The 57,671-nt window shown below is 63.4% G+C and carries 41 protein-coding genes and 1 pseudogene (1 of these 42 running past the window's edge); 21 read left to right on the top strand and 21 right to left on the bottom strand.

Features of this window, described 5'->3' with window-relative positions; all coding sequences use genetic code 11:
- Positions 1-534: 534 nt before the first annotated feature.
- Together FW789_RS14230 and FW789_RS14235 are read left to right on the top strand one after the other, a co-directional pair.
- A complete protein-coding gene (locus tag FW789_RS14230; RefSeq protein ID WP_446431703.1) occupies positions 535-1,185 on the top strand; it encodes a trypsin-like peptidase domain-containing protein in 651 nt (216 codons plus the stop codon).
- A 105-nt stretch (positions 1,186-1,290) separates the two neighbouring features.
- The gene (locus FW789_RS14235) at positions 1,291-2,184 is read left to right on the top strand and encodes a bestrophin family protein (protein WP_103436103.1); all 894 of its coding nucleotides are present in this window, start codon (positions 1,291-1,293) and stop codon (positions 2,182-2,184) included.
- 18 nt (positions 2,185-2,202) lie between these two features.
- Here FW789_RS14235 and FW789_RS14240 read toward each other — a convergent pair whose 3' ends face one another.
- Together FW789_RS14240 and FW789_RS14245 are read right to left on the bottom strand one after the other, a co-directional pair.
- The gene (locus FW789_RS14240) at positions 2,203-2,595 is read right to left on the bottom strand and encodes a lysozyme inhibitor LprI family protein (RefSeq protein ID WP_242548530.1); all 393 of its coding nucleotides are present in this window, start codon (positions 2,593-2,595) and stop codon (positions 2,203-2,205) included.
- A 95-nt stretch (positions 2,596-2,690) separates the two neighbouring features.
- Positions 2,691-3,599: a LysR family transcriptional regulator gene (locus FW789_RS14245; RefSeq protein WP_103436101.1), complete on the bottom strand. Its 909-nt coding sequence runs from the start codon at positions 3,597-3,599 to the stop codon at positions 2,691-2,693.
- Positions 3,600-3,689: 90 nt separating this feature from the next.
- On the opposite strand from FW789_RS14245, the gene FW789_RS14250 reads away from it, so the two are divergent.
- Complete coding sequence (locus FW789_RS14250) at positions 3,690-4,163, top strand: DMT family transporter (RefSeq protein ID WP_411562165.1); 474 nt, start codon at positions 3,690-3,692, stop codon at positions 4,161-4,163.
- A gap of 11 nt (positions 4,164-4,174) precedes the next feature.
- Here FW789_RS14250 and FW789_RS14255 read toward each other — a convergent pair whose 3' ends face one another.
- The 12 genes from FW789_RS14255 to hmpA form a co-directional block, all read right to left on the bottom strand.
- Positions 4,175-4,714: a hypothetical protein gene (locus tag FW789_RS14255; protein ID WP_103438699.1), complete on the bottom strand. Its 540-nt coding sequence runs from the start codon at positions 4,712-4,714 to the stop codon at positions 4,175-4,177.
- Positions 4,715-4,766: 52 nt separating this feature from the next.
- Positions 4,767-5,330 (bottom strand): GNAT family N-acetyltransferase, encoded by a 564-nt coding sequence (locus FW789_RS14260; protein WP_101316654.1) that lies wholly within the window; start codon positions 5,328-5,330, stop codon positions 4,767-4,769.
- 86 nt (positions 5,331-5,416) lie between these two features.
- Positions 5,417-5,791: a YkgJ family cysteine cluster protein gene (locus FW789_RS14265; RefSeq protein WP_103438698.1), complete on the bottom strand. Its 375-nt coding sequence runs from the start codon at positions 5,789-5,791 to the stop codon at positions 5,417-5,419.
- A 149-nt stretch (positions 5,792-5,940) separates the two neighbouring features.
- A complete protein-coding gene (gene alaC, locus FW789_RS14270; RefSeq protein WP_446431641.1) occupies positions 5,941-7,149 on the bottom strand; it encodes an alanine transaminase in 1,209 nt (402 codons plus the stop codon).
- Positions 7,150-7,332: 183 nt separating this feature from the next.
- Complete coding sequence (locus FW789_RS14275; protein ID WP_186701445.1) at positions 7,333-8,460, bottom strand: hypothetical protein; 1,128 nt, start codon at positions 8,458-8,460, stop codon at positions 7,333-7,335.
- 129 nt (positions 8,461-8,589) lie between these two features.
- The gene (cyoE, locus tag FW789_RS14280) at positions 8,590-9,477 is read right to left on the bottom strand and encodes a heme o synthase (protein ID WP_103436097.1); all 888 of its coding nucleotides are present in this window, start codon (positions 9,475-9,477) and stop codon (positions 8,590-8,592) included.
- 11 nt (positions 9,478-9,488) lie between these two features.
- Positions 9,489-9,821: a cytochrome o ubiquinol oxidase subunit IV gene (cyoD, locus tag FW789_RS14285; RefSeq protein WP_101316644.1), complete on the bottom strand. Its 333-nt coding sequence runs from the start codon at positions 9,819-9,821 to the stop codon at positions 9,489-9,491.
- Positions 9,821-10,444 carry a cytochrome o ubiquinol oxidase subunit III gene (locus FW789_RS14290; protein WP_103436096.1) on the bottom strand — a complete coding sequence of 208 codons (624 nt, stop codon included), beginning with the start codon at positions 10,442-10,444 and terminating at the stop codon, positions 9,821-9,823. The genes cyoD and FW789_RS14290 overlap by 1 nt, the downstream gene beginning before the upstream one ends.
- Before the next feature lie 3 nt (positions 10,445-10,447).
- Positions 10,448-12,466, bottom strand: coding sequence for a cytochrome o ubiquinol oxidase subunit I (gene cyoB, locus FW789_RS14295; protein ID WP_103436095.1), 2,019 nt, complete (start codon positions 12,464-12,466; stop codon positions 10,448-10,450).
- A gap of 3 nt (positions 12,467-12,469) precedes the next feature.
- Entirely contained in the window at positions 12,470-13,414 is a 945-nt protein-coding gene (gene cyoA, locus FW789_RS14300; RefSeq protein WP_101316638.1) for a ubiquinol oxidase subunit II, read from the bottom strand.
- 559 nt (positions 13,415-13,973) lie between these two features.
- Positions 13,974-14,480, bottom strand: coding sequence for a disulfide bond formation protein B (locus FW789_RS14305; RefSeq protein ID WP_103436093.1), 507 nt, complete (start codon positions 14,478-14,480; stop codon positions 13,974-13,976).
- Between the two features lie 281 nt (positions 14,481-14,761).
- Positions 14,762-15,934, bottom strand: coding sequence for an NO-inducible flavohemoprotein (gene hmpA, locus FW789_RS14310; RefSeq protein ID WP_103436092.1), 1,173 nt, complete (start codon positions 15,932-15,934; stop codon positions 14,762-14,764).
- Between the two features lie 150 nt (positions 15,935-16,084).
- Between hmpA and norR the strand changes: the two genes are divergently transcribed.
- The 15 genes and pseudogenes from norR (at position 16,085) to FW789_RS14385 (ending at position 47,381) form a co-directional block, all read left to right on the top strand.
- On the top strand, positions 16,085-17,635 hold the full coding sequence (gene norR / locus FW789_RS14315; RefSeq protein ID WP_446431642.1) for a nitric oxide reductase transcriptional regulator NorR: 1,551 nt from the start codon (positions 16,085-16,087) through the stop codon (positions 17,633-17,635).
- 168 nt (positions 17,636-17,803) lie between these two features.
- Positions 17,804-30,334 carry a BapA/Bap/LapF family large adhesin gene (locus FW789_RS14320; RefSeq protein ID WP_446431643.1) on the top strand — a complete coding sequence of 4,177 codons (12,531 nt, stop codon included), beginning with the start codon at positions 17,804-17,806 and terminating at the stop codon, positions 30,332-30,334.
- Between the two features lie 58 nt (positions 30,335-30,392).
- Complete coding sequence (locus FW789_RS14325; RefSeq protein WP_150570087.1) at positions 30,393-31,826, top strand: TolC family outer membrane protein; 1,434 nt, start codon at positions 30,393-30,395, stop codon at positions 31,824-31,826.
- The gene (locus tag FW789_RS14330) at positions 31,823-34,015 is read left to right on the top strand and encodes a type I secretion system permease/ATPase (protein WP_103436089.1); all 2,193 of its coding nucleotides are present in this window, start codon (positions 31,823-31,825) and stop codon (positions 34,013-34,015) included. The genes FW789_RS14325 and FW789_RS14330 overlap by 4 nt, the downstream gene beginning before the upstream one ends.
- On the top strand, positions 34,012-35,196 hold the full coding sequence (locus tag FW789_RS14335; RefSeq protein ID WP_101316624.1) for an HlyD family type I secretion periplasmic adaptor subunit: 1,185 nt from the start codon (positions 34,012-34,014) through the stop codon (positions 35,194-35,196). The genes FW789_RS14330 and FW789_RS14335 overlap by 4 nt, the downstream gene beginning before the upstream one ends.
- Before the next feature lie 72 nt (positions 35,197-35,268).
- Positions 35,269-36,168 (top strand): chemotaxis protein, encoded by a 900-nt coding sequence (locus tag FW789_RS14340; protein WP_101316622.1) that lies wholly within the window; start codon positions 35,269-35,271, stop codon positions 36,166-36,168.
- Between the two features lie 104 nt (positions 36,169-36,272).
- Complete coding sequence (locus FW789_RS14345; RefSeq protein WP_101316620.1) at positions 36,273-36,584, top strand: hypothetical protein; 312 nt, start codon at positions 36,273-36,275, stop codon at positions 36,582-36,584.
- Complete coding sequence (locus FW789_RS14350) at positions 36,581-37,315, top strand: YkgJ family cysteine cluster protein (protein ID WP_446431644.1); 735 nt, start codon at positions 36,581-36,583, stop codon at positions 37,313-37,315. The genes FW789_RS14345 and FW789_RS14350 overlap by 4 nt, the downstream gene beginning before the upstream one ends.
- Before the next feature lie 160 nt (positions 37,316-37,475).
- Entirely contained in the window at positions 37,476-38,639 is a 1,164-nt protein-coding gene (locus FW789_RS14355) for an efflux RND transporter periplasmic adaptor subunit (RefSeq protein ID WP_446431645.1), read from the top strand.
- On the top strand, positions 38,636-41,728 hold the full coding sequence (locus FW789_RS14360) for a multidrug efflux RND transporter permease subunit (protein ID WP_411563775.1): 3,093 nt from the start codon (positions 38,636-38,638) through the stop codon (positions 41,726-41,728). Before FW789_RS14355 ends, FW789_RS14360 begins: the two co-directional genes overlap by 4 nt.
- A gap of 9 nt (positions 41,729-41,737) precedes the next feature.
- Positions 41,738-42,412, top strand: a complete 675-nt coding sequence (locus FW789_RS14365; protein ID WP_103436083.1) for a heavy metal response regulator transcription factor — start codon at positions 41,738-41,740, stop codon at positions 42,410-42,412.
- On the top strand, positions 42,387-43,799 hold the full coding sequence (locus FW789_RS14370) for a heavy metal sensor histidine kinase (RefSeq protein ID WP_446431646.1): 1,413 nt from the start codon (positions 42,387-42,389) through the stop codon (positions 43,797-43,799). Before FW789_RS14365 ends, FW789_RS14370 begins: the two co-directional genes overlap by 26 nt.
- 130 nt (positions 43,800-43,929) lie before the next feature.
- A complete protein-coding gene (locus FW789_RS14375; RefSeq protein ID WP_103436081.1) occupies positions 43,930-44,154 on the top strand; it encodes a hypothetical protein in 225 nt (74 codons plus the stop codon).
- 205 nt (positions 44,155-44,359) lie between these two features.
- A pseudogene (locus tag FW789_RS14380) lies at positions 44,360-45,681 on the top strand (OprD family porin).
- A 203-nt stretch (positions 45,682-45,884) separates the two neighbouring features.
- Positions 45,885-47,381, top strand: coding sequence for a sensor domain-containing diguanylate cyclase (locus FW789_RS14385; RefSeq protein ID WP_103438697.1), 1,497 nt, complete (start codon positions 45,885-45,887; stop codon positions 47,379-47,381).
- Here FW789_RS14385 and FW789_RS14390 read toward each other — a convergent pair.
- Entirely contained in the window at positions 47,378-47,854 is a 477-nt protein-coding gene (locus tag FW789_RS14390; protein WP_103436080.1) for a ferritin-like domain-containing protein, read from the bottom strand. The genes FW789_RS14385 and FW789_RS14390 overlap by 4 nt on opposite strands.
- 199 nt (positions 47,855-48,053) lie before the next feature.
- On the opposite strand from FW789_RS14390, the gene FW789_RS14395 reads away from it, so the two are divergent.
- Positions 48,054-48,275 (top strand): DUF3820 family protein, encoded by a 222-nt coding sequence (locus FW789_RS14395; protein WP_101316602.1) that lies wholly within the window; start codon positions 48,054-48,056, stop codon positions 48,273-48,275.
- A gap of 34 nt (positions 48,276-48,309) precedes the next feature.
- Here the strand turns inward: FW789_RS14395 and FW789_RS14400 are convergent, their stop codons facing one another.
- From FW789_RS14400 to ptsP, 3 genes are read right to left on the bottom strand one after another with little or no spacing between them, the layout of a single operon-like run.
- Complete coding sequence (locus FW789_RS14400; RefSeq protein WP_101316600.1) at positions 48,310-50,046, bottom strand: PTS fructose-like transporter subunit IIB; 1,737 nt, start codon at positions 50,044-50,046, stop codon at positions 48,310-48,312.
- Entirely contained in the window at positions 50,043-50,990 is a 948-nt protein-coding gene (pfkB, locus tag FW789_RS14405; protein WP_446431647.1) for a 1-phosphofructokinase, read from the bottom strand. Before pfkB ends, FW789_RS14400 begins: the two co-directional genes overlap by 4 nt.
- The gene (gene ptsP, locus FW789_RS14410) at positions 50,990-53,842 is read right to left on the bottom strand and encodes a phosphoenolpyruvate--protein phosphotransferase (protein WP_446431648.1); all 2,853 of its coding nucleotides are present in this window, start codon (positions 53,840-53,842) and stop codon (positions 50,990-50,992) included. The genes pfkB and ptsP overlap by 1 nt, the downstream gene beginning before the upstream one ends.
- A gap of 282 nt (positions 53,843-54,124) precedes the next feature.
- Here ptsP and cra point away from each other — a divergent pair, with 282 nt between their 5' ends.
- Together cra and FW789_RS14420 are read left to right on the top strand one after the other, a co-directional pair.
- Positions 54,125-55,120 (top strand): catabolite repressor/activator, encoded by a 996-nt coding sequence (gene cra / locus FW789_RS14415; RefSeq protein ID WP_446431649.1) that lies wholly within the window; start codon positions 54,125-54,127, stop codon positions 55,118-55,120.
- A 2-nt stretch (positions 55,121-55,122) separates the two neighbouring features.
- Entirely contained in the window at positions 55,123-55,899 is a 777-nt protein-coding gene (locus tag FW789_RS14420; RefSeq protein ID WP_186701460.1) for a TatD family hydrolase, read from the top strand.
- An 8-nt stretch (positions 55,900-55,907) separates the two neighbouring features.
- Here the strand turns inward: FW789_RS14420 and ampE are convergent, their stop codons facing one another.
- From ampE to FW789_RS14435, 3 genes are all read right to left on the bottom strand, one after another.
- Positions 55,908-56,738, bottom strand: a complete 831-nt coding sequence (gene ampE / locus FW789_RS14425) for a regulatory signaling modulator protein AmpE (RefSeq protein ID WP_207072758.1) — start codon at positions 56,736-56,738, stop codon at positions 55,908-55,910.
- Positions 56,735-57,301, bottom strand: coding sequence for a 1,6-anhydro-N-acetylmuramyl-L-alanine amidase AmpD (ampD, locus tag FW789_RS14430; RefSeq protein ID WP_103436073.1), 567 nt, complete (start codon positions 57,299-57,301; stop codon positions 56,735-56,737). Before ampD ends, ampE begins: the two co-directional genes overlap by 4 nt.
- A 176-nt stretch (positions 57,302-57,477) precedes the next feature.
- Positions 57,478-57,671, bottom strand: partial view of a DUF1631 domain-containing protein gene (locus FW789_RS14435; RefSeq protein ID WP_446431650.1) — the 3' end only. 1,975 nt of this gene lie beyond the right edge of the window; only the last 194 of its 2,169 coding nucleotides appear in the window; the start codon falls outside the window, past its right edge; its stop codon occupies positions 57,478-57,480.

The raw sequence follows: 57,671 nt of genomic DNA on the forward strand, positions 1-57,671 counted from the left end.
TATCAAACCGTACTCACAAGCACCCACACGAATTGCTTGATTCAATTTGTTAAAGAGCGGTTGGTTAAGAGCTTGTCGCCTCAACCGAGATGCGCATCCTACAGAAGCTCATCTCACTTAGCAACCTTTTATTTTTGATTTGTTCAATCAAATCAGTTGCTTGCGCCAGGATCAGCTTGAAGCTTCTCGCTAGCGGGAGGCGAATAATACAGGATAGAAAAAGCCGGTCAACCCCCCTCCCGCATTTTTTATGGCGGGTCGCATACAGCCAGCCTCCACTACGATTCCTCTCTATATAGAAGAGCGGCCTGCCCGCGCCACACCCGCCAGGCAAAACACTGGCGCCCGTACGCTGGCGGCAGCAGCCGCAGGCATCCGCCGAATCAATTGGGCCAGTGGCCATCTACAACTTAAGCTGTCGCTCGTCGGGTATAGCAATAAAGTATTGCCTTGGTGATGGCTCATCGCCATATTGGCGCTCCAGTCTTCTGTGTGTAATTCATGAGCAAAATCGTGCCCTGTCTGGCAGCAATGATGCTGCTGAGTGGGTGCAATGGAGTGCCAACCTCGTATGTATCTGATCCGGTCTATGATCAGGCTTTCGTAGTCACCTCGCGCGGCCCGTTGCCGATGCTGCTGATGGCCTCTGCCATTCAGTGGAACGAGGACTACGCCGTCACCGCCAAACACACCCCGTTTTTGCCGAACATTGTCCATGAAGGCCTGGGCGATGTGGTGTTCTTCAAGCACAAGGCAACCCAGGTTCCGCTGTGGCGCCATTATGTGCCTGGCGAAGCAGTGACAGCCGTCGGTTTCAACAGCCTGATGATGCCGATGCAAGGCAAAGGCCACGCATTGCCCTCACTGGTGCGTCTGCAAGGTACCAAGGGCAGCGTGTTCTATGGGGTGCATGACGGCCCTATTACCAAAGGCATGTCGGGCGGCCCGGTGTTTGCCGACGACGGCAAGGTGCTGGGTATCAATATCGCTTATCTGTCCAGGGACGAAGTGCAGGCGCATGACCGCGCCGACCTGGCCAGCAGCGAGCGCATCAGTGTGTTCATGTCCTACAGCGAGATCGACAAGGAATGGCGGCGTTATCAGCATCTGCTGGCCAAGAAGGGCAAGCCGCAACTGCCGGTGACGCCGGTCAGAGGCATGGTAGTTGCTGCCACAGCACGATGAACCAAGGGCCTGAAAACGTTTGGTTACAGCGCCCCGACCAACAGCCGCGAACCTTGGACCTCGTCCGGCGTCGGATCTGCATCCGCTCCGTTCGAGGTCAACCGCGTGAAACAACTCATCGCCCGCAAGCTGCGCCTGGTGGCGAAGACCTTCGGCTATATCGGTTGGTCGCTGTTCTGGCTGTTGATCTGGGATGTCCTGGTCACAATCGATTTCATGCTGTTCTTCAACAGCAAGTTCACCTTGCCGCTGATGCCACTGACGTTGCTCGGCTCTGCTCTGGTGGTGCTGGTCAGCTTCCGTAACAGCAGTGCCTATAACCGCTGGTGGGAGGCACGCACCCTGTGGGGCGCGCTGGTCAACAGCTCGCGCAGTTTCGCGCGCCAGGTGCTGACCCTGATTGATGACGACGATGAGGGCTTGAACCCGATCAAGGCTACCTTGTTGCGCCGGCATGTCGCCTACGTGAATTGCCTGGCGGCGCACTTGAAGGGGGAAGCATGCCCAGACGAGCTGATGGCGTTTATCCGACCCAAGGAATTCGAGCGGCGTAATCGCTCGAACAACTTCGCCAATGACATCCTCAGCGGCTCGGCCGCCTTGCTCGCCCGCGAATACAAGGCCGGCCGGCTGGACAGCATTCGCCTTGCCCGGCTGGAGTCGACCCTGGTTGACCTGTCCAACGCGCAAGGCGGGATGGAGCGGATCGCCAACACGCCATTGCCCTACCCTTATGTGTACTTCCCGCGGTTGTTCATTTCGCTGTTCTGCCTGATCGTGCCGATCGGCCTGGTCGAGTCGCTGGGCTGGTTCACCCCACTGGCCTCGACCGTGGTGGGCTTCATGCTGCTGGCGATCGAGCGGATCGGCTCCGACCTGCAGAGCCCGTTCCGCTTCAGCGAGCATCAGATCCAGATGGACACCATCTGCGAAACCATCGAGCGCAATCTGGAATCGATGCAGCGCGAAGCCCAGTGCGGCCAGGTAACCACGGACTAATCATCCAAGGCCAGCCAGTCATTGCCCCGGGCTGAGTATCCGCTCAAGCTCCGCGGCACGGTCGCGGGTCATGCCCATCACACATGTGCCGGCCTCGATCTGGCGCAGGGTGCCGCCGCTGGCCTGGCTATGGAGGGCGCAGTTGTCATCGCGATACTTGATCCAGCTGCGCTGCGCCGCGCGCAAGGCCTTCTGCGCATCGCCTGCAAGCTTGGCCTGCAACTGCTTGTAGACACGGTTCAGACGCTGATCCTGCAGGCTGGTCTCGCTTTGGATACAGCTGCTCATGGCAACGGTACTGGAGGCCTTGTCCATACACTCGGTATAACTGGTGGAAAAGTCGTCGGCGCTGGCGGCTGCGCTCGAGCAACCCAGGATCAAGGTCATGGCGATAGTAGTGCGGTTACGCATGAGCAAGTCTCGCGGATGAGTGACGGCGACCAGCCTAGCACTTCCCCACCCAAGGCCGGCTACCAGCGGCAACAATCAGACCAAACCCACTCGGCTCACTCTGTGTTCTGACAGATGCTCGCCACCCGCGCACGCAACCAGGCATGGCCGGCGTCGCCTTCCCGGCGCACATGCCACGCCTGGGCAAAAGCAAAAGGTGCGATCGCCAATGGCGGGGCGAAGGTACGCAGCGCCGGGTCCAGACGAGCCCCGCTGAGGCTTCGCCGCGCCACCGTAAGTATCAGATCGGTGCCAACCAACAGTGTCTGCGCTACGCCCCAGTGCGGCAGCGTCAAGGCAATCCGCCGTTGCTCGCCCACCTGCTGCAGGGCGCGATCGATCTCATTGTCGATGCCCGGCCGCACCGCAACCAGCACGTGGGGGCGCTGTAACCACTGACTCAAGCTCAGCCCTGCGCGCTGCGGCAGGCTCCTGCGGTCGGCCACACAGATAAAACTTTCTTCGAACAGCACCTGGCGCTGCACTTCAGCCGGCCAATCGGGGAACACGCCGAGCGCCAGATCCACTTCTCCGTCGATCAACTGCCCCAGCATGGCCTCTCGGCTGCCCTGCGAGACCACCAGGTCGACCCCGGGCGCCTCTTCGCGGACCTGCCGTAACAGGCCGGGCAGCAACACCCTGCCGCCATAGTCCGACATCGACAGGCGAAAAGTACGACGCGATTTGCCGGCTTCAAAGCCGGGACTACCAAGCAGACCGTCCAACTGCTGCAACGCATGCTGCAAAGGCTCGCGCAGGGATTGCGCACGAGGGCTCAGCTGCAGCCTGCCACCACGCCGCACCAACAGCGGATCGGCAAAGATCTCTCGCAACTGAGCCAGCGCATGGCTCACCGCAGGCTGACTGCGATGCAGACGCAACGCGGCGCGGGACACGTGCTGCTCACTGAGCAGCGCGTTTAGGGTCAGCAGCAGATTGAGGTCGATGCGGCGCAGATCATCCATGTAGCGAATACCAACTGTGCGGAGTTCGAATTTCCATCATTGAAATGGATAACACAGACTGCAGCCAGTCATTTATTCAGGAGCATCCCAATGCCGCATGCACTTGCCTTGTCTGTCCTGTTCCCCATGCTGATCGCCCTGCTGGCCGGCGCAGCTGTGCCGTTCCAGGCAGGCAGCAACGCCGCCCTCGGCCGACTGCTGGGGCATCCGTTATGGGCCGCGGGTGTTTCGTTATTGGTCAGCCTGATGTTGCTGATACCGGCATTGCTGGTGCTGCGGGCCCCGCTGCCGCAGCTGCAGAATCTGACCCAGGCGCCGTGGTGGGCCTGGCTGGGAGGATTGGCAGGCGTGTTATACATCACTGCCGCGCTGATTCTCACACCGCGCCTGGGTGCGGCCGGGTTTATCGTCTGCGTGATCGCCGGGCAGGTACTGTCCTCATTGCTGATCGATCAATGGGGCTTGATGGGCCTGCCAGAAAAACCTGTCAACAGCCTCAGGCTGGCTGGCGTGGGCATGATCGTGCTAGGCATGCTGCTGGTGCAGTGGGGCACTGCGCGCTGACAGCAGACCGGTCAGAAGGTCTGCGGTTGAATCGGCGGGTCCAGCACTCTTTCCACTTGAAAGCGCAGCGAGGGCATTTCGGTGGCAACGTACACCGTCACCCCCAACGCGGCGATCAAGGCCACGTCGAGCCAGCGCCATCCTGGCATTTGCGCAGCACTGCGGGCCTTCCAGCACCACCAGGCCTGCCCCGCGCAGAATAACGCGATTGCCGCCAGCCACAGGTAAAAGCCCGCGCCAAAACCAATCAGGTCCTGGAAGGCATAGCTGCGGTTGTCCGGCAGGCGATCGATGCCCAGGCTGCTCGCCGCCAGATACAGCGCGGCGAGGCCCAGCACCAGTGCCAGCCGGCGAAAGCGCCGGTGACTGAGCACGGCCAGGGCCAACAAAGGATTGGCAAACCACTGGTAGTGCTCGAACGGAATCCCCCAAGGCCCGTACAGCAGGATCTGCAAGGCGGGCATATGCCGCCCCGCGCTCAGGTAGACACCGTCAAACGCCAGACTGCAGAGGAACAGCAACAGGCTCAGGGCGATATAGAACGTGGGCAACTGCAGGAACCAGCGGCGACCGGCGCTCACCCGACCGTCATTCACCGTCATATCAGGCAACCGGTGGCTCCAGCAACAGGCCGTAGATACCCGAATCAGACAACTCCCCGGCCACGCACCAGCGGGCCCGCAGGGTGCCTTCAAGGACAAAGCCCTGACGCTCAAGAGTACGTGCCGAGCCCTGATTGCGCGGGTCGATTTCACCTTCCAGGCGACGCAGGTGCAGCGTGTGCGCAAGGTAATCGATGAAGCAGGTCAGTGCTTCGTCCATGTAGCCGCGGCCCTGCACGCTGCTGGCCAGGCAATAGCCGATTTCGCCACGGCGGGAGACGTCGTCGATGTTGAACAGCTGGACCATGCCGATCAGCGCCCCGGTGTCGCGCCGGTACATGCCAAGCTTGAGTTGCTCGCCCTTGGCATACGCTTCGCGATCTGCCGCCAGCGCGCTTTGCGCCTCGGCCAGGTCCTGCCACGGGGCGTGGTGCCAGTAACGCATGACCTGCGGGTCGGCCATCATCTCCAACCACTGCGCGGCGTCGGCATGACGCATCGGGCGCAGTTGCAGGCGCGGGCTTTCAAGGAGCAAGTCAGAGGGGAAACTGCGGGGCTGGGTCACGCCGGACCTCCTGTCCATCGCTGGAAAGATGACAGTCTAGCGTCAGTCGGACCCCAGGGTCACCGGGCATTTTCAACCCAATGCAATCACGCCACCTCGGCGCCTTCATCTGGCCAGTGCGGCTCGTTGGCCTCCAGCGGCGGTAACCCGTACGCAGCACGGGCTGCGTCGCAACTGGGGTTGTGCACGCCATCCACCCAGGACGCCTCGAACTCGCGGCAGGGCGTGGAACGGTTGGCGTAGATGCTGCACCCCACCTGCTTACCAATCTCGCCATCGAGGCTGATGCAGCGGCAAGGCTTGGCGTCGGTGCCGATCATGGCGACCCGGCTCGGGGTGATCTGCACCACCAGATCGTCCGGCACAACACCGCCCGATGACTGGCATTCGCCCCAGAAGAAGGACACACGGAAGTACCCGCAGCACGCGCCGCAGTCAAGGCAAGGGTTATATTCGGACATGATCGCCAGGGAGGGAGAGTTGTTGTTATCGGGGCTGAGCCCGCGGCGCCATTGTTGATCCAACCGGGGGTGGCTGAGAAGAGGGTATATGAAAAAAAACATGCCGCTGATCGGCGGCATGTCGGTTGGCTGTTAAGCGTGCGAAGAGGTTACTTGGTGGTCAGCCCATCCGCCCGGAACATCTGGCGAATGCCACGAATCGCCTGACGGATGCGGTCCTGGTTTTCGATCAGGGCAAAGCGCACATGGTCATCGCCGTAATCGCCGAAGCCGATCCCTGGCGATACGCAGACCTTGGCCTCGGCCAGCAGCTTCTTCGCGAACTCCAGCGAGCCCAGGTGTGCGTACGCCTCGGGTATCTTCGCCCAGATGTACATCGAGGCCTTGGGGTTCTCGACCATCCAGCCCAGCTCGTGCAAGCCCTTGACCAGCAGGTTGCGGCGCTGGCGGTATCGCTCGGCGATGTCGCGCACGCATTGCTGATCACCCTCAAGGGCGGCAATGGCTGCAACCTGCAGCGGGGTGAAGGTGCCGTAATCGTGATAGCTCTTGATCCGCCCAAGGGCGCTGACCAGCTCTGGATTGCCGACCATGAAACCAATCCGCCAGCCGGCCATGTTGTAGCTTTTGGACAGCGTGAAGAACTCCACCGCGATGTCCTTGGCACCGGGCACCTGCATGATCGAAGGGGCCTTCCAGCCGTCGTAGACAATGTCGGCATAGGCCAGATCGTGGATGACCAGCACGTCGTATTGCTTGGCCAGCGCTACCACACGCTCGAAGAAATCCAGCTCGACACATTGCGCAGTCGGGTTGGACGGGAAGCCCAGGATCATCATTTTCGGCTTGGGGATCGACTCGCGGATCGCCCGCTCAAGTTCGGTGAAGAAATCCACTCCCGGCACAAGTGGCACTGAGCGCACTTGTGCACCAGCAATCACCGCGCCGTAGATATGGATCGGGTAGCTAGGGTTGGGCACCAGCACGGTATCGCCGTGGTCAAGGGTGGCCAGCATCAGATGCGCCAGCCCCTCTTTCGAGCCTATGGTAACGATGGCTTCGCTTTCAGGATCGATATCGACCTGGTAACGGTCCTGATACCAGCGTGAAATGGCCCGACGCAGGCGCGGAATGCCGCGTGAGGTGGAGTAACCATGGGTGTCGTCACGTTGGGCGACCTGCACCAGCTTCTCGACGATGTGCGGTGGAGTAGCCCCGTCGGGATTGCCCATGCTCAAGTCGATGATGTCCTCACCACGACGACGGGCCGCCATTTTCAGCTCAGCAGTGATGTTGAAAACATAGGGGGGGAGACGATCAATACGCGCAAAGCGGCGCGGCGAACCTGCGTTGGCCATAACTACCTCTGAAGACGTAAGCGCCCGGAACCGTCCGAGCGACGCTGGCCGCCGCAGCGGCCGAATCAGAAGATAATGCCGAAAACAGACACCTGTAAAGTATATTTTCCTGTTTTTGTTGTGATTTTCAGACTTATGCCGTGACCGACCCCGTGCTCGGTCAGACCGCAGACGGCTATGCCATCAGCGCAGTGCCTTGTAGCTGTTGAGCTCCAAGCGCGTTACGCTCAGGCCATCGCTTGGGTCAAGGTGCTCACCACGTACGAAGCTGAACGCCTTGCCCACGCTACCGTGATGCACAAAGCGTTCAGCGCCGTCGCTTTCGGTAATGAAGGTGTAGGATTTTTTGCGCATCGCCAGATACTGCGCATCGTCCTGCTCCAGCGCCTCTAGGCAGGCTCTCAGTTGGCTGTCGCTCAACGCCATGCCTTTTTCCAACTGCACTCCCCATCGAGTCAAGCAACTATCGGCAAAGTGGCGAACGATCAGCCCCGGCTCCTTCAATGCATCACCGCCGCCCTCCCCGGTCGCAGATGCGTTGCCCACCAGAGTTGCGTGTCGGCCTGGTATGGGGAAGATACTCATACGGGTACCGGGCTGCACCTCGGGAACCACACAGGCAAAGCCCTTGGAGCGTTCGTCCCGCGCGTAAAACCCAACGTACTCTTTGACGTTGGCCGCCAGCTTCACTCGTGGTGCCTGGATATTGAGAATGCCGGGCACCGGGTCCAGCGCCAGGATATTCACGGGTATGTGCTCAAGCTCAGGGTCTGCCGCCATTGCGTTGGCCAGCATGTGGCAGCTGATGCCACCGCGGCTCCAGCCAACCAGGTTGACCACTGTCGGGATCAATGGCTTGCGAAACTGCTGGATGATCCGCTCTTGCAGCTCTTGCGGAGTGGTCGGACGATCACCGTAGTCGTAGCGATCTCGGAACCACTTGCCGGTGCTGCCGGCATCAGGGATGGGTACGCCGGCGTTCTTCAGGTTTTGGTACTCGGCCTGAGTACGCTTGCCACGCTGCCAGATACTATTGCCCTTGATGACTTGCAGGGCATGGGCGACATTCTCCTCCCAACCTTTGCCCAGCAAAGCCCCCATGGCGGCGCCGTGATCGCGGTCATCGACGAACAGGTTGTCATCCTGCAGATTGCCGCTGCCCGGGCCGTCCACCACGATCTTGTCGGCAAACTCACGCCCCTGGTCTTTGAAGGCGAGGCTGGACACCAGCTCGCCATTCCAGTAATCCCGATTGGTAACGTCACCTGCAGTAGAGCCGGTTCCACAAAAGTAAACTGTAAAAACACCCATAGCTGCACATCCTCATGATTGGAGCGTGCAACTTAAGGGTTCGATAGCGGACCGGATAAGCAGGAAGGCCTGCCAAGCAGGCAAAAAAAACCCTGGCCTTGGTGCCAGGGTTTTTCCTAACAGCGACTATCAGCGTGCGTAGGTCATGAGCACGTCAGCGGCAGTCTGGCTGTCTACCGACATCATCACGCTCAAGGCAGTGACGGTGAGGATGGAGAAGCCAAATACCTTGCGCGCCCACTTGCTGTCATCTTCAGCCTTGTAGCCGCCCCAGGCCATGTACAACCAGTACAGGCCCATACCGGCGGCAACCGCCATGTAACCGAGCCCGGCGTAACCGCCAAGGGTCAGCATCAGGGTAGCGAGGACGAATGCCAGCACGTACAGCACGATCTGCTTTTTCGCCGCGAGGATACCGCGCGCCACCGGCAGAACCGGAATATTGGCAGCGCTGTAATCCTTGAAGCGGAAGATCGCGATGGCAAAGCTGTGCGGCATCTGCCACAGGCTGAACATCACCAGCAGGGTCACTGCAGCCAGGTCGAAGCTGTTGCTCACGGCGCAGTAGCCGATCACCGGAGGCATGGCACCGGACAGGCTGCCAACCAAGGTGCCGTGCACCGATTTGCGCTTCAGCCAGAGGCTGTAGAAACCGACGTAGACGACGAACCCGATCAGGGCGCAGTACGCCGCCAACGGGTTGGCCTGCACGTACAGCAAGCTGAAACCACCCAGCCCAAGCAGGGTGGCGTAAATCAGCGCCAGCGGCAGCGACATGCCGCCCTGGACCATCACGCGGTTCTTGGTGCGCTCCATCTTGATGTCGATGTCACGGTCGATGCAGTTGTTGAACACGCAACCGGACGCCACCACCATCGAGGTACCGAGAACCACCGCCAGGAACAGGGCGAAATCCACATGCCCGCTGGAGGCAAGGAAGAAACCGCCTGCCACGGAAAGCACGTTACCGAAAATGATCCCCGGTTTGGTGATTTGGATAAAGTGCTTCAGTGACATGCAGTCTTACCTCACTTGGCCATCATTTCGAAGTGGATGCTGAACATGATCCACAGCGACAGGCCGACCAGCAGCGCGATTACCAGAACGGTGAACAGGAACGTCGACACATTGGAACGCTGCTCTTTCGAGCGGTCCATGTGCAGGAAGTACACTAGGTGTACCACTACCTGAATGACGGCCATGGCCACCACGATCAAGACGGTCAGGTTCTTCGGAAAAGTCGGGAACATGACCAGGCCGAACGGGATCGCAGTCAGGATGATCGACAGTACGAAACCGACCATGTACGACTTGACGCTGCCGTGGCTACCTTCGTGATGAGTGTCGTGTGCGTTAGCCATTACAGAACCCCCAACAGGTAAACGACGGTGAATACGCAGATCCAGACCACGTCGAGGAAGTGCCAGAACAGGCTCAGGCAGCTCATGCGGGTCTTGGCAGTCGGCGTGATGCCGTGCTTGTTGATCTGATACATCATGATCGCCATCCAGATCAGACCGGCAGTCACGTGCAGACCGTGGGTACCGACCAGCGCGAAGAACGCCGACAGGAAACCACTGCGCTGCGGGCCGTAACCCTCGGCGATCAGGTGATGGAATTCATAGATTTCCATCGCGATGAAGCCAGCGCCGAACAGGAAGGTCACAGCCAACCAGCCCAGTACACCTGCCTTGTTGCCGTCGAACATCTTCAGCATGGCGAAGCCGAAGGTGATCGAGGACAGCAGCAGGAACGCGGTTTCAACCAGCACGAAGTCGAGCTGGAAGATGTCGTGACCCGACGGGCCGCCGGCGAAACCGCCGGACAGCACCGCGTAGGTGGCGAAGAGCGACGCAAACAGGATGCAGTCGGTCATCAGGTACAGCCAGAAACCAAGTACGGTCATCTGGCCCGAGTCGTGGTGGTGATCGTCGTGCCCATGGTCATGACCATGAGCGTCACCGTGGATTACTTGACTGGACATTGATTACACCCGTTCAAACGATTCGACACGTGCGCCGGCAGGCAGAGCACCTGCTTTGGCCAACGCTTGCATGCGCTCGCCTTCGATGCGCGCCACTTCTTCAGCCGGCACCATGTAGCCCTGGTCGTCACGTGCAGCGTGGCGAACGAAGACTGCGATGGTTGCTACCAGGCTTGCGCCAACCAGCCACCAGATATGCCAGATGAAGGCAAAGCCGAAGACGGTCAACAACATGCCCATGAACAGACCGGTAGAGGTGTTGCTTGGCATGTGGATCGCTTCGTACTTGGCCGGAACCTTGTACGCAACTTCGGCTTCCTTGGCTTCGTGCCAGGCGTCCAGACCAACTTTCTCAGGCATGTGAGCGAAGTTGTAGAACGGCGGCGGCGAAGAAGTCGACCACTCCAGCGTACGGCCACCCCATGGATCGCCAGTGACGTCCAGGTTCTGGTTGCGATCGCGGATCGACACGAACAGCTGGATCAGCTGGCAAGCGATACCGAACAGGATCAGCACGGCGCCGACTACCGCTACCCACAGGTAGGGTTCCCACAGTGGGTTTTCGGTGTGGTTCAGACGACGGGTCATGCCCATGAAGCCCAGGGCGTACAGCGGCATGAACGCAACGTAGAAGCCCGAGATCCAGAACCAGAAGGCAGCTTTGCCCCACTTCTCGTTCAGGGTGAAACCAAAGGCTTTCGGGAACCAGAAGGCGAAGCCGGCAATGTAGCCGAATACCGCACCACCGATGATCACGTTGTGGAAGTGCGCGATAACGAACAGGCTATTGTGCAGCACGAAGTCAGCACCTGGAACAGCCAGCAGAACGCCAGTCATGCCACCGATCGAGAAGGTGACCATGAAGCCCAGGGTCCACAGCATCGGCGCGGTGAAGCGCACGCGGCCTTGATACATGGTGAACAGCCAGTTGAACAACTTCACACCGGTCGGGATGGAGATCAACATCGTCGCCAGGCCGAAGAAGGTGTTGACGCTCGCGCCGGCACCCATGGTGAAGAAGTGGTGCAGCCAAACTGCAAAGCCGAGAATGGCGATCGCGCCCGATGCATAAATCATCGAGTGGTGGCCGAACAGGCGTTTGCCAGAGAACGTCGAGGTAACTTCCGAGAACACGCCGAAGGCCGGCAGAATCAGAATGTAAACCTCAGGGTGACCCCACGCCCAGAACAGGTTGACGTACATCATCGGGTTCCCACCAAGCTCGTTGGTGAAGATATGGAAGTCCAGATAACGGTCAACAGTCAGCAGAGCGAGTGCAGCGGTCAGGATCGGGAACGAAGCCACGATCAGCACGTTGGCCCAGGTGCAGGTCCAGGTGAAGATCGGCATGTCCATCAGCTTCATGCCAGGCGCGCGCATTTTCATCACGGTGACGAGGAAGTTGACGCCGGTCAGCGTTGTCCCCAGACCCGATAGCTGCAGTGCCCAGATGTAGTAGTCGACACCCACGCCCGGACTGTACTGAATACCCGCAAGCGGCGGATACGCAACCCAGCCAGTCTTGGCGAACTCACCAACACCCAGGGAGATGTTGACCAGCAGCACGCCTGCCAGCAGCAGGTAGAAGCTCAGGGAGTTGAGGAACGGGAAGGCCACGTCACGTGCACCGATCTGCAGCGGAACCGCAAGGTTCATCAGACCAGTGAAGAACGGCATCGCCATGAAGATGATCATGATCACACCGTGCGCGGTGAAGATCTGGTCATAGTGTTCAGGCGGCAGATAGCCGGTCTCGCCACCCGTGGCCACGGCCAGCTGGGTACGCATCATGATGGCGTCGGCAAAGCCGCGGATCAGCATGATCATGGCGACGATGATGTACATCACGCCGATTTTCTTGTGGTCGACAGTCGTCAGCCACTCGGTCCACAAGTAGGTCCACTTGCGGAAGTAGGTGATCAGACCTACTACAGCGATACCACCCAGCGCGATCATGGCAAGTGTCACCATGACTATCGGCTCGTGATACGGGATCGCCTCCAGACTTAATTTACCGAACATCTCTTACTCCTCTGCCCCGGCAGCTGGTTGCTTACTCGACTCCACACCCTGGGTTGTGGCCAGGTCTTTGCTGCCTTGTTCTTCGTGGTTCGGCCGACCGCGGTTCATGCCTTCGTACTTGTCGACGATGGTCTGGAACTGGTCAGGCGAGGCCACGCTGTACAGCGTGACTGGGTGGTTTTCGCTTGGTTTGGCCAAAGCTTCGTATTCAGCCTTGCTCAGCGTTTTTGGCGACTGCTTGACTTCAGCAACCCACTTCTCGAAGTCGGCCTGGGAAGTGGCAGTAGCCTTGAACTTCATGCCGGTGAAACCAGCACCGCTGTAGTTGGCGCTGATACCGTCAAACACACCGTTCTCGTTGGCGATCAGGTGCAGTTTGGTGGTCATGCCCGCCATCGCGTAGATCTGGCCACCAAGACCCGGGATGAAGAACGAGTTCATCACAGCGTCCGAGGTCACACGGAAGTTCACCGGCGTGTTGGCCGGGAAGACCAGCGTGTTGACGGTGGCAATGCCCTGTTCCGGATAGATGAACAGCCATTTCCAGTCCAGCGCGACCACATCGACCTGCACCGGCTTCACGTCGGAATCCAGCGGACGATACGGATCCAGCTTGTGCGTGGACACGTAGGTCACGTAGCCCAGGGCAACGATGATGATGACCGGGATGATCCACACGGCCAGTTCGATCTTGGTCGAGTGCGACCAGTCTGGAGTGTAGGTGGCTGCCTTGTTGGAAGCACGATACTTCCAGGCAAATGCCAAAGTCATGATGATGACCGGCACAACCACCAGCAGCATCAGACCGGTAGCGATCAGGATAAGGTTCTTTTGCTCAATGCCGACCTGACCCTTCGGGTCGAGCAGGGTCCAGTTGCACCCACTGAGTAAAAGCATGCCTAAAAAGGGCAATATGCCAAACAGTCTGGGGTAACGCTTTTTACTCATCTCACGACCTCTAGATCAGCTTGCTTCAATGCAATTTGTGTTTTGGTCACCAACACTTCGTCCTGCCAAGCGTCAGCAATTTTGGCTCGAATTCGCTCCTGCCTGGGGTCCTCAACGTGGACCTGGGCGGTTAGCGGGCTTAACGGTATTTATGGTGTAGGCAAACGGCCCGTACAGCTGTACCAAGTCCATTTGGTGCGGGTTAACGCGGAGGGGTGTCCGCCCGGTATCGCCGTTGGGCGAAACTTGACGAAGTCAGCAAAAAGGAGGCCGTGGCTTCCTTCAAATCCTGCGACTCGCAAGCAGTGCCGAACGGAAATTGGGGGCGATTGTAGATAGGTCGCCCACCCTTGACTATGACTTATTGAGCAACAGTCTTTTGCAGATTCGGTAACAATGGAGTAGGGAAAATCAGGTTCGCGACAGTTTGTCGCACCCCGTCCTACAGGCCTGAAACGCTGATTCTGCAAGGCTTAGTCATTGATCTGGATCAAGCGAATGGCGAGAAAAGGGGCTTCTCTCGCCGTGCAACAGACTTGCGCTCAAGCGGTACTTTGGTCTAAGCCCGTTTGCGGTTGCGATAGATGCCTACCGGCACCAGAATCGCGGTCAGCACGAACGCCAGCAGCGCCCATTGCGCCAGCGACAGACCCAGCAGCGGAGGGTATGGCGTGCTGCAGAAACCCTCGACCTGGAACGCCAGTGGCCAGACCTTGGCCAGTGGCAAGTCATCGACGATCGGTTGCAGGGTGTCGATACCGCAACTGACCGCAGGGTTGGCGAGTATATACACATGGCGCCCAGCCGCAACGATTCCACCAATGGCACTGAGTACCACCAGCCCTTCGAACAGGGTCAGGCTCCGGCGGTTGGGCATTGCCGCGCCGATGAAGGCAAACAGCGCGATCAGCAGCAATGCATAGCGTTGCAGGATGCACAGCGGGCATGGCGCCTCGCCGAGGACAATCTGCATATACAGCGCGCCGCCAATCAGCGCCAGGCAGATCAGGCCCAGCAGGGCCAGAAAGCGCCGTTCACGGTTCAGGCGCGAGAGTTGTTCGTTCATTGCCGATTCCTTCGAGGGAGAGTGACAGCACGCAGGCCAGCCGCTGGGCAGTTTACACGCTGGCCATGAGCGTGGATGCGTCGAGGCAACGGCAAGCGCCACTCTCCGGAGACACTAGGACCGAGCCAAACCTCTTCAGTTCAACGACGGCCCTGTATATAGGCGGGCGAATGCCGGGCAGGCGCAGGCGCCTCGACACACGCAAGTGAAGGATAGCGGGATTAAAGCGAGATTAAGCCGCAGCCGGCCCGTGATCGCGCGAGCCGGCTGTAACAACGGGTTTACTCCAGCGCAGCCGCCGGCCCGAAGAATTCGTAACGGCTCTGCGCTTCGGGCACACCCAACCCTTTGAGCTGGCGTTTGACCGCCGCCATGAATGCCTTCGGCCCCAGGAAGTAAGCATCGACATCCCGCTCCTGCGGCAGCCATGCGGCCAATTGCTGCTCGCTCAACAGGCCCACGGCGTCTGCGCCCTGCCCCGCTTCGGCGTAGCAATAAAAGCGTTTGAGCTGCGGATGACGCTCAGCCAGCGCGTCGACCCAGTCGCGGAAGGCATGCACTGCGCCATTACGCGCGCAATGAATGAAATGTACCGGACGCTGCGTCGTCAGGGCAGCCTCGAGCATGGCCAAGGTCGGTGTGATGCCGACCCCACCGCTGATGAGTACCAACGGCTTGTCACTCGCCGCCAGGGTGAAGTCGCCTGACGGTGGGAACAGATTGAGCGTATCGCCCACCATCAGCTGCTCATGCAGATAGTTGGAGACCTTGCCGCCCGCCTCCCGCTTGACGCTGATGCGGTACTGCTGGCCATCGCTCAATGCCGACAGTGAATAGTTGCGGCGCTGCTCGATGCCATCGATGAACAGCTGCAGGCCGATGTACTGACCAGGCTCGGCCTTGAGCACCGGCTGGCCGTCCTGCGCGGCAAAATAGAACGAGACGATCTCGCTGCTTTCCTGTTCGCGGCGTACCAAGCGAAACTTACGCGCGCCACGCCAGCCGCCAGTGGCCTGCTCCTTCTGCTGATACAGGCCTTCTTCAGCGCCGATGAGGATGTCGGCCAGCTGGCCGTAGGCGCCGGCCCAGGCTTCGATCACCGCAGGTGTGGCGATGTCCTTGCCCAATACTTCCTCGATGGCGCGCAGCAAGCAACGACCGACGATCGGGTAGTGCTCAGGCAGGATCTGCAAGGCGACATGCTTGTTGATGATCTGACCGACCAAACCGCCCAGTTGCTCGAGCTGGTCGATATGGCGGGCATACATCAGTACGCCATTGGCCAGCGCCCGCGGTTGATCGCCGCTGGCCTGGTGAGCCTGGTTGAACAGCGGACGTACCTCTGGGTATTCACTGAGCATCATTTTATAGAAATGGGTGGTCAGCGCTTCCCCTCCGCTTTCCAGCAACGGTACGGTGGCTTTGACGATTGCACGTTGGTCGGCATTGAGCATTGCAGCAACTCCTGAGGGGCTTCAAATGGATGCAGATGCTGTTACAGCAATCATGCCAACTATTCGCCCCAGCAAAACCGGGACATTCAACCAGGCAGTGTCAAAATGACCAATCCCGGACTATAGTCATAAAGACCAAAAGGAGTCTTTATGACCACAAAGCCACTGCTCACCGCCCTTCTCCCGCTGGTCAGCGACCTGTCCCGCGATCTGCCCGACCAGGAACGCTACCGGCGCTTGCTGCAAGCCATGCGCAGCCTGCTGCCTTGCGACGCGGCTGCGTTGCTCCGGTTGGATGGCGAATGGCTGGTGCCGCTGGCGGTCGACGGGCTTGCCCCGGATACCCTTGGCCGGCGCTTTCGGGTCAGCGAGCATCCGCGCTTCAAGATTCTGCTCGGCCACAGCGAACCGACCCGCTTCGCCAGTGACAGCGACCTGCCCGACCCGTACGACGGTCTGGTCAACGCCCCCGACGCCAACCTGGAGGTCCACGACTGCATGGGCTGCCCGTTGCTGGTCGACGAGCAGCCGTGGGGTCTGCTGACCCTAGATGCACTGACCCCGGGGCAGTTTCAGAGCCTGGAACTGGAAGCCTTGCAGGCCTTCGCCAGCCTCGCCGCCGCCACGGTCACCGTCGCCGAGCGGATTCAGCACCTGGCCCTGCGCGCCGAGGACGAGCACCAGCGAGCCGAGGTCTATCGTCAGGCCAGTGGCCAGGACAAGGAGCTGATCGGCCAGAGTAAGGCCCACACCCATCTGCTCGAAGAAATCCGCCTGGTCGGCAGCAGCGACCTGACCGTGTTGATCACCGGCGAAACCGGCGTCGGCAAGGAGCTGGTCGCCCAGGCCCTGCACCAGGCCAGCGGCCGCGCCAACAAGCCGCTGATCAGCCTCAACTGCGCAGCGCTGCCGGATACCCTGGTCGAGAGCGAGCTGTTCGGCCATGTCCGCGGCGCCTTCACCGGCGCCCATGGCGAGCGTCGCGGCAAGTTCGAACTGGCCAACGGCGGTACCTTGTTCCTGGATGAGGTCGGCGAGCTGTCGCTGACGGTCCAGGCCAAGCTGCTGCGAGTGCTGCAAAGCGGCCAATTGCAACGGCTCGGCTCGGACCGCGAGCACCATGTCGACGTGCGCTTGATCGCCGCGACCAACCGCGACCTCGCCGACGAAGTGCGCAACGGCCGTTACCGCGCCGACTTCTATCATCGCTTGAGTGTGTACCCCTTGCAGGTGCCGCCGCTGCGCGAGCGCGGCCGCGACGTGCTGCTGCTGGCCGGTTACTTCCTCGAACAAAACCGCTCGCGCCTGGGCTTGAACAGCCTGCGTCTGAGCAGCGAAGCCCAGGCCGCACTGCTGGCGTACGACTGGCCAGGCAACGTGCGCGAGCTGGAACACCTCATTGGCCGTTCAGCGCTCAAGGCGCTTGGCCAGCAAGCACAGCGCCCGCGCATTCTCACCCTGCAGGCCGCTGACCTCGACCTGCGCAGCGTAGCGCCCATGCCAGCCGCGGCTCTGCCGCTGCCCGCAGATGCGATTCAGACGACGAACGGCGACCTGCGTACGGCCGTCGATACTTATCAACGCCAGCTAATTGAGGCCTGCCTGCAAAGGCACCAGAACAACTGGGCGAGCGCGGCTCGCGAGCTCGGTCTGGACCGGGCAAACCTCAGCCGTTTATGTCGTCGGCTAGGCCTCAAATGAGGACGACTGCACAAAAGGATTAACCCAGAAAGCCTCTGGTTGGCTCCCGCACGGCTGCTATATCTCCCTTACTACCGGTGAACAAGGACCGCTCTGGACGGCCGCTGCGCACGTCTGCGCCGGCCCTCTGGTCTGTGTTCACCGCCGGGCCATCAGCAGGGAGCACCTATGGACAACATCGTCGTTGCCGACAAGCAAACCGCCGCCGTTACCCAGAACGCCTGGGGCAATCTGAGCCTGAAAGGGCCGGGCCTGGTGCAGATGCCAGTGCCGCCAGGCGAAGTGGCCACCGTCACTCGCAGCGGCCAGGACCTGATCGTCACGCTCAAGTCGGGCGAAAAGGTCACCATCGGCAACTTCTTTGTAGTCGACGCGGCGGGCGAGCAGAGCGACATGGTCTTCGTCGGCGAAGACGGCACGCTCTGGCACGCCCAGTACAACGCAGAGGCCTTTACCGGCTTCACCTTCGAGGACATCGCCTCGCTGGATGAGCTGATGGCCGGGGTCGGCGTTGCCGGCAGCGGGACCAACACCTTTGCCATCGCGGCCCTGGGCTTGCTGGGCGCCGGCGGCGCTGCGGCGGCAGTCGGCGGTGGCGGCGGCGGTGGCGGTGGCAGCAGCGGTGGCAGCTCACCGAACCCAGGCGACACCACCGCCCCGGCCAGCCCGATCGATCTATTGGTCTCGCCTGATGGCCTGCGCCTGAGCGGCCGGGGCGAAGCCGGCACCACGGTCAACATCCGTGACGCGGCGGGCAACTTGATCGGCACCGGCACAGTCGGTGCCGACGGCCGTTTCGATGTCACCCTGAGCCCGCCACAAACCAACGGCCAGGCGCTCGAGGTGACCCTTACAGATGCTGCCGGCAACACCTCAGCGCCTGGCAACACCACAGCCCCGGACATCGATACGCCGCCGGTCGACACCACTGCGCCGAATGCGCCAACCGATCTGGTCATCGCCGGCACCGGCAAACAACTGAGCGGTCGCGGCGAAGTGGGTACCACCGTGCAGGTGCGCGATGCTGACGGCAACCTGCTGGGCAGCGGCACCGTCGGCGCCGACGGCACCTTCCAGATTACCCTCGACCCTGCCGTGCTCGACGGCAGCACGTTGCAGGTCACCCTCACCGATGCGGCCGGCAACGTCTCCGCCGCCGGCAGCGTGGTGTCGCGCGACCTGCTTGCACCTGCGCAGCCCACCGACCTGCAGCTGAGCAACGGAGCCACCCTGACCGGTAAAGGCGAGCCAGGCACCACGGTGCAGGTCCGCGACGCCTCAGGCGCCCTGATCGGCAGCGGCGTTGTGGCTGCCGACGGCAGTTTCAGCCTGACGTTGAATCCGCCCCAGGCCAACGGTGAAGCGCTGGACGTGCGCCTGGTCGACGCCGCCCAGAACACCTCGGCGCCACTCCAGTTCAATGCCCCCGACACCACCGCCCCAGCCGCAGTCAGTGGCCTGGTTGTCGGTCCGGATCGGCAAGTATTGGGCGGCCGCGGTGAGCCCGGTGCCACGGTCGAAGTACGCGACAGCAATGGCCTGCTGCTCGGCAGCGGCACAGTAGCTGCCAACGGTACCTTCCTGATCGAACTCAACGGCGCCGTGCAGCCAGGCGAGCGCCTGAACGTGGTGCAGACCGACGCCAGTGGCAATGCGTCAGCGCCGCTGCCGTTCGATGTGCCCCTTACCGCCACCCCGCTAAGCCCGAGTGACCTGAGCATCGCTGCCAACGGCAGTTCGCTCAGCGGCAGTGCCCCGCCTGGCAGCCGCATTCAGGTGCGTGATGCCAATGGCAACGTGATCGGCAGCGTCGTGGTCGGCGCCGAAGGCACCTTTATCGTGGTGCTCAATCCAGCGCAGGCCAACGGTCAGTTACTCGACGTAGTTGCCCTTGATGGCAACGGCGGCGTGTCGCTGCCGGTGCAGATCAGCGCACCGGATATCACCGCGCCCGCTGCCCCCAGCCAGCTTGTGGTCAGCGCTGATGGCAGCCAGCTCAGCGGCCGCGCCGAGCCTGGCAGCACGGTGCGAGTGGTGGGCGCCAATGGCGTTGAACTCGGCACAGCTGTGGTCGGCCCAACCGGCGTGTTCACCATCGCCTTGAATCCGGCCCAGGTAGACGGCGAAGCACTGCAGGTTACCGCCACCGATGCCAAGGGCAATCTCTCTGCGCCCGGGAGTGTCAGCGCACCCGACCTGGACAGCCCCGACACTACTTCACCAAACCCGGCCAGCGGACTCGCTATCAGCGGAGACGGGCGTACGGTATCGGGTCGCGGCGAGCCTGGCAGCACCGTGAAGGTGCTCGACGCTCAAGGCAATCTGCTCGCGATCGGCACCGTCCTGGCCGACGGCAGCTTCAACCTGCAACTGCCTGCCGCCGTTACCGACGGCTCAAGCCTGCAAGTCACCCTGACCGATGCCGCAGGCAATGCCTCGGCCCCAGCTACGCTGCTCAGCCCTGACCTGCAGGCCCCCGCCCAGCCCACCAACCTCAGCCTGAGCGCTGGCGAGACCCTCAGCGGCAGCGCCGAGCCAGGCGCCCGGGTCGAGGTCCGCGCCGCCAATGGCGATTTGCTCGGCAGCGCCATCGTGGCTGCCAACGGCACCTTCACCCTGACCCTCAACCCACCTCAGGCCAATGGTGAAGTGCTCGATATCCGCGTCATCGACCTGGCCGGCAACGCATCGACGCCGCTGGCTTACGACGCCCCGGACATCACTGCGCCAACGATCATCAGCGGCGTGACCGTGGGCAATGGCGGTCTGACCATTGCCGGTCGTGGTGAAGCAGGTGCCATCGTCGAGGTGCGGGATGCCAATGGCGCCCTACTCGGCACTGGCACAGTCGGCGCCAACGGCACCTTCCTGTTCGATCTGGATACCCCCGCCGCTGCGGGCCAGGCCATCAGCCTGGTGCAGAAGGATGCCGCCGGCAACACCTCGCCGGAACTCGACCTGACCGTACCCACTACGCCCATCCCAGCGACCCCGAGCAATCTCAGCCTGGCCGCGGACGGCAGCTCGATCAGCGGCAGTGCTACCCCGGGTACGCGGATTGACGTTCGTGATGCCCAAGGCAATGTCCTGGCGAGCACGGTGGTCGGCGCGGGCGGTACCTTCACCCTGCCGCTGAACCCGGCGCAAGCCAACGGCGAATTGCTTGACGTGGTTGCGGTGGATGGCGCCAGCAGTTCACTGCCAGCGCAGATCACTGCCCCGGATATCACCCCGCCAGGCGAAGCCAGTGACCTGCAGATCAGCGCCAACGGCGTGATCCTGACCGGCCGCGGCGAAGCCGGCACCACAGTAGAAGTGCGCAACGCTCAGGGCAATTTGCTGGGCACTGCGCTGGTAGGCGCCAATGGCGTATTCACCGTCACCCTCGCCCCCGCCCAGACCGATGGCCAGGTGCTCGACGTCGAGCTGCGCGATGCGGCGGGCAACGAGTCCAGCGCCAGCACAACTGCGCCGGACCTCGACGGCCCGTTGCAACCGGCGCAGATGGCACTGGATATCGCCGGCACCCAACTGACCGGTGTCGGTCAGGCCGGCTCGCTGGTCACCGTGCGGGCTGCCGACGGTACCGTGCTGGGCAGTAGCACGGTAGGCGCCGACGGCAACTTCAGCGTGACCCTCAACCAGCCCCAGCGCAACGGCGAGAAACTGACCGTCGAAGCCACCGACAGCCGCGGCAACAGCGCCGGTCCGGTCGACTTCACTGCGCCCGACACTCAGGCACCGGAGCCGATCAGCAATGAGGCGATCAATGGCACCGGTAGCCAGATCACGGGCCTTGGCGAACCTGGCGCTACCGTAACCGTACGCGCCGCTGACGGTACAGTGCTCGGCAGCGCGGTAGTGCAAGCCAACGGCGGCTTCACGATTCCCCTCAGCCCAGCCCTGAACAACGGCCAGGCACTGACCGTCGAGCAGCGCGATCCGGCGGGCAATATCTCCACCACAGTGCCCGTCACCGCCCCTGACGGCCAGGCCCCCGATGCGCCCACCGGCCTGGTATTGGCGGCGGACGGCAGTGTGCTCAGTGGACGCGGTGAACCCGGCAGCGTCGTCACCGTGACCGGCACTGGCGGCGTCATCCTTGGCAGCGCAACCGTGCAGGGCGATGGCAGCTTCCAGATCGCCCTCAATCCCGTCCAGCTCAACGGCCAGACTCTGACCGCCACGCAAAAGGACCAGGCTGGCAACATCTCCGAGCCGGACACCCTGACCGCGCCAGACCTGCAAGCCCCTGAAGCTGCTCAAGGGGTGCAACTCAATGCGGGCGGCAACCTGATCAGCGGTCAGGCCGAACCCGGCACGACGGTTCAGGTGCGCGACCCGAACGGGGACCTCATCGGCAGTGTGGTGGTGCCTGACAACGGCAGCTTCAGCCTCCAGCTCAACCCCGTGCCGGTCGCGGGCGAGCAATTGTCGGTAACTGTCACCGACCTGCAAGGGCAGACCTCCCCGAGCGTGCCGATCAACGCCATCGACACTACTGCCCCGACCCTGCCAACCGGCGTGCAGGTCAACGCCGATGGCACCCAGGTCAGTGGCAGGGGCGAAGCGGGCAGCACGGTCGAAGTACGTGACGCTGCCGGCACTGTGATCGGCAGCACCACCGTGCCACAAAGCGGCGATTTCAGCGTCATTCTCGACCCAGCGCAGAAAGACGGCCAGGGCTTGAGCGTGGTCGCCACCGATGGCCGCAATGAATCCGCTGTGGTGCCAGTCACCGCGCCCGACCTGACCCCGCCAGTCCTGCCCATCGACGTCAGCGTGGCCAATGACGGCAAGGTCACCGGCACCGCTCCAGGTGCCACCGAGGTGATCATTCGCGATGCCAACGGCATCGAGTTGATCAGAGGGGATGTCGAGGCAGACGGTAGCTTCAGCGTGCAGCTGCCAGGCAGCCAGAACAACGGTCAACCGCTGTTGTTGGAGGCTGTCGATGCGGCAACCAACACCAGCCCGGTGCTGCCGATCACCGCCCCTGACACCACCGTACCCGCAGAAGCGACCGATATCAGCGTCAGCCCTGATGGTACCAGCGTCGGCGGCAACGCCGAGCCCGGCAGCACGGTGGTCGTGCGTGACGCCGACGGCAAGGATATAGGTAGCGTGGTGGCAGGCCCGGACGGCAGCTTCGTGGTGCCGATCAAACCGCCGCTGGCCAGCGGCGACAGCGCCTCTGTAGTGGTCAAGGACCCGGGCGGCGAAGCCAGCACACCGCTGGCCGGCCCGGATGGCAGCGAAGTCGCAACACCGACCGACCTCGACCTCAGCGCCGACGGCTTTGTCCTGACCGGCATGGGCACAGTCGGTGCACTGATCACTGTGACCTCCGCCGGCGACACCCTGGGTACTGCGACGGTGGGCAGCGATGGTATCTTCCGGGTGTTCTTCAGCAACGCTCAACTCAACGCCCAGACTCTGCAGGTCAACGCGCGCTTTGGCGCAGGCAAACCTTCGGTACCGGCTATCGTCACGGCTGAGGACACCACGGCGCCTGAAGCGCCAACACAACTGGCGATTGACCGCAGCGGCAGCCTGCTGACAGGTAGCGGCGAGGTCGGCGCGACCGTTTCGGTAGTGGATGCCAATGGCACCTTGCTCGGTTCGGCGACGGTCGCCAGCACCGGCCTGTTCAGCATCAGCCTCACTCCGCCACAAGCCAATGCGCAGTTGTTGACCGTCACCCAGAGCGACGCCAGCAACAACGTTTCGCTGGCAGCGACGACCACTGCGCCAGACCTGCAAGCGCCCCTGGCGGCCAGCGGCGTCAGCCTCAATAGCGCAGCTACCGTGGTCAGCGGGCAGGGCGAAGTCGGGGCCATCGTCACCGTGCGCGACGCCAGTGGCGCGGTGCTGGCTACCGGTACCGTCAACCCGGCCGGCCAGTTCCAGATCACCCTGCCGGCAGCGCAAACCAGCGGCGCACCCCTGCAGGTCACCCTGAGCGATGCGGCTGGTAATGTTTCTGCCCCCGCCAGCCTGGCCACACCGGATCGCACGCCACCTGCGGCGGTTACCCAAACCGTGCTCAGCGCCGACGGCCGTCAGCTTTCCGGTCTGGGCGAAGCCGGTGCCAGTGTCGAGGTGCGCAACAGCGCCGGGGCCTTGCTCGGTACCGCCACAGTAGGTGTCGATGGACGCTTCAGCGTGCTCTTCAGCACCCCACAGGCCAGCGGCCAGCCGATCGGCGTGACCCAGCACGACGCCGCGGGCAATACCTCACCCGCGACCTCGGTCAACACGCCTGACCTGACTCCACCGGCACCGCTGACCAACTTGATGCTCAACAACAATGGCCTGACCTTGACCGGCCTCGGCGAACCCGGCGCCAGCGTCACGGTGCGCGGACCGGATGGCACCATCATCGGCAGCGGCAACGTCGCCGCCAACGGCAGCTTTACCCTGACCCTGGATAACGCACAACTCAACGCCCAGCGCCTGAGCGTTACCCAGAGCGACGCCAGCAACAACACCTCAGCGCCTGTGGCCGTGACAGCTCCGGACCTGACCCCTCCCGCAGAGCCTGCGAATCTGCTGTTGGCCAGTAACGGCGTGCAACTGAGCGGCACCGCCGAGGCGGGCAGTACGGTCACCGTCCGCGACAGTGCCGGCAATGTTCTCGGTAGCGTGGTCGCAGCCAGCAATGGCACCTTCCAGGTCACGCTCAACAGCGTCCAAGCCAACGGTCAGACCTTGCAAGTGACCGCCACCGACGCCGCTGGCAACGTGTCCCAACCCGGCAGCTTCACCGCGCCTGACACTACCCCGCCCGCCGCCGCCGCCAACCTGGCCGTGGCCGCCAATGGCGCCAGCCTGGCCGGCACCGGCGAAGCTGGCGCAACGGTGGCAGTGCGGACAGCCGATGGCACCTTGCTGGGGACCGGCACAGTGGCTGCGGACGGCCGTTTCACGGTCAACCTGAGCCCGGCGGCAATCGTCGGCAGCAATCTCAGCGTGGTACAGAGCGACGCCAGCGGCAACGCCTCGCCCGCCGAAACTGTCACTGCACCAGGCAGCCTGGCGCCGGATATCCCCGGTAATTTGCTGCTGGCCGCAGATGGCCTCAGCGTGACCGGCAGCGGCACTGCCGGCAGCACGGTGACGGTGTACGGCCGAGGCGGCGTAGTGCTTGGCACTGCGGTGGTAGCGGCAGGCGGCACCTTTACGGTGGCGCTCAACAGCGTCCAGGCCAACGGTGAAACCCTGCAGGTCGGCGCAGTCGGCACCGACGGCAGCGCTTCGCTGCCGGCCACCCTGCAGGCGCCGGATACCACTGCGCCGCAGCCGCTCAGCGAACTGCAACTGGCCAGTGATGGGCTGACCCTCACCGGACGTGGCGAGCCCGGCGCGCGGGTCAGCATCAGCGGCCCTGGCGGATTGGATCTGGGCGAAGGGGTGGTCGGCGCCGACGGCCGGTTCAGCCTGCAACTGACTGCTCCGCAGCGCAATGGCGAGGCGCTCAGCGCCAGCCAGACCGATGCCGCCGGCAACGAATCCAACAGCGTCAGCCTGACCGCACCCGATCTGCTCGCCCCGAACCCACCGGGCAACCTCGCCGTCACTGGCGGCGGCACGCTGCTCGGCGGCACCGGCGAGGCTGGCAGCAAAGTCACTGTACTGGCCGCTGACGGCAGCGTCCTCGGCAGCGGCATCGTGCGTGACGACGGCAGCTTCCAGGTCTCGCTCAATCCGATCCAGGCCAACGGCCAAAGCCTGCAGGTCGTGCTTACCGACAACGCCGGCAACCAATCGCCGGCGGCCAGCACCACCGCGGCCGATATCACCGCACCGGATGCGCTGACGGCGCTGGCGATTGCCAGCGACGGCGCGACCCTGACTGGTCGCGGCGAGGCCGGGGCCACGGTCAAGGTCAGCGGCCCGGATGGCGCGCCGCTGGGCGAAGCATTGGTCGATGCCAACGGCTTCTTTACCCTCACCCTCAACCCTGCCCTGGGCAATGCCGAACGGCTCAGCCTGACCCAGACCGACCTGGCCGGCAACGTCTCTGCGCCAGCAACTCTCGATACCCCTGACTTCACCCCGCCGGCGCAGCTCACTGCGGTGACTATCAGTACCGACGGCAGCATGATCGCGGGCCGCGGTGAAGCCGGCGCAACCGTCACCGTGACCGATGCCAACGGCTCGTTGCTGGGCACCACCAAAGTGCTTGCCGACGGCAGCTTCGAGATCATGCTCACGCCCGCGCAGATCAACCAGCAAGTGCTCGCGGTGCAACAGGCCGATCCGCCCGGCAACGTCAGCCAGCCGGTCAGCGTCGAGGCACCTGACCTGACCCCGCCTGCGGCACCTGTGCAACTGCAGCTGAATGCTGATGGCAGCGAGCTCAGCGGCGTCGGTGAGCCAGGCAGTACCGCCAGGGTATACCTCGGCAGTACTGAAATCGGCACCGTGCAGGTTGGCGACGATGGCCGGTTCGTGGTGGCTTTGAGCCCGTCGCAAAATAATGGCCAGCAGCTCCAGGTGACCCTCGAGGATGCCAAGGGCAACTTGTCGCCAAGCACCCCGGCGACCGCTCCGGACACCACCCCACCGCCTGCAGTCAACGCTACCATCAACGCCAGCGGCACCCAGTTGAACGGCACCGGTGAGGCCGGCGCGCGGCTGACCGTGCTCAACGACAAGGGCGATCTGGTCGGCCAGGGCAACATCGGCGCCGACGGCAGCTTTGTGCTGAACCTGTCACCGGCGCAACTGAACGGCCAGGTGCTGAGCATCGTTGCTCAGGACGCGACCGGCAATCCGTCGCCGGCCTTCGCCGTCACCGCACCTGACCTGACCCCGCCGGCGCAACCCACAGGCCTCAGTGTCAGCGCTGATGGCACGCTGCTCAGCGGGACTGGCGAGGTCGGCAGCTTTATCACCGTACGCGCCCCGGACAACACCGTGGTCGGTACTATCGAGGTGCCTGCGGGCGGGAGTTTCAACGTGGCGCTCGACCCGGCGCAGAACGACGGCCAGGTTCTCCAAGTGGTTGCCACTGACGCCTCTGGCAATGCCGCGCCAGCTGTCCCTGTCACCGCTGAAGACAACAGCCCACCGACGCCGGTGAGCAACCTGGTGATCGACGCGACCTACAGCGTGATCAGCGGACGCGGTGAGGCGGGCGCCAGTGTGATTGTCACGCAGAACGGCGCGAAGATAGGCGAAGGCACCGTGTTCGCCAACGGCACGTTCCAGTTTGCGCTCGATACCCCGGCGCAGCCAGGTCTGCTAGTAAGCGTGGTGCAGACCGATGCCGCCGGTAATCCGTCGGCCCCGGCCGACTACACCCCGCCGCTGATCCCGCTCACAGAGGCCCCGCTCAATGTCGTACTAGCCGGTGATGGCCTGACGCTGACCGGCACCTCTTCTCTCGGCGCCATCATCACCGTGTCCAACGCTGCCGGTCAGCCCATTGGCTCGAGCATCGTCACTCAGCTGGACGGCAGCTTCACCGTGACCCTGAACCCGGCGCAACGCAATGGCGAGCTGCTATCGGTAACCGCCGACGCAGCCGACGCCGGCGAATCGGCCCCGGTCATTGTCCAGGCCGGTGATACCACTCCACCTGCGATACCGGTAGTCAGCGTACTGTCCAGCAACGGTCTGGTCCTGACCGGCACCGGTGAGGCGGGAGCCACCGTGTTCGTACGGGATACGCAGGGCAATCTGCTCGGCAGTGGCCAGGTCAACGCCGGCGGCGCCTTCAACATCAATCTCAACGCGCCGCAGCTCAATGGCCAGATCCTTGAGGTCAGCCAGCGCGACGCTGCCCTCAATCTGTCCGACAACATCGGCTTCACCGCTCCTGACGTGCAGGCGCCCAACCCGCCAGGCAACTTGCTGGTCGATGGCTTGGGCACCCAGCTCAGTGGCACGGGCGAAATCGGTGCCACCGTTAGCGTGTTCTCGGCTACAGGCACACCGCTGGGCACCGCCGTGGTCGGCCCCAACGGGCAATTTACCGTCAATCTCACCGCTACCCAGAACGACGGCCAGGTGCTGACCGTGCGCCAGGCCGACGCCGCTGGCAATATCTCCGGCACCACCACCATCGGCGCGCCGGACACCACGCCACCGCCCGCCCCCACCGCCACCATCAATGCCGCTGGCACCTTGGTCAGCGGCGCCGGCATCGCTGGCAACAAGATCACCGTGCTCGGCGCCGGCGGCGTAGTGCTGGGCAGCGCCATCGTCGGCGCCAACGGCCTGTTCGTGGTCAGCTTGCTGGCGGCGCAGGTCGACAACCAGGCCTTGACGGTCAACCAGAGCGATGCCGCGGGCAATACCTCCGGGGTGGCCCTGACTGCTCCGGACATCACGCCACCCGCCATCGCCAGCAATTTGGTGATCAATGCCGATGGCAGCGTCATCACCGGGCGCGGCGAGCCTGGCGCGACGGTGACGGTGCGCGGTCCCAGCGGGGTCGTTTCGCAGCCCGCTACGGTCAATCCGGACGGCACCTTCACGGTCACCCTGAGCCCTGCCCAGGATAACGGCCAGGCCCTTTCGATCACCCTTACCGACCCGCGCAACAACGTCTCCGCCGGGGTTGCGCTGATCGCGCCGGACGTCGACGCCAACGCGCCAGTCTCGGCCAGCGACAATCTGGCGGTAGCCACGGTGAACCTGGCCCCGGTCATCACCACCAAGACCTTCACCGACAGCTTCAGTACGCTGTTGTCCGGCTTCTCGAAAACCTTCACCTGGACGGTCGCCGCCGGCACTACTGCCGACCCGACCCTGACCCTCAGCACCAGCAGCGCCCTGGCCTTGCTCGACGGCGCGACCTACACCCTGCAGGTCAAGAATGCTGCTGGCGCCTGGGTCACCCTCGCCACCGGCAACAGCCAGGGGCTGCTCGACCTGATCCTGCTGCCGCTGGGCCAGGGTGTGCGGGTCAATATCGGTGAACTGCTGGCGGGTGACTACCGGCTAACGGTCAACAGTACCGGTATCGGTCTGCTGACCACAGTCACCACCAGCCTTGACGTGCAGTCCACCAGCCTGACCCAGTTCACCGGCACCGGCACGCCGACCACCGGCAACGTCCTCAGCGACCCTGGCACCGATGGCAGCGTCGACCAGACCGGCCCGGACAACGGCGCGGTGGTGCAGGTACTGAAAAACGGCAGCTACGTCTCCGCCGGCGCCGCCACCGAAGTGCAGGGTCTGTACGGCACCTTGCTGATCCGCGCCGATGGCAGCTACAGCTATACCCCCAACGGCAGCCCGTCGAGTGTGGGCAAGGTCGATGTGTTCAGCTATCAGCTGCTGCATGCCAACGGCCTCAAAGACACCGCCAATCTCTACGTGCGCATCGACAGCCCACAAGCCACCGAGATCTGGAACGACAACAACTACAGCGCACCAGCCGCCGTGGTCGACGCGGTCAACGACCTCGACAGCACCGGTATCAGTCTGGTCAACCGGGAAACCAGCGGCAGCGCCAACCTGGCCAACCTGAGCTTGCCGCTGATTGGCAACCGCTCGGTGACGTCGGCAACCAATACGGTTGCGGTCGATACCACTGCCGACCTTCAGGTAGTGCTCAACTCGAGCAATCTGCTCGGGCTGCTCAGCGGCACCAAGATCGAGCTGCTCAAGCTCAACCCGGCAACAGGTCTGTATGTAGTTGAGCAAACCGTTACCGGCGGCTCACTGGTCAGCCTGCTCGGCGGCGGCGCAGCGTACACCTTCCAGGACAAGGGGCCAGGTTCGTATCAGATTCGCGTCAGCGCCGGCGGCATTGGCCTGGCCGCTTCGATTGCCACCACTATCAACACCACCACGACCTACACCAAGGAATTCGTAGTCAGTGGCTACACCCCGGTCAGCGGCAACCTGCTCAACGACACCACCGGTACCGGCAGCGATACCCTCGGCTCCAGCCTGACCGTGCTCAGTGTGCTGGTGGCGGCCAACACCTATGCCATCCCCGGCTACAACGGCATCAGTGTTACCGGCACCTACGGCACGCTGCTGGTGCAGGCAGATGGCAGCTACAGCTATACCCTCAAGCCTGGCCTGAGCGCAGCCGTGATTGGCCAGCAGGACACCTTCACCTACGAATTGACCCACCCCAACGGCACCACCGACACCGCCACCCTGACCATTGGCCTGAACAACGCAGCAGCCTTCACCGCTACCTCGGCGCTGCTGGCCGGCGGCGACGATGACGCTGGCGCGCTGTTCAGTGTGGCTGCCAGCACTGCGGTCGAAGGGCTGCACGGCGGCGATGGCAACGACCACCTCGACGGTAGTCATGGTGGAGCAATCAGCCTGACCGGCGGCGCTGGTGACGACACCCTGGTGATCGTCGATCAGCAGTTCACCAACGTCGACGGCGGCAGCGGTACCGACACCCTGTTGTGGGCCGGCGGCGATGCCAGTATCGACCTCGGCAACCTGGTTGGGCGCCTGCACGACATCGAGGTGATCGACCTCAACGACAGCAGTTCGGTGACCTTGAGCCTGAGCCTGGCCGACGTGGTAGCGGTGACCGAAAGCGCCAACGACACCCTGCTGATCAAGGGTGACAGCAACGATACCGTGCAGCTCAGCGACAACTGGACCCTGACCGGCCAGCAGAATGCCGACGGTATCGACTATAGCCAATACACCGCCCAGGAGGATCCAAGCCACCACTTGTGGGTACAGAACGGCATCCACGTTGTTTGAAGCTGATGAACCCCGCCGGGCAACCGGCGGCAAGGACGACCAGCAGTAAGGGAAACCTGTGAAGCGAGGCTGTCAGCTGTCACCGCTGTTACTGGGAGCCCTCGGGCTCCTCGCGTGCAACCTTTACCCGGTCGCCATGGCGGCCGATGACATAGACCCGCAACTGCGCCAGATCGGCCCGTCGTTGTTGCGCGATGCGCCGGATGCCGTGCCGGCGCGCGCGCCGGTCGGCCAGTCGGCAATAGCTGGCGACCGCCTCGGCATCGACGAAGCGGTGCTGATGGCCGCTCAGTGGCACCCCAGCATCGCCGAGGCGGTGGGCAACCTATACAAGCAGGGCGAAGGCATCAACGTCGCCCGCGCCGGTTATTACCCGCAGATTTCCGGCGGCCTGCGCGGCGGCTACGACACCGGCAACGGCGCCGACCGCAGCAGCCAGGCATTGAATCTGTCGCTCAAGCAGATGCTGTATGACTTCGGCAAAGTCGATAACGCCGTCAGCGCCGCCCGCGCCGCTGCCGCCCGGGCCCAGGCCAACATCCTGCTGGTGCTCGATGACCTTGCCCGCGACACCGCCTATGCCTGGATCGAAACCCGCCGCTACGAGCAACTGACGCTGATTGCCCGCGAGCAGATCCGCGGCGTCGGCGACATCGTCGAGCTCGCCCGACAACGCAGCGACATGGGCGCCAGCGCCCGTTCCGACACGGTGCAGGCCGAGTCACGGGTCGAAAGCGCGCGGGCCACCTTCGCTGAATATCAAGCGCAGCACCAACGCTGGCGCTCGACCCTGGCGGCGCTGCTCGGGCGCATCTCGCCACCGGCGCTGGCCGAGGAGTCACCGCGCCAACTCGAGGGTGCCTGCAGCCGCACCCAAGGCGGCGACGAGCGTTTGCCAGCGGTGCTGATGGCCCTGGCCTTGCGTGCGCAGTCTCAGGCCGAGTTGGCCCAGGCCAAGGCCGAAGCCTACCCGACCCTGTCGTTGCAGCCGCAGGTCAATCACTACCTGGACAACGAATACGACCGCGACAATTCGCGCCTCGACCGCACCCAGGCCGGGATCTACCTCAACCTCGAAGTGCCCATTTATCAAGGCGGAGCCGTCAGTGCCCGCAGCCGCGCCGCGGGATATGCGCTGACCTCGGCCGACGCTGCCGAAGACGCCGCCCGCCTGCAGGCCCGCCGCGGCCTGGCTGAGGCGCAGGCGCAGACCGCCGGCCTGGCGCGGCGGCTGCGCTCGCTGGAAGCGCGTCAAGTCAGCATTCAGGAGGCGCGCATGCTCTATGGCCGGCAGTACCTGGACCTCGGCACGCGACCGCTGCTCGACCTGCTCAACGCCGAGCAGGAGATCTACCAGTCACGCTTCGAACTGGCCGGCACCCGCTCGGACCTACTCCGGCTGGATATCGACTGCCTCTACAACAGCAGTGCGCTGCGCTCGGCCTTTGCCCTTGAAGGCCGCAGCCTGCAAGGCGTGGAGATTCAACCATGACCGACACCGTCAACCTTGATCTGCAGCAGACGCAACAGGCCGCGCCCGCGCCGGACGCACCGCCCCGGGCTGACCTCGGACCGTGGCTGGAGGTGATGCTGCAGGTCGCCCACCATTACCGCCTGGACGTCTCGCCGCAGCGCATCCGCTTGGCCGCCATCGAGGATGCGCGGCCGCTGGACGAGATCCTGCGGCACATGGCGCGGCAGGCCGGGCTGACCCTTCGCTTCGTGCGCTTCGATGCCAAAGGCCTGCGCCAGTGGCGCACGCCGATGGTGCTGGAACTCGACGACGGCCAGTTGGCCACGGTCGAGGCGGTTACCGAAGAAAACGATCTGGCGGTAGTGTTCGCTGGTGATCAGGGGCTGACCTCACGGCTGCCCCGTGAGGCGCTGACCGGCCGCATCGTGCGAGTGGCCCTGCTGCGCCCGGCGCGGCCGTTGCGCGATGTGCGCACCGACGACTACACCGCGCCGTATGACCGCCACTGGTTCGCCCGCATCGTCCTGCGCGACCTGCGCCCGTATGGCCAGGTCATGCTCGCCTCACTGGTGGCCAACGTGCTGGCATTGGCCGGGGTGCTGTTCTCGATGCAGGTATACGACAGGGTGATCCCGGCCGAGTCGCTGCCGACCCTGTACGTGTTGTTCGGCGGCGTAGTGCTGGCGCTGGTGTTCGACTTCAGCATGCGCCTGCTGCGCCTGAAGGTCACCGACCTGCTCGGCAAGCGCGCCGACCTGCGCATCTCCGACCTGGTCTTCGGCCATGCCCTGCGCCTGCGCAACTCGGTGCGGCCAAAATCTACCGGCTCGTTCATCTCACAGTTGCGCGAACTGGAACAGATCCGCGACCTGATCACCTCGAGCACTGCCACGGCGCTGGCCGATTTGCCGTTCTTCCTGTTATTCCTGCTGGTGTTCTGGCTGATCGGCGGCGTGCTGGTGGTGATCCCGTTGGCAGCGCTGGTGGCCATGCTCCTGCCCGGCCTGCTCGCGCAACGGCGGCTGGCACGCCTGGCGAATGCGTCGATGCGTGAGTCGGCGCTGCGCAACGCCATGCTGGTCGAGAGCATCCAGGGCATGGACGAGATCAAGGCGCTGCAGGCCGAGGCCCGCTTCGAGCGCCAATGGAACCAATACAACGCCGCCTGCGCCCACAGCAACCTGCGCCTGCGCACGCTGACCAATGGCCTGGTGACCTGGACCCAGAACGTCCAGGGCGCGGTGTTTGCCGTGGTCATCGTGGTCGGCGCGCCGATGGTGATTGCGGGTGATCTGACCACCGGCAGCCTGGTCGCGGCATCCATGCTGTCGTCGCGGATGATGGCGCCCATGGCCCAACTGACCCACGTGCTGACCCGCTGGCAACAGGCCAAGGTCGCCCTGCAAGGGCTGGACAAATTGATGCAGTCACCAGTCGATCACCCCGAAGGCGAAGCACGCGTGCACCTGCCGGCAATTCGTGGCGAATATCAGCTGCGCCAGGCCACTTTCCGCTACAGCCCTGAAGCACCGCCGGCCCTGAGCATCAACCAACTGAACATTCAGCCTGGCGAACGCATCGCGATTCTGGGCCGCAATGGCGCTGGCAAGTCGACCCTGCTGCAGGCCCTGGGCGGGGCGATGGATCTGGTCGAGGGTGAGGTCACGCTCGATGGCATCGCCATGGCCCACCTCGACCCGGCCGACCTGCGCCGCGACGTCGGCCTGCTGGCGCAGTACTCGCGGCTGTTCCACGGCACCCTGCGGGAAAACCTCACCCTCGGCGCCGGCCAGGCCAGCGACCAGGAACTGCTCGCCGCCCTGGCTGCCAGTGGCGCGCTGGAATTCGTCCGGCAATTGCCCAAGGGCATGGACCACCTGGTGCTCGAAGGCGGCGCAGGCTTGTCCGGTGGGCAACGCCAGGCACTGGTCCTGGCGCGGCTGCTGGTGCGCCAGCCACAGGTGCTGCTGCTCGATGAGCCGACCGCATCGCTGGATGACATCAGCGAACGGCGCCTGCTGGATAACCTCGAGCGTTTCTGCCAGGGCCGCACGCTGATCATCGCCACCCACCGCATGAGCGTCCTGCAACGGGTAGATCGGGTGCTGGTGCTCGATGGCGGGCGGATTATCATCGACGACAAACGTGACGCTGCCCTGTCACGTTTGAGCCAGGGCGGCCAGCCAAGCCAGGGAGGCAAAGCATGAGCAGCCACGAACTTCCGGCATCATACCTGGATGGAGAAGACGACCACGCCGTGCTGCGCGCCGGGCGCATCATCATGGTCTGCGCCTTGATGCTGGCGGCGTTTCTGGCCTGGGCGGCGTGGTTCGAGGTGGTCGAGGTGTCGACCGGCACCGGCAAGGTCATCCCCAGCTCACGCGAGCAGGTGATCCAGTCGTTCGAAGGCGGCATCGTTGCGCAGATGAACGTCGCCGAAGGCGATCTGGTCGAGCGCGACCAGGTGCTGGCCCAGCTCGATCCCACCAAGACCTCATCCAGCGTCGGCGAGAGCGAGGCCAAGTACTGGGCAGCGCTGGCCAGCGTCGCCCGGTTGCGCGCTGAGGTCACCGGCAAGCCGCTGAACTTCCCGCCCAGCCTGAGCAAGTCGCCGGAGCTGATCGAGACCGAAACCGCGCTGTACCAGACCCGCCGCCGCGGCCTCGAGCAGACCCTGGCCGGCATCGAGGACTCGCTGCGGCTGGTGCGCAGCGAACTGAAAATCACCGAAAACCTGGCCAAGATGGGCGCCTCCAGCCGGGTCGAAGTGATCCGCCTCAACCGCCAGCGCTCGGAGCTCGAACTCAAGGCCAACGAAGCGCGCTCGGACTATCTGGTGCGCGCCCGCGAAGACCTGGCCAGGGCCAGCGCCGAAGCCGACAGCCTCGAGCAGGTGATCCGCGGCCGCAACGACTCGCTGTCTCGCCTGACCCTGCGCTCGCCGGTACGCGGCATCGTCAAGGATATCGAAGTGAATACGCTTGGCGGGGTGGTCCAGCCAGGCGGCCAGGTGATGAAAATCGTACCGATGGACGAGCGCCTGCTAATCGAAACACGCATTGCCCCGCGCGATATCGCCTTCATCCACCCCGATCAGGCGGCCAAGGTCAAGATCAGCGCCTACGACTACTCAATCTATGGCGGCCTCGAAGGCAAGGTGGTGGGTATCTCGCCAGATACCCTGCAGGACGAATTCAAACCCGAGATCTATTACTACCGGGTGTTCATCCGCACCGAACAGGACAGCCTGCAGAACAAGGCCGGCAAACATTTCGCCATTGTCCCGGGCATGATCGCCACGGTGGATATCCGCAGCGGCGAAAAAACCATCCTCGATTACCTGATCAAGCCACTCAATCGAGCCAAGGAGGCCCTGCGCGAACGTTGAACGGCTAAAGCCTGGGCCGGGCAGGCCGATAACCCGGCATCCTCCCTCTTCTGACTTAGCCGAAGGTTGCCCATGGCCACCCAAAATGCCCGCGCGGACTCGTTGTCGCTGCTGCTGTTCACCCTGCGCAGCGGCAAGCTGATGGCGATCAACCTGCTCAAGGTCAGCGAAATCATCACCTGTCCACAGCTGACCAAGCTGCCCGAGTCGCACCCGCACGTCAAAGGCGTGGCCACTCTGCGCGGCAACTCGCTGTCGGTGATCGACCTGTCGCTGGCCATCGGCGAACGGCCGCTGGCCGACCCCGATGGCGGCTGCCTGATCGTCACCGAGATCAGCCGCTCGCGCCAAGGCCTGCATGTACAGGCCGTAAGCCGCATCGTGCATTGCCTGAGCACCGACATCAAACCGCCGCCATTCGGCTCGGGCAACCGCTCGTTCATCACCGGCGTGACCCGGGTCGACAACACCCTGGTGCAGGTACTGGATATCGAAAAGGTCATCCACGCCATCGCCCCGGCGCCAGCCGAGCCACTGCCGGGCGAACTCGGCGAGGAAGACGCCAGCCTGCTCGCGGCCGCCAACATCCTGGTGGTCGATGACAGCCAGGTTGCCCTGCAGCAGTCGGTGCATACCCTGCGCGGCCTCGGTATCGAGTGCCACACCGCGCGCAGTGCCAAGGATGCGATCAACGTCCTGCTCGAGCTGCAAGGCACCGAACGCGAGATCAACATCATCGTCTCGGATATCGAGATGTCCGAGATGGACGGCTATGCCTTCACCCGTACCCTGCGCGAGACGCCCGACTTCCAGCACCTGTACATCCTCCTGCACACCTCGCTGGACAGCGCCATGAGCAGCGAGAAGGCGAAAAACGCTGGCGCCAATGCGATTCTCACCAAGTTCTCCTCGCCCGACCTCACCGAGTGCCTGGTGACCGCAGCGCGCACGGTGGTGTTCGCCGAACGGTAACACCTGGTTGCCATTTGCCCGGCGCACAGCGCCAGCTGCATGCCCAGCGGGTGACGAGTCAGGCATAATCGGCGCTCCCTGGGCAATTGTTACCGGTACCCTGTATGAAGTGTTTGCGCTACCTCCTCGCTGTCTGCGCCCTGAGCAGCGGTGTCGCCCAGGCTTCCAGCAGTGAAGCCTGGAACGAATATCGCCAGCAGATGCTCAAGGACTGCCTGGCCGCCAGCCAACTGAAAGACGCCCACGCCCGCGGCAAACCCACCGAGTTCGATGATCGGGTCGGCTACAGCGCCCTGCTGATCGAAGGCATCTACCCGCAAAAGCACATGAAAAAGCGCACCGGCACCGAGCTGTGCCTGTATGACCGTGCGCACAAGCAGGCCTACGTCAGCGAGTGGAACCCCAGCGCCAAGTGAATCCACCCATTCGTTTTGCCTGCACCGGCTGTGGCAAATGCTGCACTGGCCACCATGTGCCACTGACCCTCGCCGAGGCCCGCCAATGGGCGGCCGCAGAGGGGCAGGTAGTGGTGTTGATCGAAGGCTTCGTCAGCGATGGCCCAGGCATGCCGGTGGACCAGCGCGAACATGTGCTAGGGCGTTCATATCCGGTCAGTTGCGGCGCAGCCGAGCTGCGCGTGTCGGTGACCTTTGCCGCGTTCAACCCTGGCCGCTGCCGCAACCTCGATGAACACGACCTGTGCCGCATCTATGAAACACGGCCGCTGGTGTGCCGGATCTATCCCGCCGAGATCAATCCGCATCTGCCGCTGCGGCCGGAGAACAAGGACTGCCCGCCCGAGGCATGGCAACAAGGCCCTGAGTTGATCCATGGGCAGATGCTGGCCGATCCGCAGCTGGTCGCACTGATCGCCGCGTCACGCCAGGCCGACCGCGACGACATCGCCAGCAAGGTGGCCATCTGCGAAGCGCTGGGGATGAACACCAGTGCCCTGAAAGGCAACGGCTTCACTGCGTACCTGCCGGACATGGGCGCATTCAGCACAGCGTTGGAGCAGGTCGCCAGCGCTGAGCGTGCTGCCTGGAGCGTGCATGTGGTCGACCCGGCGCTGAGCGCCGAGCTGCTCGAACATGGCCTGCGCACGACCGCCGAGACGCCGCAGTACTACGCCTTCATCGGTTTCTGAACGACACTGCAGTGCGGCGCAGGCATTGAGCGCGCCGCTTTGCAGGGCAAACTGTCAGCGCTGACAGCTGGCTGTCACCCTGGCGACCCGGTTGCCGGGCTATAAGCTGTGAGTAGACCAAAGCGTTTCTCCCTTCCCTTCGGCTACGGTGCCCGACCCGATGCGACGTCCGTCCCGCTCTGTGATTGTGCTGTGTGTTGCGCTGATCGTCCTGCTCGCGCTTGCCTGGTGGTTCAGCCAGCGCCAGGCAGCACCGCAGAATCACGCGCCCAGCGCAGTGCCGGTGCGGGTGATCAAGGTGGCGCAGCAGGACGTGCCGCGCTTCGCCACGGCGATCGGCAGCGTGCTGTCGCTGCACAGCGTGCAGATCCGCCCGCAGGTCGACGGCATCCTCACTCAGGTGCTGGTCAAGGAAGGCCAGTGGGTCAAGCAGGGCGATCTGCTCGCGGTCATTGACGACCGGGCCATTCGCGCCAGCCTCGATCAGGCCCGCGCCTTGCTCGAGCAGAGCCAGGCGCAGCTGCAGGTAGCTGCGGTCGATCTCAAACGCTATCGCTTGCTCAGCAGCGATGACGGCGTATCAAAGCAGACCTTTGACCAGCAACAAGCGCTGGTCAAGCAGCTGCAGGCAACCGCCAAAGGCAATCAGGCGGCCATCGTCAACGCGCAGGTGCAGCTGTCGTACACGCAGATCCGCTCGCCGGTGACCGGGCGGGTCGGTATCCGCAATGTCGACCCCGGCAATCTGGTGCGCAGCAGCGATACCCAGAGCCTGTTCAGCGTGACCCAGATCGATCCGATTGCAGTCGAGTTCGCCCTGCCGCAGCAACTGCTGCCCACCCTGCAGCAGTTGCTCAAGGCACCCGAGCCGGCACTGGTGCTAGCGTTCATGGATGCCGACCATCAGCGCACGCTGCTCGGTGAAGGCCGCCTGGCCTTGATCGACAACCAGATATCAGCCAACACCGGCACCCTGCGCATCAAGGCCGAGTTCGATAACAAGGACGGCCTGCTCTGGCCCGGCCAACTGGTCACGGTCAAACTGCGCACAGGGCTTGATCTCGGCGCGCTGGTGGTGCCACCGCCGGTGGTGCAACGCGGCATCGATGGCCACTACGTCTATCGCCTGGATGGCGACAAGGTCACCAGCGTGCCGGTCAAGGTGCTGTTTCAAGACAGCGACCTGACCATCATCAGCGGGGTAGCCGCCGGCGACCAGTTGGTAGTCGATGGCCAGTCGCGGCTCAAACCTGGCGCGCGCGTCGAAGTGCTCGGCGATCTACCCGCCAGTACTGAGCTGGCCGAGCGCAGGCTACAGCCATGAACAGCCGTAACGGCCTCTCGGCCTGGTGCATCGATCACCCGGTGGCAACCCTGCTGCTGACCTTCGCGCTGATCCTGCTCGGCGCGATTGCCTTCCCCAGATTGCCAGTGGCGCCACTGCCGGAGGCGGATTTTCCGACCATTCAGGTCACCACCCAACTGCCCGGGGCCAGCCCTGAAACCATGGCTTCATCGGTAGCCACGCCTCTGGAGGTGCAGTTCAGCGCCATCCCCGGCCTGGCCCAGATGACCAGCAGCAGCGCACTGGGTTCGACCAACCTGATCCTGCAGTTCAGCCTCGACAAGAACATCGACACCGCCGCCCAGGAAGTCCAGGCGGCGATCAACACGGCCACCTCGAAACTGCCGCAGGACCTGCCCAACCCGCCGACCTGGCGCAAGGTCAACCCGGCCGACAGTCCGGTGCTGGTGCTTACCGTCAGCTCGGCGCAAATGCCCGGCAACGAACTGAGCGACTACGTCGAGACCTTGCTCGCGCGCCAGCTGAGCCAGGTCGACGGGGTCGGCCTGATCAATATTTCCGGCCAGCTGCGCCCGGCCATCCGGGTTCAGGCGCAGCCAGAAAAACTCGCCGCCATCGGCCTGACCCTGGCCGACATCCGCCTGGCCATCCAGCAGACCAGCCTCAATCTGGCCAAAGGCGCTCTGTACGGTGAGCACAGCGTGTCGACCATCAGCGCCAACGATCAGCTGTTTCATCCCGAGGATTACGCCCGGCTGATCGTGTCCTATCGCGCTGGCGCACCGGTCTACCTGAGCGATGTCGCCAAGGTCATCGAGGGCGCCGAGAACGCTTACGTCAAATCCTGGGCCGGCGATCAGTTGGGGTTGAACCTGGTGGTGTTCCGCCAGCCGGGGGCGAATATCGTCGACACCGTCGACCGCGTGCTGGCGGCGCTGCCGCGCTTGCAGGAAATGCTGCCGGCCTCGGTCGAAGTGTCGGTACTGCAGGACCGCACCCAGACCATCCGCGCCTCGTTGCACGAGGTCGAGCTGACCTTGCTGATTGCGGTGGTGCTGGTGATCGGAGTGATGGCGTTGTTCCTGCGCCAGTGGTCGGCGACCCTGGTGGTGTCCAGCGTGCTTGGCGTGTCCCTGATTGCCAGTTGCGCACTGATGTACGTGATGGGCTTCAGCCTGAACAACCTGACCCTGGTCGCGATCGTGATTTCGGTCGGCTTTGTGGTCGACGACGCCATCGTCGTGGTCGAGAACATCCACCGTCACCTTGAAGCCGGTGATGACAGCCGTACAGCGGCGATCAAAGGCGCTGGCGAGATCGGCTTCACGGTGATTTCGATCAGCTTCTCGTTGATTGCCGCGTTTATCCCGCTGCTGTTCATGGGCGGTGTGGTCGGCCGGCTGTTCAAGGAATTTGCCCTGACCGCCACCGCGACCATCCTGATTTCGGTGCTGGTCTCGCTGACCCTGGCACCCACGCTCAGCGCCCTGTTCATGCGCAGGCCGAGTGCCGAGCAGCAGGGCGGTTTCGGTGAGCGCTTGCTGCGCTGGTACGAAAAGAGCCTGAATCGCGCCCTCGCCCACCAGCGGCTTACCCTCGGCGTGTTCGGCCTGACCCTGGCGCTGGCGGTAGTCGGTTACGTGGCCATCCCTAAGGGCTTCTTCCCGCTGCAAGACACCGGTTTCATCCTTGGCACCAGCGAAGCGGCGGCAGATGTGTCGTACCCGGCGATGGTCGCCAAGCACGAGGCGTTGGCGAAGATCATCGAGGCTGACCCGGCCGTGCGCGCGTTCTCCCACGCAGTGGGCGTGACCGGCAACAACCAGACGATCGCCAACGGCCGTTTCTGGATTGCCCTGAAACCCCGCGGCGAGCGCGACGTCACCGCCAGCGAACTGATCGACCGGCTGCGCCCGCAACTGGCCAAGGTGCCTGGGGTGGTGCTGTACATGCGCGCCGGCCAGGACATCAACCTCAGCTCCGGGCCGTCGCGCACGCAGTATCAATACGTGCTCAAGAGCAACGACGGCGTTGCCCTGAACCTCTGGACCCAACGCCTGACCGAGCGCCTGCGCGAGGTGCCGGCCCTGCGTGACCTGTCCAATGACCTGCAGCTGGGCGCCAGCGTCACCCGCATCGACATCGACCGTCAGGCGGCGGCACGCTTCGGCCTGACCACCACCGATATCGACCAGGCACTGTACGACGCCTTCGGCCAGCGGCAGATCAGCGAATTCCAGACCGAGACCAACCAGTACAAGGTGATCCTCGAACTGGACGCGCGCCAGCGTGGCAAGGCCGAAAGCCTCAACTACTTCTATCTGCGCTCGCCGCTGACCGGCGAAATGGTGCCACTGGCAGCGGTGGCGCATGTCGCTGCGCCGAGTACAGGGCCGCTGTCGATCGCCCATGACGGTCTGTTCCCGGCCGCCAACCTGTCATTCAACCTGGCGCCGGGAGTGGCCCTTGGCGATGCCGTGCGCATCCTCGAGCAGACCCAGCGCGAGCTGGGCATGCCCGATTCGATCAGCGGCAACTTCCAGGGCGCGGCGCAGGCCTTTCAGAGTTCGTTGTCGAGCCAGCCGTGGCTGATCCTCGCTGCGCTGGTGGCGGTGTACATCATCCTCGGCGTGCTCTACGAGAGCTTCGTCCACCCGTTGACGATCATTTCGACCCTGCCCTCAGCCGGCCTCGGTGCGCTGATTCTGCTCTGGGCGATGGGGCAGGACTTCAGCATCATGGGCCTGATCGGCGTGGTGCTGCTGATTGGCATCGTCAAGAAGAACGGTATCCTGCTGATCGACTTTGCCCTGGAGGCTCAGCGCAAACATGGCATGAGCCCGGAGCAGGCCATTCACCAGGCGTGCCTGACGCGCTTTCGGCCGATCATCATGACCACCCTGGCCGCGCTGCTGGGCGCGGTGCCATTGATGTTCGGCTTTGGCACCGGCGCCGAACTGCGCCAGCCGCTGGGCATCGCCGTGGTCGGCGGTTTGCTGGTCAGCCAGGCGCTGACCCTGTTTACCACGCCGGTGATCTACCTGGCGCTGGAGCGCCTGTTCCATCGCCGCCACCGCACCGACGCCGCCGCGCCACGTATCAGCTGAGAGCAGACCATGCGAGTACTGATCGTCGAAGACGAAGAAAAAACCGCCGACTACCTGCATCGGGGCCTGAGCGAGCAAGGCTTCACCGTTGACGTCGCCCGCGATGGCACCGACGGCCTGCACCTGGCCCTGCACAGCGACTATGACGTGATCGTGCTCGACGTCATGCTCCCCGGCCTGGATGGCTACGGCGTGCTGCGTGGCCTGCGCGCACGCAAGCAGACGCCGGTGATCATGCTGACTGCCCGCGAGCGTGTCGAAGACCGTATCCATGGCCTGCGCGAGGGCGCTGACGATTACCTCGGCAAACCGTTTTCGTTTCTCGAACTGGTCGCCCGACTGCAGGCGCTGACCCGTCGCAGCAGCAATCATGAGCCGCTGCAGGTGCAAGTCGCTGACCTCTCCATCGACCTGATCAGCCGCAAGGCCAGCCGCGCTGGCCAGCGTTTGGAGTTGACCGCCAAGGAGTTTTCGCTGCTCAGCGTGCTGGCCCGACGCCAGGGCGAAATCCTCTCCAAGACCGCCATTGCCGAGCTGGTCTGGGACATCAACTTCGACAGCGACGCGAATGTCGTCGAGGTGGCGATCAAGCGCCTGCGGGCCAAACTCGACGGGCCGTTCGCCAACAAGCTGCTGCATACCATCAGAGGCATGGGTTATGTCCTGGAAAACCGTGCCGGTTAATTCCATCGCGCTGGGCCTGGCCGGGTTGTTCATGCTGGTGGCGCTGGCGGTGTTCCTGCTGATCGGCGCTGCGCTGTATCGCCAGGTCGACCGCAGCCTCGACCTGCTGCCCGCGGCCGAACTGGACGCTCGTTACAGCGTGCTCGAGTCGACCTTGAAGCGCTTCGGCACCCACGAGCATTGGCTCAAGATCAGCAACAAGCTCAATTTGCTCAGTGAAGAAGATCGGCGCATCCGCTTCTGGGCGGTCAGTAGCGATCCGCAGTTCGAGTACGGCAAACCCAGCGAACAGATCCGCGCCTTCGCCGAAGGCGCCGAGGGCATGCGCGACCTGCGTCTGAACGGCAGCCCCTACCCGTACAAGATGTTGGTCAGTGAGCTGCCGCCCTTGGCACAGCGGCCGGCGCTGCGCTTCATGATCGGCATCGACACCGAAACCTTCTGGCAGGCGCAGCACAGCTTGCTGGTGGCCATCGTCAGCCTGGCCGCGCTGGGCGTGCTGCTGGCCGCTCTGCTGGGCTACTGGGTGGCACGCATCGGTTTACGGCCGCTGTCAGCGCTGTCCAGTAAAGCCCAGGCGCTGGCCGTGCCGCGCCTGGACGGGCGGCTGCCGACCGAGCAACTGGCCCCTGAGCTGGCGCAGTTTGCCGGCGCCTTCAACGCCACCCTGGAGCGGGTCACCCTCGCCTACTCGCGACTCGAGGCGTTCAACGCCGATGTCGCCCACGAACTGCGCTCGCCGCTGACCAACCTGATCGGCCAGACCCAGGTGGCACTGACCCGCGGACGCAGCGCCGAGCACTACCTTGACGTACTGCAATCGAACCTTGAAGAGCTGGAACGGCTGCGCAGCATCATCAACGACATGCTGTTCCTGGCCAGCGCCGATCAGGGCAGCAAGGCCACCGCGCTGACCCAGGCGTCGCTGGCCGCTGAAGTAGCCACCACCCTCGACTACCTGGATTACATCCTCGAAGACGCCCAGGTGCAGGTCAGGGTCAGCGGCGATGCCATCGCGCCGATCGAAACCGCGCAGTTGCGCCGAGCGTTGATCAACCTGTTGCACAACGCCGTGCAGCACACCCAGGCCCATCAGGTGATCACCGTGCGCATCGATGCGCAGCCTGAGCAGGTCAGCATTGCTGTAAGCAACCCCGGCCCGGCCATCGCCGACGAGCACCTGCAACTGTTGTTCGAGCGTTTCTACCGGGTCGATGCCGCGCGCAGCAACAACGGCGCTGGCAATCATGGCCTGGGCCTGGCGATCGTCAAGGCAATCGCGCTGATGCACGGCGGTGAAGTATTTGTGCGCAGCAACCACGGCAGCAACACCTTCGGCATACGCCTGCCGAGCGCTCAAGCCGGCGGGTTTGCCGCTGATAGCTAATGGTTTCGCCAGTTATAATTACTTTTTCCGCAACAGTGCATCTCCAAGCGGATGCTGTTTCTGCGGGCTGAACAGGACTAATTTGGCGCCTGTCCTCACTCACACTTGCAGCGCAAGAAGGTTGTTTCAAATGTCCAACAGTATGGGTATCGCGAGCCTGTTCGTTGTCTCTTCCCTGTTGTTGTCACCGCTGGCCATGGCGGAAGAATCGCCGGCCTTCGTCGCCCGTAACGCAGCCCTTGCCGCGGCCCATCAAGAAGCCCGCGAAGGCTATGCCGCGCAATCGGCTGAGGCCAGCAAAGATGCGCAGCAGACAGCTGCCAAGACTGACCAGGATGCTGCCAGCGACAGCTGATCGAGCTGCCTGCAACTGCCCCTCTTCCCAAGGCCTGCACATGGGCGCCCTGCGCGCCGATATGTTAGCCTCTTCAAGCCGCTGCTGATCAGCGGCTTTTTTTATGTCCAAAATTTGCACCACGCAGATACCTCGACTCACGGCAGTCACTGCGTTTTTCGACAATAAAAATTGCCCCACCGTCAGACCAAAGGAGCTCTAACCGGTGTCTTCCGCTTTCCGTTTCACCCCGCTGTTCATTGCATTCGCCGCAACGATGCCAAGCGTTGCCCACGCCGACGAAGCCGCTGAAGGTTTTGTTGCAGGTTCCTCGTTCAACCTGCATCTGCGCAACGCCTATTTCAACCGCAACAACCTCAATAGCGGCGTGCGTGACAACCGTGAATGGGGCCAGGGTTTCGTCGCCCGCTTCGAGTCCGGCTACACCCCGGGCACGGTCGGCTTCGGCGTGGATGCGCACGCCATGCTCGGGCTCAAGCTCGATGGCGGTGGCGGCCATGCCGGCACCAGCATCCTGCCTGAACACACCAAGGCCAATGGCGAGCTGGGCGCTGCGCCACACGCCTTCTCCACTGCCGGTGCCGCGCTCAAGCTCAAGGCGTTCGACACCGAGTTCAAGGCCGGTGACTTGTTCCTCAGCAACCCGGTCATCGCCGGCGGCGAAACACGCATGCTGCCGCAGACCTTTCGCGGCGTCAGCCTGAGCAACAACAGCATCGACGGCCTGCTCCTCGAAGGCGGCCAGGTCAGCTTCACCAAGCCGTACAATCAGAGCGGCCACCGCCGCATCGACACTTACTACGGCGCCTTGCAGGACAACCGCGACAGTCAGCACCTGAGCTGGGCTGGCGCCTCCTGGAGCGGCAGCGAAGCGATTACCAGCAACCTCTATGCAGCCGAGCTGAAGGACATCTGGAACCAGTACTACTTCGACTTTGACTACACCTATGCAGTCAACGACCTTGTCAGCCTCAACCCGGGTTTGCACTTCTATCACACCCAGGACACCGGCCAGGCGCTGCTGGGCGACATCGACAACAACACGTTCAGCCTGCACTTCACGGTCAACGCCGGTCATCACAGCGTTACTGCCGCCTATCAGCGGGTTAACGGCAACACGCCGTTCGACTACATCAATCTGGGTGACAGCGTGTTCCTCGACAACTCGCGGATGTACTCGGACTTCAACGCACCGAACGAGCGCTCGTGGAAGCTGGCCTACGGTTAGATTTTGCCGGCCTCGGCGTCGATGGCCTGAGCACTGAGCTGTCGTACTCACGGGGTGAAGCTGACCTGACCAAGGCAGCGCAAAACAACGCCTACTACGACTACTACAATGCTGACGGCAAGCACGCCACCCATTGGGAACGTGACCTGGATATCAAGTACGTATTCCAGCAGGGCGACTTCAAAGACCTGTCGGTACTGCTGCGTTATGCCAGCCACCGCGCCAACCAGGCCTACGCTGCCGAGCAGGACAACGATGAAATCCGCCTGATCGTGGATTATCCGCTCAACCTGTTCTGATCGCGGCCTGCAAGCACGGGGCACACTGCAATGCGGCTTTGCCGCTGCCGAGCGCCCCGTATCAGCCCCGCCAGCGCTGCACGCACTCGTCGGATGGCCAGATAACTTCTTGTCCGACAATCACCGCTTCCCTACACTACCGCCGCCCCGCCCTGGCCCTCCCCTCAAGGACACGAGGGACTTACGCAGTTGCGAGCCTCATGTTGCCCAATCGATCACCGGGGAATGCCCCGCTCAAGTCGCACCCCGAACTGTTGCTCAATCTAGGCAGCTGCCTGGCTGTGCTCGCGATTTTGGCCATAGTGGTGTTCTTGCTCGCCCGCGAACGCGACAGTGTCGAGCAGTCGGCAATCCGCTCGTCGAGCAACATCGTCCAGCTGATCGAGAGCGATGTGTTACGCAACATCGAGCTTTACGACCAGTCCCTGCAAGGGCTGATCTGGGCAGTCGGGCGCAAGGAATTGACTGGCGTGCCGAGAGAGCTGCGCCAGCGGCTGCTGTTCAACGAAGCCTTCATCGACCGCCGGCGCGGTGACGTGCTGTGGATCGATGCGCAGGGGAACGTGATTGGCGACTCAACCAGCGCTGTCCCGCGCAAGGCCAACTTCGCCGACACAAAGGTATTCAAGGCCCATCAGGCCGACCCCAGCCTGGGCATGTTGATCGGCCCACCGTTCAAGGCCAGGCTTGGCGACCTGGACTGGTGCATCAGTTTCAGCCGGCGTATCAACGGGCTGAATGGTGAGTTCGCAGGTATTGCTGCCGGCGCACTGCGCCTGGGTTACGTCAGCGAGCTGTTCCAGCGCCTGGATATCGGTGTCGACAGCAGCATCAGCCTGTTCAACACCGACGGTCAGTTGCTGGCGCGCCATCCCAGTGCGGCACCCAGTACGCTGATCGGCAGCAACTTCAGCAGCCGGCCCAACTTCCAGCGCATCCTCAGCCAACGCAGTGGCAGTTTTACTGCCAAGTCCAGTGCTTCCGGGGTCGAGCGCCTGTACACCTTCGCCCAGGTTACCGACCAGCCACTCGTTGTGGTGGTAGCGCACTCGAGCGATGAAGTATTCCAGTCATGGCGCCGTACCGCCGCCGTGGTGAGCATCGCCACGGGCGTACTGTGCATCGCCATCCTGTGGCTGACGGTGCTGCTCGGACGCGAGCTGCGCCGTCGTCAGGAGCTCGAACTAGGCCTGGAAAAACTGGCGGCAACCGACAGCTTGACCGGCCTTGCCAACCGTCGGCGGCTGGATCAGGTGCTGCGTCTGGAATGGGCGCGGGCACAGCGCAACCGCAGGCCGTTGGCGATCCTGATGGTCGATATCGATCATTTCAAGGCGTTCAATCAACGCCACGGGCATGCCGGTGGTGACCATGCATTGCGGGAGGTCGCGAAAACCATAGAAGGCTGTATTCGCAGGCCTTCAGACTTGGCAGCGCGCTATGGCGGCGAGGAATTTCAGATCGTGCTGCCGGAAACCGAACAGGCTGGCGCACTGCTGCTGGCGCAGCGGATCAAGCAGGGGGTGGAGGGCTTGGCGCCGTTTGGCGCAGATACCCACTCGGTGACGGTGAGCATCGGCATCGGCCTGTACATCCCCGGTACCCAGCAAGACTTGGCCAGTCTGCTGAGCACCGCGGACGAGGCCCTCTACCGGGCCAAGGCCAAAGGCCGTAACCGGGTAGAGGGACCGCTCGATTAAGAGCGGGCGCGTGCTGCGTCGCGCAGGACCTTCACTTCATCGTGATTGCGCTGTACGCCTTGCAGCTGAGTTTCGACCAGGTTGTAGCTGCTATCGGTAGCAGTACGGCCGAGTTTGACCAGCTTCTCGCGGGCCTCTTTGTAAGCCTTGAGGGCGTGGTCTTCACCGCGCTCGACTTCATTGAGGATCGCTTCATCGTCCTTGCCGGTCAGCAGCGACTTCAGGTTGACCCAACCGCGGTGCAGATCAGCACTGACGCTGGTAGTGGTTTCCGGATCGCCGCCCAGACGACGCACTTCGCTCTGCAGCTCGGCAGCCGAAGTAGCGCAGCCAGCAGCGCGCTTGACGAAGAACGCTTTCAGCTCAGGATTCTTCACGTCCTCGGCAGAGGTCTTGAAGCCTTTCTCGCCATCCTTGCTGTATTCGATCAGGTCGTTGAGGACGTCGATTACATCTTTGTTTGGATTGCTCATTGCTCAAACTCCTTGGCAGTGGGAAGTGGTTATATACAGAGCAGGCTTCGTGCCAATTTGTAGAGCAAGAAAAAATACTTATAAATCATTATGTTACGGATTAATGCGAAAACCTTGTAAACGGCGTTCTGCATGATCACCGCTTGGGCCCTCGTGCAGATTGCAGTATCGTCGGCGCTTTATCCGGAGGCGGCTGGCGATGAAACCTGAATACCTGCAACTGCTGGTGACCCGCAGCATGCCATTCGGCAAATACCAGGGCCGGCTGTTGGCCGATCTGCCTGGCGATTACCTTGGCTGGTTTGCGCGCAAGGGCTTTCCGCCAGGTGAGCTAGGGGCGCTGCTGGCTTTGATGCATGAGATTGATCACAACGGGCTGGGTGAACTGCTGGTGCCATTGCGACACAAGCACAAACGCTAGGCCCCTTCACCCGAAGGGGCCTGGCGCTCAGGTCTCAGGCCTTGACCGGCGCTATCGCCAGCTCGACCTGCTCTTTACGCTTGAGCACGGCATAGATCAGCGCCGTGACCAGGCTGCCGGCGGCAATCGCCAGCAAGTACAACAGCGCATGGTTGATCGCATTGGGGATCAACAATACGAACAGGCCGCCATGCGGCGCCATCAGCTTGCAGCCAAAGTACATCGACAGCGCCCCGGTCAGCGCGCCGCCGATAACACTCGCTGGAATCACCCGCAACGGGTCCTTGGCAGCAAACGGGATCGCCCCTTCGGAGATAAAGCACAGGCCTAATGCCAAGGCTGCCTTGCCTGCCTCGCGCTCACTCTGGGCGAACTTGCTGCGGGCGATCAGGCTGGCGATTCCCAGGCCGATCGGCGGCACCATGCCGGCAGCCATGGTCGCGGCCATCGGTGCAAAGCTCTGGTTCGACAGCAGGCCGACCGAAAACGCATAGGCCGCCTTGTTGATCGGCCCGCCAAGGTCCACACACATCATCCCGCCCAGCAGCAGCCCGAGCAGAATGGCATTGGTGGTGCCCATGTTGTCGAGGAACTGGGTCAGGCCCGCAAGCATCGAGGCGACCGGTTGGCCCACCACATAGATCATCACCAGGCCAGTGAACAGGCTGGCCAGCAGCGGGATGATCAGGATCGGCTTGAGCGCCTCGAGACTGCTCGGCAAGCGCACCCAGCGGCTGATCGCCTTGGCGCTGTAGCCGGCCAGAAAACCGGCAACGATACCGCCGATAAAGCCCGCACCAAGAATGGTCGCCAGCATCCCGCCGATCATCCCCGGCGCAAGGCCAGGGCGGTCGGCAATCGACCAGGCGATGTAACCGGCCAGCAGCGGCACCATCAGTTTGAAGGCTGCCTCAGCGCCGATCTGCATTAACGCCGCCGGCAGGGTGCCGGGCACTTCGTGGGCATTGATGCCGAACACGAAGGACAAGGCGATCAGCAAACCGCCAGCTACCACCATGGGCAGCATAAACGACACACCGGTCAGCAGGTGCTTGTACACGCCGCTTTTTTCGCTGCTGGCCGTGGCCCCTGCGGCGGCATCGGCAGCGCTTTCCTGCTTGGCTTCGAGCAGGGCCTTGTCGAGGGTGGCCTTGGCTTGCTTGAGGGCAATGCCGGTGCCGCAACGATATACCCGCTTGCCGGCAAAGCGCGCAGTGGGCACTTCGATGTCGGCCGCCAGCAGCACCACATCGGCCTCGGCAATGGCCTGCGCCGACAGCGGATTGCGCGCACCGACCGACCCCTGAGTTTCCACCGTGAGCTGGTAGCCCAGTTGCTGCGCCGCCTGCTGCAAGGCTTCGGCAGCCATGAAAGTGTGGGCAACGCCGGTTGGACAGGCCGTGACCGCGACTATCTTCGGCGGCCCCAGCGCGGCCGGTGCATCGACCACGGCGCTGGCGCTGTGGACCTGCGCCTGGGCAGCTGCCTCATCGAGAAAACTCTCGCGATCGGCCAACGCCTGAGCCGGTGTGCTCTGGTACAGGCGTTTGCCAACGAAGCGCGACAGATCGACCGCGCCGGTACTGATCACCAGCACCCAGTCGGCCTCGGCGATCTGCGTGGCGCTCAAATTACGCTCGGGGTGCTCGGCATCCTGCACCTCGACGCTGGTGCTCCAGCCGCGGCGCTGCGCTGCAGCCGCCAGCAGGCGCGCGCTGAGTACGCTGGAGACCTGGCCGTTGGGGCAGGCGGTGACAATGGCAATGTTCATCGGCAAGCCTCTTGTTGTTCTGTGATGTGTACGCCTGCTTGCAGTTGCTCCAGCTGCGCGCTGTCGCGGATACCAAAGCCGACCTGCGTCACCGCCTGGGCGGCGATGGCGGTGGCGCGGCGCAGCGTCTGTGCTGGTGCCTCGCCCTGCAACAAGCCATGGACCATGCCGGCCACCAGCGAGTCGCCGGCACCGACCGTGCTCGCCACGCGCACCTGCGGCGGTTGTGCATGCAGCACGCCACCTGCGCGGTACCAGCTGACGCCGTGCTCGCCTTGCGACACCACTACGTGCTCGATGCCGCTTGCCAGTAGTTGGCTGGCAGCCTGCTGCTGTTCGGCCCGGCCGGTGACGCTGTGGCCGAGTACCTCAGCAAGCTCATCGGTGTTCGGTTTGACCAGCCAGGGCGCTGCCTGAAGGCCGGCGCGCAAGGCCTCGCCGCTGCTGTCCAGAGCAATCTTCAAGCCTTGCGCCTTGAGCTGCCCGAGCAGCTCGGCAAACCACTGCGGGTCGATGCCGCGCGGCAGACTGCCGGCGACCACCACCGCGTCATGGCCTGGCGCAATCTGCAACAGCTTGCGCATCAGCGCGCTGCGTGAAGCGGCATCGACCTCCGGGCCCTGGCCGTTGATATCGGTCACGCAGCCGTTGGCCTCGACCAGCTTGATGTTGCTGCGCGTCTCGCCGGCCACGCGGACAAAGCAGTCGGCAAAGCCGCGCCACTCGATCAGCGCTTCGAACGGCTGCAGGTTGTCGCGGCCAAGAAACCCGCCGACGGTCACGCTGTGGCCAAGGTCGGCCAGCACCTGGGCGACATTCAGGCCCTTGCCGGCGGCGTGGGTGTGCTGCGCCTGGCTGCGGTTGACCTGGCCTGCGCGCAAGCTGTCGAGGCTGACGGTGATATCCAGCGCCGGGTTCAGGGTCAGGGTGAGGATCTTGGCCATCAGTAGTGCTCCACCAACGCGCGCACGGCGGCGGCGCTGTCTTGTTGCAGGGCCTCGAGCGCAAGCGCACGGGCCGTCTGGTAATCACGCTGGCGCACCAGCGCCTTGACTTCGGCGACGCTGCGCGAGGCCACGCTGAGCTCGTCGACCTCAAGCCCAAGCAATATGGCCACCGCTTGCGGGTCGGCGGCCAGCTCGCCACAGACCCCCACCCACTTGCCTTCGGCATGGGCGGCGCGCACGGTCATGTCGATCAGGCGCAGCACTGCCGGGTGCAGGCCATCGGCCTGGGCCGACAGGCTCGGGTGGCCGCGGTCGATGGCCAGGGTGTACTGGGTCAGGTCGTTGGTGCCGATGCTGAAGAAGTCCACCTCGCGCGCCAGCTGTGGCGCCAGCAAGGCCGCGGAAGGCACCTCGACCATGATCCCCAGTTGCAGGTCGGCGACCGGGATCTCCTCGCGCAATTGCTCGACCATGGCCTTGGCTTCGCGCCACTCGTGGATCTGCCCGACCATCGGGAACATGATCCGCAGGGGGCGGCCGTCGGCGGCCTGCAACAATGCGCGCAACTGGTCGCGCATGATCTGCGGGCGCTGCAAGGTCAGGCGCACACCGCGTACGCCAAGGAACGGGTTGTCTTCGCTTGCGATCGGCCAGTACGGCAGCGGTTTGTCGCCGCCGACATCCAGCGTGCGCACTACCAGCGGCCGCCCGTCGAGGCCATCGAGTACGCGCCGGTATTCTGCTTCCTGGGTTGCCACGTCGGGCGCCTGCGGGTGGGCCATGAAGATCAGCTCGGTGCGCAGCAGGCCAACCCCTTCGGCGCCCTGCTCGACCACTTTGTCGATGCCTTGGCTGCCGCCGATGTTGGCAAAAACTTCGATGGCATGGCCGTCGCGGGTGACGGCGGGTTGATGGCGGCTGGCCCAGGCTTGCTGCAGGCGCTGTTCACGCTGGTCGCGTTCGGTCAACGCGCGTTGCAGCTCATCGGCGGCCGGCGCCACGCTGACCCGGCCGCGCTGGCCGTCGAGCAGCAGCGGCGTGCCGGGGGCCAGCAACAGCATCGCCGCGCCTGCGCCGACTACCGCCGGGATGCCCAACGCACGCGCAACGATGGCGCTATGGGCAGTAGCGCCACCTTGGGCGGTGACGATGCCGGCGACCCGCTGCGGATCGAGCCGGGCGACGTCGGACGGGCCGACTTCGGTCATCACCAGCACATACGGCTCTGCAGGCTCAGGGGTATCGATGACGCCGCACAGTTGCGCCAGCACGCGCCGACCAATGTCACGCAGATCGGCGGCGCGCTCGGCGAGCAGTGCGTCGTGCAGGGCTTCCTGCTGGCGCGCGGCGGCCTCGATAACGCTCATCCAGGCGGCGGCAGCGCTTTCGCCCTGGCCCAGGCGTTGCTCGATTTCGTCCATCAGGGCCGGGTCGGCGAGCATTTCCTGATGGGTGATGAAGATCTCGCCGATGGCCTTGTCGCTGCGCTGCACCAGTGCCTGCAACTCTGCATTGACGGTTTCCAGCGCAGCGCGCAATTGCTCTCGCTCCTGGCTTGGCGAGACACCGCGCAGCGGATAGTCGATGTCACGCTCGACGCAGATATGCGCCGGCCCGCAGGCAATGCCCGGGGCGGCAGGCACGCCTTGAATCAGGCTGCCAGGCACAGGAGCCGAGAGCGGTTCGGCAACCACTACGACCTCTTCGGCGCTGGCTTCGGGCAGTGCTTCAACCGTTTCACCCAGGCCGTCGGCGATGGCCGCCAGCAACACCGGCAGGGCATCGTTGGCAATGTTTGGCTCGGCAATCAATTCCAGCGTCTGACCACGGCGGGCGCCGAGGCCGAGCAGCTTGCTCAGGCTCTTCACCGATACCGCCGGCTGGTTGTCGTCGAGCAGACGAATACGGATTTCACCCTCGAAGCCTTTGGCCAGTTGCGCCAGCACCTTGGCCGGGCGTGCATGCAGGCCGTGGGCATTGGCCAGCACAATCCGTGCACTGGGCCAGTCGGCCGGAACTTCACCGCCGAGCACTTCAAGCACGGTGCGGCTGCTGGTGGCCTGATAGAGCATCTGCCCACGGCCTTCAATCAGCACTTCGCACAGGCGCTCGAGCAACGCCTGATGGGCAGCACCTAGGCTGGCCAGGCAGAACAGACCATTGAGCGGCTGATCGCGATAACGCAGCGGCTGCTGCGGGGTGATAAAAGCCAGCCCCGGCTGGCGTACCTGCCGCTCGCTGTGCAGCCACCACAGGCCTTCGCCCAGCGGCAGCGGCTCGGCCTGCTGCAGCATGGCGGCAAAGCCGCTTTCGACGCAGCCGGCGCGTTGCAGCAAACGAGCGCCGCGCCAGGCCAGCTCTTCGAAGTCGTCAGCCGGCAGGTTCAGGCTGACCAACTGCGCATCCAGCGCCAGCGCCTGCGGTGCGCCCTGCAATAGTTTGAGCAGCGCCTCGGCCGAACTGGCCCGGCGCAGTGCCTGGGCCAAGTCGGTTTCGCCGAGGGCGCGGGTCAGCAGTTGCAGCAGGCGCAGGTGTTCGTCGGAGCGGGCGGCGATGGCAATCGCCAGGTAGACCATCTGCCCATCACCCCAGTCCACGCCCTCGGGGAACTGCATCAAGCGCACGCCGGTGGCAAACACCTGATCACGCGTCTGCGGCGTGCCGTGGGGAATGGCAATGCCCTGACCGAGGAAGGTCGAGCCTTGCTCCTCGCGGTCCTGCAAGCCTTGCAGGTAGCCCTCGGCAACCAGCCCATCGGCAACCAGGCAGTCAGCCAGCAGGCGCAGAGCCTGGCCTTTGTCGGCGGCAGACTGACCCATGGCTATCTGCTCTTTGGCGAGCTCGAGCATGACCTTCTCCTTTTGCAGTCCCGCAGCGGGTACTGAGGTATTGTTGTGAAATTCAGCAAAACAACCAGCTCAACAGCCGACGCAGGCGGCAGTGCCCGCTGATAATTGTCGGCTGAAACGTTTAATCTGACCAGGCGGCCACGTTACTCGATAATCTTGCGACGAAAAAGCCCCATCCCGTCGGACAATTGCCACAATGGTCGCCGGCGCGCAGGCTTGAGGCTGGGTCAAACTACCCAATCAGGTGCCACAGCCAGTCCCGGAAATAACAAGGAAAATTCGGTGAAACTCAGTGATATCGCCCGTCTGGCAGGTGTGTCAGTCACCACTGCCAGCTATGTCATCAACGGCAAGGCCGAACAGCAGCGCATCAGCAGCGCCACCGTCGAGCGTGTGCAGGCGGTTGTCGACGCCCATGGCTTTACGCCAAACCCTCAGGCGGCGGGCCTGCGCAGCCGGCACACGCGCACGTTGGGCTTCATTCTCCCGGATCTGGAGAACCCCAGCTATGCACGCATTGCCAAGCAACTCGAACAGGCGGCCCGCGCACGTGGCTACCAACTGCTGATCGCCAGCAGCGACGACCAGCCGGACATCGAGCGGCAACTGCAGCAGCTGTTCCGGGCCCGGCGCTGCGATGCATTGTTCGTCGCCAGTTGCCTGCCCAGCGAAGATGACAGCTACCACGCCCTGCAAGATAAAGGCCTGCCGGTAATTGCCATCGACCGTGGCCTTGACCCTACGCACTTCTGCTCGGTCATCAGCGATGATCGCGATGCCAGCCAGCAACTCGCCCGCAGCCTGCTGGCAACCGCCCCGGGCAGCATTGCCCTGATCGGTGCACGCCCAGAACTGTCGGTCAGCCAGGCCCGTGCCGGCGGCTTCGATCAAGCTCTGCAGCAGTTTGCCGGGGAGATCCGCCGCTACGAGGGCGAAGCGTTCAGCCGCGAGTGCGGCCAGCGCTTGATGGAGCAATTGATTGCCGAGCATGGCGGCTTGCCGGATGCGCTGGTGACCACCTCCTATGTACTGCTGCAAGGGGTGTTCGACGCCCTCCAGGCCCGCCCGGCCGAATCACGCCAGCTGCAGTTGGGCACCTTCGGTGACAACCAATTGCTCGATTTCCTGCCGCTGCCAGTCAATGCCATGGCCCAGCAGCACGGGCTGATCGCCGCCACCGCGCTGGAGCTGGCCCTTGCAGCCATCGAACAGAAGCGCTACCAACCGGGTGTGCACGCGGTACCGCGAACCTTCAAGCAACGTATTCAGCCGACCTGACCATGCGCCTGATCGATACCCACAGCCATCTGGACTTCCCAGAGTTCGACGCCGACCGCGAGCATGTTTTGGGTAATGCCGCAGCGAGCGGCGTGGAACGGGTGGTGGTACTGGGGGTGACGGCAGATAACCTGCAGCGGGTCTGGCAACTGGCCTGTAGCGACTCGCGCGTGTATGCCGCGCTCGGTCTGCATCCGGTGTTTCTGGCCCAGCATCGGCTTGAACATCTGCTGGAACTGCGCAACTGGTTCGAGCGCCTGCGCGGCGACCCGCGCCTATGTGCGGTGGGCGAGATCGGCCTGGACTACTACCTGCCGGAGCTCGACCCTGCCGAACAACAGGCTTTGTTTGAAGCGCAATTGCAGATCGCCTGCGACTTCGACCTACCGGCGCTTCTGCACGTACGCCGCAGCCATGCCCAGGTGATCGCCACGCTCAAGCGTTATCGCTTGCAACGGGCTGGCATCATCCACGCCTTTGCCGGCAGCTTCGAAGAGGCCCGCGAATACATCAAGCTCGGCTTCAAGCTGGGCTTGGGCGGCGCGGCGACCTGGCCGCAAGCGCTACGCCTGCGCAAGACCGTGGCACGCTTACCGCTGGAAAGCGTGGTACTGGAGACCGACGCGCCGGACATGGCGCCGGCAATGTACCCAGGCCTGCGTAACAGCCCCGAGCACTTACCGCAGATCGCTCAGGTGCTGGCCGAGTTGATGGGCGTCGCGCCGGAGCAGCTGGCGGCCGCGTCCAGCCGCACAGCCTGCGAGCTGTTTGGCTGGTAGCGCCTCCTCTACAGCAACACCGTCCACAGAGCAAAGGCCGCATACCACAGCACTGCCGAGCGCAACAGCAACTCCCACAAGCTGTCCAGACGGGCCAGACCCAACTGGCTGTCTTCCTGTTCGGGGATGTCATCAGCGGCGCGCCCAACCCGGGTTACCAGCAGCGCAGCGCTGATACGCCAATTGAGCAACTCGTGCAGCATTACCCGCATCACCGCGACAAAGTTGCCGACCAAGGCAAAGCTCAGGGTCAGCACCCGCACTGGCAGCCAATCCATGATATGCCGCAACTGCTCGGCCCTGGCTTTAAGCGCGGGCTGCCCGCTGTACTCGCTGCACAGCACCAGCAGCCGATAGGCCAATGCCGCGCCAGGCCCGAGCAGGAAGTACCAGAAGATCACCGCAAAGAAACTCTGGTAGGCGTGCCACAACAGATACCCCTGCACCTTCACCAGCAAACTCGGCGCATCATCGGCCTGCATGCCCAGGTCACGCTCAGCGACATGCAGCGCCGCCTGCTCATCCCCCCTGTGCCAGGCATCACGCAATGGCCCCAACGCCGCCTTGGCATCACCGCGACCAAGGCTGTAGATCAACACCAGCAAGTGCACCGGCAGTGCCAGCAGTCCGTACGCCACCGGCTCGAGCACATGCAGCAGCAAAACAAGCAGCGCGACCGGCGCCAAGACCAGAACCGCCAGTTGCCACCAGGGCTGTACGTTGCCACGGCGCTCAAGCCGGGCCAGCTCGCCTAGAAAAAAGCCATCACGTTGCAACCGCTGACGCAGAGCCGAAAACTTCTCCACCCACAGCACCAGCACCAACACCAGAAAACTCATGGTTGTACCTCATTGTTCAGCAAGTCGGCGCGATAACGCGGCCAGTCAAATGCGGCGCCGGGGTCGGTCTTGCGCCCCGGGGCGATCTCGTCATGCCCGCGAATGCGCTGCACATCGATCGCTGGCCAGGCCGCACATATCTGTTGCGTAAGGCGCGCCAGGGTCGCGTACTGAGCATCGCTGTAAGGCATTTCGTCGGTGCCTTCCAGTTCGATGCCGATGGAAAAGTCATTGCAGCCTTCCCGCCCATCGAAGCGCGACACGCCAGCATGCCAGGCACGGTCAAGCAACGAGACGAACTGGGTAACGCCACCGTCACGCTCGACGAACAGGTGAGCGGAAACGGTCAGATGGCAAATGTCTTGAAAGTAAGGATGCTCGGCCGGGTCGAGCTGATTTTGGAAGAACTGCTGCACCTTGCCGGTGCCGAAGCACGCCGGCGGCAAGCTGATGTTGTGGATCACCAGCAACGAGATTGCCTCGCCCGCAGGGCGCTCGTTGAAGTTTGGCGAAGGGCAGTGAGTGACGCCGGCAAACCAGCCGGTCGCAGGGTCCAGTTGCATCGGGCAGATCCTGAATATCATCAACCAGGGGCGTTCAGTATGCCCTAGTGGTCCGGCAGGGTGATTCGGTTATCTAGCCAATTTGCTTCGTCTTGCGCATCCGGGGCTTTATCCGATGAATGAGCCAGCCATGAAAACCGGCACTCAAGATAGCCAGGGCCGCTGTGCGGCCTTGCTCAATGACTGTGCGTAAGCGACCCGCGCAACTGCTGCAACGCCGCATCAAGCGCACGTTCAAACAGAGGTCCATCATCAAGCACCCGCACCTCCCCATTGGCCAGCGCCAAAGCCAACCCACCGCGACTCCATTCACGCACCTTGATCCCGGTCCGACTGGTAAACACCAACCGGTCGCAGCTATCGATCCTGA

This window comes from Pseudomonas sp. 1121_17 (assembly GCF_052850745.1).

Excerpts from the sequence above, each read along its gene's own strand:
- FW789_RS14265 (WP_103438698.1), bottom strand. The coding sequence starts at position 5,791 with ATGTCCGAATATAACCCTTGCCTTGACTGCGGCGCGTGCTGCGGGTAC.
- cyoB (WP_103436095.1), bottom strand. The coding sequence starts at position 12,466 with ATGTTCGGTAAATTAAGTCTGGAGGCGATCCCGTATCACGAGCCGATA.
- FW789_RS14370 (WP_446431646.1), top strand. The coding sequence starts at position 42,387 with ATGTCCTGGAAAACCGTGCCGGTTAATTCCATCGCGCTGGGCCTGGCC.
- FW789_RS14360 (WP_411563775.1), top strand. The coding sequence starts at position 38,636 with ATGAACAGCCGTAACGGCCTCTCGGCCTGGTGCATCGATCACCCGGTG.
- norR (WP_446431642.1), top strand. The coding sequence starts at position 16,085 with ATGACCACAAAGCCACTGCTCACCGCCCTTCTCCCGCTGGTCAGCGAC.
- FW789_RS14335 (WP_101316624.1), top strand. The coding sequence starts at position 34,012 with ATGAGCAGCCACGAACTTCCGGCATCATACCTGGATGGAGAAGACGAC.
- FW789_RS14330 (WP_103436089.1), top strand. The coding sequence starts at position 31,823 with ATGACCGACACCGTCAACCTTGATCTGCAGCAGACGCAACAGGCCGCG.
- cyoA (WP_101316638.1), bottom strand. The coding sequence starts at position 13,414 with ATGAGTAAAAAGCGTTACCCCAGACTGTTTGGCATATTGCCCTTTTTA.
- FW789_RS14250 (WP_411562165.1), top strand. The coding sequence starts at position 3,690 with ATGCCGCATGCACTTGCCTTGTCTGTCCTGTTCCCCATGCTGATCGCC.
- cyoE (WP_103436097.1), bottom strand. The coding sequence starts at position 9,477 with ATGTCACTGAAGCACTTTATCCAAATCACCAAACCGGGGATCATTTTC.
- FW789_RS14290 (WP_103436096.1), bottom strand. The coding sequence starts at position 10,444 with ATGTCCAGTCAAGTAATCCACGGTGACGCTCATGGTCATGACCATGGG.
- hmpA (WP_103436092.1), bottom strand. The coding sequence starts at position 15,934 with ATGCTCAATGCCGACCAACGTGCAATCGTCAAAGCCACCGTACCGTTG.
- FW789_RS14375 (WP_103436081.1), top strand. The coding sequence starts at position 43,930 with ATGTCCAACAGTATGGGTATCGCGAGCCTGTTCGTTGTCTCTTCCCTG.
- FW789_RS14340 (WP_101316622.1), top strand. The coding sequence starts at position 35,269 with ATGGCCACCCAAAATGCCCGCGCGGACTCGTTGTCGCTGCTGCTGTTC.
- FW789_RS14395 (WP_101316602.1), top strand. The coding sequence starts at position 48,054 with ATGAAACCTGAATACCTGCAACTGCTGGTGACCCGCAGCATGCCATTC.
- FW789_RS14420 (WP_186701460.1), top strand. The coding sequence starts at position 55,123 with ATGCGCCTGATCGATACCCACAGCCATCTGGACTTCCCAGAGTTCGAC.
- FW789_RS14245 (WP_103436101.1), bottom strand. The coding sequence starts at position 3,599 with ATGGATGATCTGCGCCGCATCGACCTCAATCTGCTGCTGACCCTAAAC.
- ptsP (WP_446431648.1), bottom strand. The coding sequence starts at position 53,842 with ATGCTCGAGCTCGCCAAAGAGCAGATAGCCATGGGTCAGTCTGCCGCC.
- FW789_RS14275 (WP_186701445.1), bottom strand. The coding sequence starts at position 8,460 with ATGGGTGTTTTTACAGTTTACTTTTGTGGAACCGGCTCTACTGCAGGT.
- alaC (WP_446431641.1), bottom strand. The coding sequence starts at position 7,149 with ATGGCCAACGCAGGTTCGCCGCGCCGCTTTGCGCGTATTGATCGTCTC.
- FW789_RS14345 (WP_101316620.1), top strand. The coding sequence starts at position 36,273 with ATGAAGTGTTTGCGCTACCTCCTCGCTGTCTGCGCCCTGAGCAGCGGT.
- FW789_RS14240 (WP_242548530.1), bottom strand. The coding sequence starts at position 2,595 with ATGCGTAACCGCACTACTATCGCCATGACCTTGATCCTGGGTTGCTCG.
- FW789_RS14365 (WP_103436083.1), top strand. The coding sequence starts at position 41,738 with ATGCGAGTACTGATCGTCGAAGACGAAGAAAAAACCGCCGACTACCTG.
- pfkB (WP_446431647.1), bottom strand. The coding sequence starts at position 50,990 with ATGGCCAAGATCCTCACCCTGACCCTGAACCCGGCGCTGGATATCACC.
- FW789_RS14355 (WP_446431645.1), top strand. The coding sequence starts at position 37,476 with ATGCGACGTCCGTCCCGCTCTGTGATTGTGCTGTGTGTTGCGCTGATC.
- FW789_RS14400 (WP_101316600.1), bottom strand. The coding sequence starts at position 50,046 with ATGAACATTGCCATTGTCACCGCCTGCCCCAACGGCCAGGTCTCCAGC.
- FW789_RS14390 (WP_103436080.1), bottom strand. The coding sequence starts at position 47,854 with ATGAGCAATCCAAACAAAGATGTAATCGACGTCCTCAACGACCTGATC.
- FW789_RS14320 (WP_446431643.1), top strand. The coding sequence starts at position 17,804 with ATGGACAACATCGTCGTTGCCGACAAGCAAACCGCCGCCGTTACCCAG.
- ampD (WP_103436073.1), bottom strand. The coding sequence starts at position 57,301 with ATGCAACTGGACCCTGCGACCGGCTGGTTTGCCGGCGTCACTCACTGC.
- ampE (WP_207072758.1), bottom strand. The coding sequence starts at position 56,738 with ATGAGTTTTCTGGTGTTGGTGCTGGTGCTGTGGGTGGAGAAGTTTTCG.
- FW789_RS14230 (WP_446431703.1), top strand. The coding sequence starts at position 535 with ATGCTGCTGAGTGGGTGCAATGGAGTGCCAACCTCGTATGTATCTGAT.
- FW789_RS14305 (WP_103436093.1), bottom strand. The coding sequence starts at position 14,480 with ATGAACGAACAACTCTCGCGCCTGAACCGTGAACGGCGCTTTCTGGCC.
- cyoD (WP_101316644.1), bottom strand. The coding sequence starts at position 9,821 with ATGGCTAACGCACACGACACTCATCACGAAGGTAGCCACGGCAGCGTC.